This is a genomic window from Modestobacter sp. DSM 44400 (assembly GCF_900107175.1).
Taxonomy (GTDB): Bacteria; Actinomycetota; Actinomycetes; order Mycobacteriales; family Geodermatophilaceae; genus Modestobacter.
In genome coordinates, this window is record NZ_FNOZ01000022.1 from 1 (window position 1) to 54,937 (window position 54,937).

The window sequence follows — 54,937 nt, forward strand, 5'->3', positions numbered from 1 at the left end:
CCAGGACCGGGTTGGCGTCGAGCTTGCGGGTCTTCAGCCGCCGCCGGGAGCCCGCCGCGGTCGTCCCCGCGAGCGTGGCCCGGTACAGCAGGCGGCCGCCGTGACGGCGGATGTCGCGGGACACGACGCTGGGGCACCGGCCGATCCGCGCAGCGATGGTCTTGCCCTGGACCTGCTCGGCGATCCCCCGGGAGATCTCCTCCCGGTCGGTGGCGGTCAACTGCTGGCGTGCGGGCACCCGGTGGGCTCCTGTCGGTAGGTCGCCGACATCCTGCACCAAGATCAATTGCTACGACCGGTTGTGATCAAGGCGGGCTGCTGCCCGGGGAGCGTCAGATGCAGGTCCGGACTCAGGGCGCCGCCTGAGAGGGCTACTTGCCCTAATCGAGTGCGGCCAACCTACGCTCTAGGTACTGGTGGAACTTTGGCGCAGTGTACTCGTACACGCCCTTTTGTATCCGATAGAGCACGCCCTGTTCCGTGAGTCGCCCCATTAAGACGTTGACGTTGCCCTCGCTCTTGTCGCTTCGCCCTCGGATATCCACACTGCGAAGCGGCGGGTAAGCGCAGCGGCCTGTCGACATCAGCAAATCCTGTTCGCTGGGCGTCAACGTATCCACGCGGCCCGCGTAGAACTCCTCGTCAAGGCGGGCGTAGATGTCGGTCTCGATCGAGTCCAGGAGGCTTGTCGTGAACCGGTCTACGCCAGCATCACGAGCGGCTTCCCATAGCTCCGCTCCCCACAATTGGATGAAGAACGGATAGCCCTCCACCTCGTCCAGCACGCGGGCAATTAATCCGTCGTCTGCGGTCACGCTTGTAGTGGTGAGGGGCTCAACGAAGGCGTCTCGTGCCGCCCCCGGGTTCCCGGTCAGCTCGCCGATGACTTCCCCGCGGAACATGCGCTCCGAATAGGTACGCGCCCGCTGAAGGTTGGCACGCAAAGTGGGCAGACCGCACATCACGAGCGCGAGAGGCAGTCCGGCCTCCTGTAGGGCGTTCACGGCGGCCACGAGCATGGAGAGGGGATACTCCCCGTCTCGGGTCGTGTCGTCGCGGATCACCTGGGCTTCGTCCAGTAGGAGCGCAAACCCCTCGTGGCCTGTGTCGAGGGCTGTTTCCACCGCGTCATAGAGATTGCGGGAAAGGTCCCGTTCCACCTCCCCAGCGCCGCCCATGCTGAAGTTGATGTCCTCGTAGGAGACCGTCAACAGCCGGCGACCCACCTCTACCGCTTCTAAGAGCTGCGACCTCAGGCGACGGTAGCGCGACATTCGCGTCTTAGCGTGTTCAATGCTCTGCCCCAGGAGGAGGCTTATTGCTTCCTCTGAATTGTGCCTCGGCTCTACTTGGTGACGTACGACCGCCCACCCTTCGTTGCGGGCGATTGTCTCGAATTCTTTGAGAAGCACTGACTTGCCAACCCCGCGGAGACCCGTCAGCCGCATGTTGGCGGGGATCTCAGGGGCACCTGCCAAGAGCTTCGGGAAGCGCGCCAACTGAGGCTCGCGGCCCGCGAGGTGCAGTGGCGGAGTTGCGGCCCCCGGACGGTAGGGGTTTTTCCCCGGTTGGGCAGTCATTACAGTCATCCTGTAAGGATACATCAACCTAACTATATATCTGTTAGGTGTGCCGAGCCGGGCATCAGGTCATCGCCAGCCGACGGCGGTCGCCCTGAACGGACTGAGACCCCGCCGTCGTGATGACCGGCGGGGCTCAGTGATCTTGTAGTCAGACCGCGGGCGTGATCGTCAGGCCGTCCGTGTCGACGACGTACTCGGATTCGCCGCGTCCTTCGGTGATCCGCGCCAGCAGTCGCCACGGCTCGACCGTTGCCCGCCAGACGCGCCCCGGTTCCCGGTGGATCGACCGGTCGGTGAACCAGTCGGCTTGCGCCCGGTCGTCGGTCCAGGACCACCCGTCCCGGTGCGCCTCGTCGGCACCCCGGTAGAGGGTGCGTGGCAACCGTGGACGGCCTCGGCGCCTGCCGTTGTGGGTGTAGCCGGCGAAGGCGAACAGAGCCCGCCAGTCGCTCCGCTCCAAGGCGACTAGCGGAAACTCGACCCCACTCCACACGTCCGGCACCACGACGACGGCGTGGTGCCTGTCGAGGAGGCCCTCGTAGTACAGGGAGACGACCACAGCGGGACCGGCGTTTCTGCCGACTCTGCCCAGCAGCGTCATCAGTTCGTCGCAGCTGTAATCGGGTTGGTCGTCCAGGAGGTAGTCGATCAGCTCTCCCGCGTCGGTGATGACGTGCTCGACGTCCATCGCCGTCATGATCCTTCCTCCCGGCGCCGGCCTGTGCAGCGGACCGTGATGCCGACCCGCTCGAACAGCGCGTGGCGGTGTCCGCTGACCTGGCAGAGCGCTCCCACGGGCTCTGCCAGCCGTTCACGGATCGGGACACCCGCGGACTCAGCGACCATGACCAACGGCTCCAGGATGTCCTGGACGACGGTGCCCAGCGCGGCAGCCACGACGTACCGGACCTCCCGAACACCAACCGCGGCGATCTCCTCGTCGAGAAGCCGCTCGATCTCCTGTGGCCGGTTGCTGGCCGCCGCGAGGGCGAACGCCAGTCGGTCGCCCCGGGCGTTGATCTCGTCCAGGTCGGCTACCCCGACCGGCTCCCCCTGGTCGTCGGTGAGCAGGTACGTCCTGCCGGTCATCGTGCGTCGCCCTCGGGCAGCGCGTCGTAGTGGCAGAGCCCGCACGCGGTGCCGACGTGCACGGGCGCGCCGCAGTTGGTGCAGGCGGTCACAGTCTGCCCGGTCGCGTCCTCGCGCATCCGCGTGGCCGCGGTCAGCAGGGCGTACGCCATCCGCCGCACCGTGTGGTCGTCGAGGTTGTCGGCTTCCTCCACGGTCGCCACCAGCGGGCCGACGGTCACCGTCCCGTCCGTGGCCTGCGTCTCCGTCGCGGCGATGGAGACGTACCGGGCCACGTCCTCCGGCAGTGGCGGCGTGTGGTATCTCGACCAGGTGCCGTCCCAGTCGCTCGCCTCATACGGGTGACCGGCAGGCTTCCCGCAGAACGACGGGCACCCGGGCGTCACCTCCGGGGAGAGCTGGTGGTTGTACACGAACCAGTGAACCTGGGCCGGGTCAAGCTCGGACAGCGACTCCTGCCCGTGGCGGCTGACGTAGTGCTCGACCATCGCGTCCAGGTCGTGGCGCCCGGGCAGGCAGTGCTGCTCGATGAATGAACGGAACTGGGCGTGCAGCCCGGTGGCGGTCTTGGTGGTCATGGCGGCGGTCTCCTGGGGGTCGTGCGCCACCCGTTCGGCGGCACAGGGAGACCATGACGCTTGCGGTGCCGGTCGTCTTCCTGGTGCTGCCGGTCACCGTCCTGTTCGCCCTGTTCCCGGGGCTGATCAGCATCGTCTCGCTGGCGCAGTGACGCCGGTGTGCCACTGGAGGAGGAAGAACCTGTGATGCGTGCGTACACGTTCCTGATCGCTGGCCTGGCTGCGCTGGCGGCCCGGTTGCGTGGCGATGATCCCGAGCGGGGCGACGTGCCCGGCTGGGTGATGATCACCGTGATGACGGCGGCCCTGGTGCTGGCGATCCTGGTGCCCTTCCGGGCGGCGATCGTCACGGCCGTGCAGACGGCGCTGAGCTCCGTCACGAGTGCGAGCTGACATACCTGCCCCCGCCGACCGCGAGCGGGGCAGTGCGGTCGTCGACTTCGTGCTCGTCGGCGTACTCGTCGTGGTGCTGCTGCTCGTGGTGCTGCAGGTCGCGGTGTACGTGCACGTGCGCAACGTCGTGGTGGCCAGCGCGCAGGAGGGCGCGCGGTACGCGGCCAACGCCGACGTCCCGGCCGAGCTCGGGGCGGCCCGGACTGTCGAGGTGGTCGGGCGGGCCACGTCGGCGCAGACGGCGGCCGGGTTGTCGTGCACGTCGGGCCCGGAGACCGACGTCAGCGGGTTGACGCTGGTCGCGGTGCGGTGTACGGGGTCGGTGCCCAGCCTGTTCGGGGCATTGGGCGACGTGCTGCCGATCGACGTGGCCGGCCGGGCCGTGGAGGAGTTGCCGTGAGGTGGCTCGCCCGCCGGTTGGGCGGGGACGGTGGTGAGCGGGGCTCGGCGATCGTGGAGTTCGTGTTCATCGCGCTGGTGGTGTTCGTGCCGCTGGTCTACCTGGTGGCCGGGTTCTCGGCGGTGCAGCGCGGGGTGTTCGCCGCGACCGAGGCCGCCCGGGAGGCGGGCCGGGCGCTGGGCACCGCGCCTGACCCGGTGAGCGGGCAGGCGCGCGCGGAGGCGGCCGCCCGGATCGCGGTGGAGGACCAGTCGGTGGATGCCACCGACGTGGTGCTGGCCTACGCCCCGGTCGGCTCGGGCTGCGACGCGGCCGGCAGTTACGTCCCGGCGCTCACGCCGGGGGAGGAGTTCTCCGTCTGTGTCACGGTGACGGTGCGGATCCCGCTGCTGCCCGAGTTCATCGACGCCAACACCGCCACCGGCCAGTTCGTCGTCGAGCGGGACCGGTACGTCGACGGGTGATGAGGGTCAGGGGCGCCGCCGGGGTCGGCGGCACCCCTGACCCGACCGGGGGTCTAGCGAAGACCATCGCTTTGTGCGTCCCCATGACCGCGTGCGACAGGCCCGTCTCCTCATCGGCGAGGAAGCACGGCAGCACATAAGTGCCTCGCGGCAGGTGGTAGGTCACCTGCAGGCTGTACCCGGGGGAGACGACGTCGTCGCCGCCCATGGGGCCGTCCAGGAGGATCCCGTTGGGGGCCGCCAGCGCGGCTTGGACGTCGTCGTGCGTCGGTCGAGCAGAGGTCGTCGAGTGGGACCACCTGCCAGCTTCTCCGCCACCCCGGGCGGATGGGCGCCGGCTCCGTGTTCCTGCGCGGCAACGCCAATACCAAGCGGCGCACACCGATCGTTTGCGGACGCCGTCTGCCCCGAAAGCTGCCCGGAAGGGCCGACGGGCGGCGCCTGCCGTCCCCGCGGGCTGCCGAGCCCCCGACTCATGTCCGGGGGCTCTCCCGCGCAGGGGCGACCGACGCGGTCGCCCCTGCCGGCGTCCCCACCGTCAGCGGGTAGTGGCAGGCGACCGGATGGGTGCCCTCGCGGAGCACGAGCGGCGGTTCCTCGTTGGCGCACAGGTCGGTGGCCAGCGGGCACCGGGTGCGGAAGCGGCACCCACTGGGCGGGGCGAGCGCCGAGGCGATCTCACCGGTGAGCCCGACGACCTGCTTGTTCTTCTCGCGCGCCGGGTCCGGGACCGGGACCGAGCTGATCAACCCCGCGGTGTAGGGATGGCGCGGTGCCGCGTACACGTCTGCGCTGGGGCCGAGCTCCACCAGTTTGCCCAGGTACATCACACCGATGCGGTCGGCCAGGTACTTCAGCAGCGAGAGGTCGTGGGAGATCACCACGTAGGTGAGCGAGTATGCGACCTGCAGCGACCGCATCAGGTTGAGGATCTGCGCCTGGATCGACACGTCCAGGGCCGACACCGGCTCGTCCGCGACCACCACCTTGGGGCGCAGGACCAGTGCCCGTGCCATGGCGATGCGCTGACGCTGCCCTCCGGAGAACTCATGGGCACGGCGACCCGCGGCCGACCGGGGAAGACCGACCGCGTCGAGGAGTTCCAGCACCTTCTCCCGGCGCTCGGCACGGTTGCCCATGTGCTGCGCGGCCAGCGGCTCGGCGATGAGGTCGGCCACGTCCATGCGAGGGTCGAGTGCCGCGGAGGAGTCCTGGAACATCATCTGCAGGCTGCTGCGGCGGGTGCGCCATTCGGCACGGGTCAGCCGACTGATGTCATCCTCGCCCAGTCGCACGACGCCGTTGGTCGGCTGTTCGAGGCCGACCAGCATCCGCCCGACCGTCGTCTTACCGGAGCCGGACTCGCCGACGATCCCCAGCGTCTCGCCCTCGAGGACGTCCAGGCTCACCCCGGAGACGGCGTGCAGCGTCCGGTGCGGCTTGAACAGTACCGGGTTCTTGATCCGGTACAGCTTTTCCACCGCGTCGAGGGAGACCAGTGGGATACCGGAGCCGCCGCGCGGCGTCACGTCCTCGTCGCGCAGGACGGTGAACGCGTGTTCGGCGGTCGGGTCGGCTGCTCCTGGCGAGCGGGGGTGGAAGCAGGCGTGGGCGTGGCCGGGGCCCACCTCGACCAGCTCGGGGTCCTCGGTGCGGCACGTCCCGTCGGCAAATCGGCATCGGGGGGCGAAGCGGCACATCGGCGGCAGGTCGATCAGCTGCGGGGGCATCCCGGCGATGGAGGCCAGCGCATGCCCGGTGTTCAGCTCCAGCGTCGGCATGGACTCGAACAGGGCCTGCGTGTAGCGGTGCCGCGGGTCGGTGAAGAGGATGGCGGTGGGTGCCTCCTCGACGATCTGCCCGCCGTACATCACCGCCACCCGGTCGGCGTGCCCGGCGATGACCCCCAGGTCGTGCGTCACCAGGATGATCGCCATGCCCAAACGGGTCTTGAGGTCGTCGAGCAGCTCGAGGATCTGCGCCTGTATCGACACGTCGAGGGCGGTCGTCGGCTCGTCGGCGATCAGCAGCCGCGGTTCGCACAGCAGCGCCATGGCGATCATGGCCCGCTGCCGCATGCCCCCTGACAGCTGGTGCGGGTAGTCGCGCAGCCGGTCCTTCGGCTGCGGCATCCGCACCAGCGAGAGGACCTCCTCGGCGCGGGTGTTGGCCTGCGCCGTCGTGACGCCGCGCTTGTGGATCCGGTAGGCCTCGCGCAGCTGGCTGCCTATCGTGCGGGTGGGGTTCAGCGACGTCATCGGGTCCTGGAAGACCATGGCGATGTCGTCGCCGCGCAGCCGGCGCAGTTCGGCCGGGCTCATCCCGTGGAGGTCACGCCCGGCGAAGGTGATCGAGCCGCCGACGATGGTGCCGCCGGGGGGCAGGAGCTGGAGCACCGACATGCCGGTCATGGTCTTGCCCGAACCGGACTCTCCGACCAGGCCGAGGGTCTCCCCGGCCCGCACGGTCAGGGTCACCCGGTCCACGGGCCGTACGACGCCGTTACGCGTGTGGATCTCCACCTGCAGGTCACGGATGCTCAGGACGACCTCCCGCTTGCGCACGTCGTGCCCGGTGCCGACCCCCATCCCTGCCGTGGTGCTCATGCCTGCTCCTCGGGGGTCGTGGCCGTTCCTGGTGTGTCCGGTGGCGCGCTGGCCGGCAGTTGGCCGGTGGCTCCGGCGTCGGCGCCGGTGAACGACTCGGAGGTCAGCGACGCCGGCTGGCCGGGGGCCACGGCGTTCGCGGCGGGCAGGGTCGTGCTCAGGCCACCGAGGGCCCGGAACCGGGACCGCGTCTGCCGGCCGCGCGGATCGGTGAGGGTCATGACCCAGTCGCCCGAATAGTTGGCGACGAGGATCGTGACGGTGATCGCCAGCCCCGGGAAGGTCGACAGCCACCACGCCGTAGACAGGCTGGTCGCCCCCGCGGCGAGGTCGCTGCCCCAGTCCGGCTCGGGCAGCTGGACGCCCAGGCCGAGGAAGCTCAGCGTGGTGGCGGTGAGCACTGCCCAGCCGACCGCGCTGCTGGCCATGACCACCACCTCGGTGGCGAGGTTGGGCAGCAGGTGCCGGACTGCCGTGCGCGCCCCGCTCGAGCCGAACAGTCGCGCTGCCTGCATGAACTCGACCGATCGGAGCTTGCGGACGGAGGCCTCGACCACCCGGGCAAAGCCGGGGGTGTAGGCCACGCCGAGCGCCAGGATGATGCTGTTCACCCCGGCACCCAGGGTCGCGATGAGGATGAGTGCGACCAACAGCACGGGCAGGGCCAGCAGGACGTCGACCACGCGCATCACGACGACGCTGAGCACCCGGGGCGCGGTGCCACCGATGATGCCGATGGCCACGCCGGCGACGCTGGCCAGCAGCACGCCGCCGAGGCTGGCCGCGAGTACCGACTGCGAGCCGTAGATGACGCGGCTGTACACGTCCCGGCCCAGCTGGTCGGTGCCGAACAGGTGCTGCGCGCTGGGCCCGACGAGGGCCTCCGGCCCGTTGAACAGCGGGCTGGTGGAGGTGAACAGCCCCGGGTGCACGAGGAGTGCCGCGTACGCCAGCAGGACGACGGTCATCACCACCGCCGTGGCGATGCGGGCGGTGCTGCCCGACCTGCGGGGGCGCGGCCGGACGACAGCCCCCGTCAGCGATGCGGTGCTCACGGCAGTCTCCTTTGCGGTCGGACGTTCCGGCTGGACGGCGGAGGTTCGCCGGGTGGCGGGGCGGCGGTCACGTGGACGCCGAGGCCAGCCGGGTCCGCGGGTCGATCGCACCCACGGCGAGGTCGACGATCAGGTTGATCAGGATGTAGGCGATGCCGATCAGCACGATCGCGCCCTGCACGACGGGTATGTTCTTGGTGGTGATTGAGGTGGCGAGGAAGCTGCCGACCCCCGCCCGACCGAAGATCACCTCGGTGACGGCGGCTCCGGTGAGGATGTTGCCGAACTGCAGCCCGATCATCGTCACGGCCGGGATGGACGAGTTGCGGAAGACGTGGCCGAGCAGCACCCGGCGCTCGGAGCACCCCCGCGCGTTGGCCGACTTCACGTAGTCGCTGCGGTACTCCTCGATGACCCGGCCGCGGACGAGCCGGGTAAGGATCGCCGCGTACCCCCAGCCCAGCGAGACCGCGGGCAGGACGAGCGCCGCCGCGCTGCCGTCGTCGATCGCCGGTGCCCAGTTGAGGTTGAGGGAGAAGGCGAGCACCAGCAGGAGTGCGAGGAAGAAGTACGGGATCGCCACTCCGATGAAGGAGATGGTGCGCGAGACCAGGTCGAGCGCGGAGCCGGGGCGGATGCCGGCCACCAGGCCGAGGGGCACGCCGATGACGATCGCGATCAGCATCGCGGCGCCGGTGAGTTGCAGCGTGCTGGGCGTGCGGGACAGCAGCTCGCTGGCCACCGAGTTGTGGGTGACGTAGGAGGTGCCGAGGTCCCCGTGCAGCAACTGGCCCAGGAACGTGAGGTACTGCTGCCACAGCGGCTGGCTGAGGCCCAGCTGGTCGCGCAGGTCGTCGATCTGCTGCGGTGTGGCGTTGGAACCGAACAAGATCGCCTGGGCGGGGTCGCCGGGGACCATGTGGATCAGCACGAACGCGACCACCGTGATCCCGATGATCACCGGGACGGACGCGGCCAGGCGGCGGAGGACGAAGCCCATGCGGAGCTTTCTACTCCATCGAGGCTACGACCGTGTCTCACATCTCACGTTGGGCCCTGCCATCTTTCCGAAGTTATTAGTATCCGATCTGGCGGAATCCTTCACCGCCTTGCCTGGTCGCGAGGCCGTCGGCGGCGTCGTTCGCGTGCTGGTGCGGGTCCTCCCGGGAGTCTCCCCAGATGGCGATGGGCACCACGCCGACGGCCCGTCCGCGGTGGTCGACCAGGCGGCCCATCCGCTTGACGGTGCGCAGCACGATGAGCCGGTCCATGATCCGCAGCTGCGGCAGCTGTTTGGCGATGGTCAGCTCCAGCCGGTGCACCTCCTCCACGGTGTGCAACCAGGCGCAGAACACGAGACTGGTAGCCGAGGACACGGTGGCGCACAGGCGCACCTGCCGCAGTTGGGTGAGGGTGCGGGCCGTGGCCGGCAGGCCGTCCACCGGGGCCTCCGCCCAGAGGTAGACCTGGACCGGAGTGCCCGACAGCTCGGCGGCCATGTCGGTGCGCGGCAGCAGGATGCGGGCCCCGAGCAGCCTGTGCACGTGCCGCCGGACGGTGGTCGGGCTGATGCCGGTCGCCTCCGCCAGTTCGGCGAGTGACGCGCGCCCATCGACCGACAGCAGCCGGGCGATCTGCTGCACGTCCGGCGTCAAGGTCACGGTGTCCGCGCCCACGACGGAGGGGTCGACGGCGGGTCGGGACCGTTCCAGGACACGCTGCCCAGGACCGTCCAGCTCCACCAGGCGCCACGACGAACCCTCGGTGTAAATCTTGGTGGCAACCCGGACGCGGGTCCGCAGGATGCTGGGCATGGTCCCGATGTGGTCCAGCAGGTAGTGGGAGAGCGTCGCGAGGTCTGCGGCGGCGATGGTGAGCAGGATGTCGGCGCTGCCCGTGGTGATCTCCACGGTCACCACGAACTCGTGCCGCGCCAGTTCGCTGGCCACCTCCTGGCGCTTGGCCGGCGCGCAGTCGATCTCCACGTAGGCCAGGCACTGCTGGGCCCAGCGCGTCATCCCCGGCGCCGCGGTGACCCATGCGGTGCCGTCGCTGGTGATTCGCCGCCACCGCCGGGCCGCGGTGACCCCACTGATCCCCAGGGCCTCACCGACGTCGGACCACGAGGCGCGCGGGGAGATCTGCAAGGCGCCGATCAGCGCTCGATCATCATCGGACAGCATGGCGGATGCCTCCATGGAAGGCGCTTTCTTGGTCGATTTGTTGAAGGATACGAGTTCGAAACCTCGCGTTCCTTACGCTCCCGACAATGTTTGAAGCCGAAGGGGTTGATGACCTACAGGGCGTTGCTGCGCTCGCGCGCCGGCGGTCCGGCGCTGGGCCTCGTCGAGCCCCCCGTACGGGCCCTCCGCGATGCCCCGCGGCTCCCGCACCGACGATCCCGCGACGGCACCGGCGGCCACCGCGCCTGCCCCAAGCTGACGACTGCACCCGCCCCTCCTCCCGTCCCCCCGAGCAACGGAGAAAGATCATGAGCGACGTCATCACGCCCGCCGGAGCGGACGCCGGAGCATTCGGCCAGTCCGTCCGGGCCCCTGTCAGCCGTCGCACAGTGCTCAAGGCGGGCGGCGCCGGGCTGATCGGGCTGGGTCTGAGTTCACTGCTGGCCGCCTGCGGCGGAGGCCCGGGCTCCGGGACGGCCAGCGGCACGAAGACGCTGACGGTCGGGGTCTTCCAGGAGCCGGACTCACTCGACCCCGCCGCCACCGGCCTGGCCATGGTCTCGATGATGATCTCGCACATCTTCGACCCGCTCGTGTGGTGGCTGCCCAACGACTCGGGGGAGAACGAGTTCTACCCCGGCCTGGCAGAGAGCTACGAGGTCTCCCCGGACGCCACCACCTACACGTTCAAGCTGCGCCAGGACGTCGACTTCCACGACGGCACCCACTTCGACGCCAACGCCGTCAAGGCCAACCTCGACCACGTCGTCGACCCGGCCACCAAGTCCCGCAGCGCCATCGGGTCGCTGGGTCCCTACCAGGAGACCGTGGTCGTCGACCAGTACACCGCGCAGGTGGTGTTCAACTCGCCGAACGCCGCCTTCGAGCGCGAGATGACCACCGTCCTGTTCGGGATGCAGTCACCGGCGGCCATCGAGAAGTACGGGGCCGCCGACGTGGCCGCCCACCCGACCGGCACGGGGCCGTTCACGTTCGTCGAGTACGTCAACCAGGACCGCGTCAGCCTGAAGCGCAACGACGCGTACGCCTGGGGCCCCACGGCCTTCGGTGAGGCCGGCCCGGCGAAGCTGGAGACGCTGACCTTCAAGATCCTTCTCGACACGAACGCGCGCTACAACGCGCTGCGCGGCGGGCAGATCCAGATGGCCATGAACCTGGACCCCGACACCATCCAGAACGTGAAGAGCTCCGGCGAGCTGACCCACTACGACGTGCCGTCGACCGGTCAGCCCTACGGCTACCCGATCAACGTGACCAAGGGCCCGACCGACGACGTCCGGGTGCGGCAGGCGATCCTCTACGCCGTCGATCAGGACAAGCTCAACGAGGGCACGCTGCGCGGCGCGTACACGGCCGCGCACAATTTCCTGACGCCCACCACCCCGGGATACGCGGAGTCCGTCGACTCGAAGTACGCCTACGACCCGGAGAAGGCGAAGAGCCTGCTGGAGGAAGCCGGCTGGACGGCGGGTCCGGACGGGACGCGCAGCAAGGCCGGCCAGCCGCTGACCCTGGACATCCTGATCCAGACCGCGAACGGCTTCGACCTGCCCACCCAGTTCGTGGTGAACGCCCTGAAGGAGGTCGGGTTCACCTCGAATACAACGTCGCAGCCGTTCACCACGGCCGCCGCGTCGTACAACCAGGGCGTGCAGAACCTCTCGGCGATCTTCTACTACGACGTTGACCCCTACCTGATGAAGGGCCTGGTCTCCAGCGACCAGATCGCCAGTGGCTTCAACTGGGCGCACTACAGCAACCCGGCGATCGATGCCGCCATCGCCCAGGCCAACTCCATCGTCGACACCGACCAGCGGACGGCGGCTTACGAGGCGATCACTACGACGCTGATGGAGGACGCGATCTTCCTGCCGCTGTGGAACGTCAGCGGGATCTACTCGGGCGTGAAGAACCTCAAAGACGTGATGTTCGGCGCGACCGGCTACTCCTACTACCACGTCGCGAGCTTCGCCTGAGCCGGGAGACCACCCACATGATCTTCGACATGCACATGCACATCGAGAACTCCACGGCGCTGGGGTGGCAGATGTCAGCCGAGGACTGCATCCGCGCGATGGACGAGGCCGGCGTCGAGCGCGCCGCGGTCATGACGCTCACCGACCTGCCCGGGCTCAACCCGGCGGGTCTGGAGCTCATCGCCGAGGCGTGCGCGAACCACCCGGGCCGGCTCTACGGCTTCCTCCGGCTGAACCCGGCACTGCTGGAGACGTCCAAGGAGCTGCTCACCCGGGCCGTGCAGGAGCTGGGTTTCCGCGGGCTGAAGCTGCATCCGGTCTCCACGCTGCAGCACCCGGGCGGGGCCGCGACCATCGAGCTGGTCCGGCACGCCGGGGAGTTGGGGGTGCCGACGCTGTTCCACTGCGGCGACGAGCCACTGAGCACGCCGCTGTCGGTGGCCCAGACGGCGGCGGCCTGCCCGGACGCGACGATTGTGCTGGGGCACATGGGTGGCTACTTCCACGTCGACGAGGCGATCGACGTCGCCGAGCGCCACGGCAACGTAGTCCTGGAGACCTCCGCCATGCCGTACCCGGACAAGATCCGGGCGGCGGTCGTGCGGATCGGGGCCGACCGCGTTGTGTTCGGCAGCGACGGGCCGGTCAGCTCGCCGGCGCTGGAGCGGCAGAAGGTCGTGATCGCCGGGCTCGGGCACGAGGCCGCCGACCTGGTGCTGGGCGGCAACGCCGACCGGATGTTGGGGTTGGCCGCATGATCGTCGACGGCCTGGTTCACCTGGGGACGTCCCACTTCGGCTACGAGCTGGACGCCATCACCGCGTTGGCCGGCATGAACGCGGTGGGCACCGACGTGGCGATCGCCGTCCCGGTGCACCCGAAGGGCGCCGACTTCGTCCCCGTCAACGACGCGGTGGCCGCGGCGGCCCGCGCGTCGCAGGGCCGGTTGGTGACGCTCGCCCGGGTCGACCCCTGGAACGGTCCGGCCGCCGTCGCCGAGCTCCGCCGGGCGGTGGGCAACGGCGCCCGGGGGCTGTTCCTGCACCCCGGTGAGGAGCACTTCCGGATCAACGACGACCGGGTACGCCCGCTGGCCGAGGCCGCCGCCGAGCTGGGCGTGCCGGTGGTGGTGGCGGCCGGTTTCCACCTGTACTCCGAACCCCTGCAACTGGGCCGGGCCGCGCAGTTCGCTCCGGGCAACCCCTTCGTGCTGACCAACGGCGGGCAGCTCAACATCTCCGGTCTGATGGGCTTCGACGCCGAGCTGGCGTTGGCAAACGACAACGTCCTGGTGCAGACCAGCGGCATGTACCGCGAGGACTTCCTCGAGGGGGTGGTGGCGACGTTCGGCCCCGAGCGGCTGATGTTCGCCACCGCCGCGCCGCAGATGGACATGTCTTACGAGCGGAAGCGGGTGGAGCTGGCCCACTTCACCGACGCCGAGCGCGCACTCATCCTGGGCGGGAACGCCCAACGCGTGTTCGGGCTGCCGGCGTGAGTCAGGCGGGGCCGGGCGGGCTGCTCCGCGGTCGCACGGCGCTGGTCACCGGCGCGGCCAGCGGCATCGGGGCGGCGATCGCCCTGGCCTATGCCGAGGCCGGTGCCCGGCTGGCCATCGCCGACCGCGCACCCGGTCCGGGCCTGGACCAGGTGCGCGCCTCTTGTGAGGCGCTGGGCGCAGAGGTCGTGGAGGTACACGCGGACGTCTCCGACGAGGCCGAGGTCGAGCGGATGTTCGCCGAGGCCCGGGCCGGTCTCGGGCTGATCGACGTCCTGGTCGCCAACGCCGGCATCCTCACCGAGTCCCCTGTCGCGGACATGCCGACGGCGCTGTTCGACGAGATGATCGCCGTCAACCTTCGCAGCGTCTTCCTGTGCTGCCGGGCGGCGGTGCCGCCGATGATCGAGGCCGGCTTCGGCCGGATCATCAACACCGCCTCGCAGGTGGGCCAGCGCGGTGGTGCCGGGCTGGCCCACTATGCCGCCGCCAAGGCCGGCGTCATCGGGTTCACCAAGTCCCTGGCCCGCGAGCTCGGCGGAACCGGCGTGACAGCCAACTGCATCGCCCCCGGCCCCATCAACACCCCGCTCGGCGGCGAGCTGTCCGAGGAGTGGACGAGCTCGCTGATGGCCGGGCTGCCCCTCAAGCGGTCCGGAGAACCTTCCGAGGTGGCGCCCACCGCCGTCCTGCTGGCCAGCGACCCGGGCGGGAACCTCTACACCGGCGCGACGCTCGGCCCCAACAGCGGAGACGTGATGTTCTCGTGACCGCGGTGCTGGTCACCGGCGGAGCCAGCGGGATCGGGCGGGCGACCGCGGTGCGGGCCGCGGGCGGCGGCGCGGACGTCGCCGTCGGCACGTTCACCGGCGACCCCTACGACGCCGCGGCGGTGGTGGCCGAGATCGAGGCCGCGGGTGGATCGGCGTTCGCGGTGGACGCCGACGTGCGCAGCACGCCGGGGATGGCGACGGCCGTCGCGGCGACCGTCGAGCGCTTCGGCGGGCTGGACGCCGTCGTCGCCAACGCCGGCATCCTCAAGCTGGCTCCGCTGACGGTACTCACCGACGAGGACTGGCACCGTATCGTCGACGTCGACCTGACCGGGGTGATGCGCACCGTGCGCGCGGCCGCGCCGGTGCTGCCCGCCGGCGGCGCGGTCGTGGTCACCTCCAGCATCGCCGGTGCCGCCATCGGCTGGCGGGGCCACACCCCGTACGCGGCCTCGAAGGCCGGCCTGCTCGGGTTCGTCCGCAGTGCCGCACTTGAGCTCGGGCCTCTCGGCATCCGGATCAACGCCGTGCTACCCGGCGTCATCGCGTCGCCGCAGTCGCTGGACCCGGTCAACTCCGGCGGACCGGAGGGGCTCGCGCGGTCCGCGCCGACCATCCCGCTCGGCCGGGTCGGTCAGCCCGCGGACGTCGCCGACGTCATCTGGTTCCTGCTGTCCCCGGCCGCGCGGTACGTCACCGGCCAGCACCTGACCATCGACGGCGGCCTGACCGCGGTGTGGCCGACGTGATCATCATCGAGGGCAAGGAAGTCCTCACCGAGCTGGCCGAACTGGTCGACCCCGCGCACACCGCGCTGCTCCTGGTCGACATGCAGCGCGACTTCGTCGAGCCCGACGGGGTCTTCGGGTCCCTCGGCGTGGACCTGTCGATATACGCCGCGATGCGGCCCCGGCTCGCGGCACTGCTGACTGCCGCCCGCCACGCCGGAGTGCTGGTGGTGCACATCCAGAACACGACGTTGCCCGGGCGACGGAGCGACTCTCCGGCGCAGCTGCGGTTCAACCTGCGGATGCTCGCACCGGCCCGACGGGACGGGCCGCCGCTGCGGTACACCGTCGCCGGGACGGCGGGGGAGCAGTTCGTCGAGGAGCTGGCGCCGCGGCCGGAGGAGCTGGTGGTCCACAAGCACCGCTCCAGCGCCTTCTGGGGCACGGACCTGGAGCTGCTGCTGCGCAGCAACGGCGTCCGGACGGTCGTGGTCGGCGGGTGCACCACCGAGGGCTGCGTCGAGTCCACGGCCCGGGACGCGATGTTCTGCGACCTGTACGTGGTGCTGGCCGAGGACTGCGTCGGCAGCGACGACCGGGCCCAGCACGATGCCTCCCTGTTCCTGATGCGCCACCGTTTCGACCTGGCCACCGGTCAGGCCGTCGCGGACACCTGGCGCGACCCGACGCACCCGATCCCCGAGGAGTTAACTCCGTGACGACCACGACCGCCGGCCCCACCGTTCCGGCCCTGCTGCGCGCCATCGCCGACACCGGTCGCGACCGCACCCGCGGCGGCTACTCCCGGCACTTGTTTAGCGACGCCGAGATGGACCTCCGCGAATGGTTCCTCGCCGAGGCGACCGCCCGCGGCCTGGAGACCGAGATCGACCGCAACGCCAACCTGTGGGCGTGGTGGCGCCCCGGGGGCGCCGCGGCGCAGGAGCGGGCCATCGTCACCGGCTCCCACCTGGACTCCGTCCCCGGCGGTGGCGCCTTCGACGGCCCGCTGGGCGTGGTTTCCGCCCTGGCGACGGTCGACCTGCTCCGCGCCGCCGGTCTCCAGCCCCGCCGTCCGCTGGGCATCGTTGTCTTCGCCGAGGAGGAGGGCGGCCGCTTCGGCGTCGCATGCCTGGGTTCCCGCCTGCTCACCGGCACGACCACCCCTGACGCAGCGCTCGCCCTGACCGACCCCGACGGGAACACTCTGGCCGAGTCCGCCGCACGCGTGGGGGTCGACGCCACCCGGTTCGGCGCCGACCCCGACCGGCTGGACCGCATCGCCTGCTTCGTCGAGCTGCACGTTGAGCAGGGCCGGGGGCTCATCGACCTCGGCCAGCCGATCGCGCTCGCCTCCTCGGTGCTCGCCCACGGCCGCTGGCACCTCCGCTTCACCGGGGAGGGTAACCACGCCGGCGCAACGCCGATGGACTCCCGCCACGACCCCCTCCTGCCCGCCGCGCAGACTGTGCTCGCCGCCCGCCGTGCCGCCGCCGCAGGGGAGTCGCTCCGGGCCACCGTGGGCCGGCTCCGGCCGCACCCAGGCGGCACCAACGTCATTGCCTCCGCCGTCGACCTGTGGATGGACGCCCGCGGCCCGGACGCCCCCGTCACGCAGGCCATGGTCGCGGAGATAGCCGCCGCCGCACACGAGGCCGCTGCCGCGGAGGGCTGCCGGGTGGAGATCCGCGAGGAGTCCGCCAGCGGCGCCGTCCACTTCGACCTCGCGCTGCGCGACCAGCTGCACTCCGCCCTCACCACGCCGGCGGCCCTGGCCGGCACCGGCGCCACCGGCCTGCCCGTGCTGGCCACCGGCGCCGGGCACGACGCGGCGATCCTCGGCGCCGCCCCGGGCACCCGACGCATCCCCACCGCGATGCTGTTCGTCCGCAACCCCACTGGCGTGTCGCATTCCCCGGCCGAGTTCGCCGAGGACGACGACTGCGAGCGCGGCGGCACCGCCCTCGCCACGGTGCTCACCCAGCTGTTGAGCTGAGCACCGCAACCCCGTGTGTCGGGACGGTCGCCCAGCGGAGCAGCCGCTCCGTCGCGTCTTCTCCTGACCCCCACGCGGGTCCTACGGTCGGAGGACCGAGTCCCACCCGATGGGCCCCGGCACCAGCGCAGGCTCCGCGGGGAGACGCCGATGCGACGAGGACGACGCTCTCCGTCGCCGCGCGCCCGCCTGCTCGCCGCCGCCGCCGCCGTCCTGGTCTGCCTCGGCGTCGCCCCCGGGGTCGCGTCGGCCGACCCGATCCCACCCTCCGACGAGGAGATCGGCGCCGCCCAGGCCGCCCGGGACACGGTCGTCGCGAAGCTCAGCGACCTCGCCACCCAGCTCGCCCAGTCCCAGGCGAGGGTCGACGCCGCGATCGCCGCCTCCGACATCGCGCTCGACGGCTACCAGGCCAAGCAGACCGAGGTGAAGGCCGCGCGGGTCACCGCCGAGTCGACCGCCGCCACCGCCGAGAAGGCCGAGGCCGACCTGGCTGCCTCCCGCGTGGAGGTGGCTGCCTTCGCCCGGAAGAGCTACATCGAGGGCACCACCTCACCCGGCCTGCAGGCGATGCTCGACATCGACGACCCCGCGACGATGCTCGAGCGGGCCCGGCTGCTGGCCGCTGCCGGTGGACACAAGGCCGACGTCCTGGTCCGGTTCGCCGTCGCCCGCCGGCTGGCCCTTGCCGCCGACGACGCCGCGCAGAACGCGCTCGCCCGGGCGGGCCTCCTCGAGCGGCAGGCCGCCGACGCGCTCAAGGCCGCCGAGGAGGCAGAGGCGGCCGCCCGCCAGGAGGCGGCGGACTTCGCCGCCGAGCAGACCGACCTGCAGGACCAGCTGCAGCAGGCGCAGCAGGACCTCGCCGAGCTGGAAGGCGCCCGGGAGGCAGCGCTCGAGTACGCCCGGCAGCAGGCGGCCGCAGCCGCGGCCATCGCCGCCGCAGCCGCCGCCGAAAATCCGGGCAAGAGCTCGGCCGGTGAGGCCGCGCTCGCGGCGATCGGTCCCGGCTCACCGCCGGCGGTGCAGACGGCGATCGGAGCCGCGCTGGCCGCGGTGGGCATCCGGTACGCCTGGGGCGGTGGGAGCCTGAACGGGCCCAGCCTGGGGTTCGGCATCGACGCCGGGGTGGTCGGCTACGACTGCTCGGGCCTGACCCGCTTCGCCTACGCGCAGGCCGGCATCGGCATCCCCCGCAACAGTCGGGCGCAGTACGCGACGCTGCCCAAGGTGTCCCGCGCCGCACTGCAGCCCGGCGACCTGGTGTTCTGGGCCCTCGACGTCCACGACCCGGCGACCATCCACCACGTCGCTCTCTACCTCGGGAACGGCAAGATCGTGGAGGCGCCGCACAGCGGCGCGACCGTGAGCGTTCGGTCGATGTACTGGCCGGGCTACATCGGGGCGGTCCGGCCCAGCGCCTGAGCGGAGGCGTCAGGGAGCGCTGAAGTACTCCACCCGGTCGGGCTCGGCCAGGAACGGGTTGGCCCACTCCGACGGCGCGCCGGTGATCGGCTGCGCGTCGGTCACGACGAAGAACGGCGCCGACTCGTAGATGGCCAGCACGGTCGACGTCGACGACAGCTCGTCGGTGTGTTCGATCAGCTCGCCCCGGCGCAGGAAGCTCGTCATCCGCACACCCTGCAGTTGCAGCCCTACCTCGGCGGTCCACCGCGCGCCGTCCTGGACGAACTCGATGCGCCGGACGCGCTTGTCCGGCGGACCCGGCTGACAGCCGGCGAACTCGGCCAACGCCTCGTACAGCCGCTCGGCCTGGGCTCCGTCGCTGGCCCGCGGGAGGAAGAAGGCCGGCACGGGCTGAGTCTGTCAGCCGGTCAAGGGCAGGTGGTCCTCGAGCCGGGCCGTGAAGTATGCCTCGTCCAGTTCCTCGACGTCCTGCAGGTCCAACAGGTGTGTGGTGTCCATGCCGTTGACCCTCCGGCCCGCACCGCGGGGTCAGCGCCAGCGATCCGCAAGATTGCTGCAAGCTCGCCGGGGGAGGCGGGCGGGTGTCAGGCGCCGCGGTCCGCCTCGGCCTGAACGACGCCCAGCAGCGCCTGCGCCAGGTCGGCGCTGCCCAGGTCGCCGCTCTCCACGGCCGCCCGCGCGGGCTCGGGGAGCAACCCCAGATCCAGGTCGTCCAGCCAGGTCACGTCGTCCCCGGCCGGTCGGCCGATCTTCAGCACCCCGCCCTCGGGCCGCACCACGTACTGCTCGCCACCGAGCTCTATCGTCGTCGAGTCGCTCATGGGCGCCCCCTACCCGGCCGCCGTCGCCGGTTACACCCGCCTCCGACACGCCGGAGGACGACGACGCGCTCCGGTCCTGCCAGAACACCGCGCCGACTCGCCGAGCCGGAGCTGCGACGACTCATTCTTTACGGTCGGATCGGCGTGGCGGGGTGTCCCCGGGGCTGGAGTTGCCGAAGGTGACAGCAGCAGAGGACGCCACGGACGGCGCCTCCCGACCACTCCAGGGCAGGAGGACCAGCGTGCCGAGACGACCGGGTGCGACCGCACTGCCCCTCGACGTCCGCCGGCGTGATGGCGCCGAGCGCAGCTCCGCCCTCGTGCTGGAGGCCGTGCTGGACGCGTTGCCCTCACCCACCCTGCTGCTGGACGCCGACGGCCGGGTGCTGCTGGCCAACTCCGCGTGGGCCGTGGTCGCCGAGTTCCTGGACGACGAGCGCATCGCCGTCTCCCTCGGCGACGACTACTTCGCCATGGCCCGGGGGCTCAGCGGCGACGCCCGCACCGAGGCCCTGCTGGAGGAGCTCCGCGAGCTCTCCCGGGGGATGAGGACGACGGTCTCCTTCGACTACTCGCTGGCCAACCCGCGCGGCCCCCGCTGGTTCCACCTGCAGGCCTCCCGGGTCGACCAGGCCGGCCAGATCGTCGTCACCCACACCGACGTCACCTCCCGGGTCCGCGCCGAGGAGGCGTCCACCTGGCAGGCCCGGCACGACCATCTCACCCAGCTCCCCAACCGCGCGCACCTGCACGAGCTGATCGATGCCGAGCTGCGCCGTCCCGAGGGCCGCCCGGTGACGGTGCTCTTCCTGGACGTCGACGGCTTCAAGGACGTCAACGACTCTCTCGGCCACGAGGTCGGCGACGACCTGCTCCGCCAGCTCGCCGGCCGGCTGAGCGGCCGAACCCGCGCCGAGGACACCGTCGGCCGGCTCGGCGGCGACGAGTTCGTGGTGATCTGTCGCGACTGCGACACCGCTGGTGCCGAGGCGCTCGCCGCCCGCTGCCAGAGCACCTTCGACGACCCCTTCCCGCTCGCCGGCCGCAGCATCCGGCTCAGCGCCAGCATCGGCGTCGCCACCGCCGGGGCCGCCGAGGTCGCCGAGCTGCGCTCCACCGACCTGGTCCGCGACGCCGATCTGGCCATGTACGCCGCCAAGGGCGCCGGCCGTAACCGGGTCCGGCTGTTCACCCCTGACCTGCGCTCCGCCGTCCAGCAGAAGGCGCTCGTCGCCGCCGAGCTGCACTCGGCCATCGACGCCGGGCAGCTGACGCTGCACTACCAGCCGGTCGTCTACCTGCCTACCGGTGAGGTGACCGGCGTCGAGGCACTGGTCCGCTGGCAGCACCCGGTGCGCGGCCTGCTGTCGCCGGGCGAGTTCATCCCGCTGGCCGAGCAGAACGGCGTCATCGCCCCGCTGACGCGATGGGTGCTGGCCGAGGCCACCCGGCAAACCGCCGCCTGGACCGCCCAGGGTCTGCAGCTGATCGCCGCCGTCAACATCAGCGCCGCGCACTTCACCACCGGCACGCTGGTCTCCGACGTCGCCGAGGCCCTCGCCGCCGCCGGGCTGCCCGCCGACCGGCTGATCGTCGAGCTCACCGAGACCAGCGTCGCCCAGGACCCCGACGCGGCCGCCGCCCAGCTGGCCACCCTGCGCGTCTCCGGGGTCGAGGTCTCCATCGACGACTTCGGCAGCGGCTTCTCCTCGCTGTCCCAGCTGGTGCGCATGCCGGCCGGGGTGCTGAAGATCGACCGCAGTCTGGTCGCTGGGTCCGACAGCCCGCGCAGCCAGTCCGCCGCCGCGATGGCCGCGGTGGTGGGCCTGGCCCAGGCGTGCGGCATGCGCAGCCTCGCCGAGGGCGTGGAGACCGCCGCACAGCTGGCCACCGCCGTCGAGCTGGGCTGCAGCTACGCGCAGGGCCACCACATCGCCCGGCCGATGCCGGCCGAGGACCTGGTCCGGTGGGTCGCCGCCCGGAGGGCCCCCCGGCACGGGACCGCGACCGCCGAGCTGATCGATGCCGGCACCTGACCGGGCCGGGCGGCCGTCGACGCGGGTTTGCCCTCGAGCGCGGAACCGAGCAGGGTCGGATCAGTGCCCCGCCCCATGCTCCTCGCCGTCCTGGTGGTGACCACGCTGCTGACCGGCTGCTCGGTCGGCGCGCAGGCCGACGCCCCGCAGGCCGCCGCGACGTCCGCCAGCATCAGCACCCGGACGACGACGTCCCCGGCGCCGACCACGCCACCGCCCCAGCTCCCCGGCGGCGGCACCCAGGTCTTCCCTGCGCACCGGCTGGTCGGCTTCTCCGGCCGGGCAGGCTCCCCGGCGCTCGGCCCGCTCACCGGCGACCTCGCCGCCGCGGCCGAGCAGCTGCGCCAGCAGTCGGCTGCCTACGGCGGTGACCGGGCGGTACTCCCGGTCTTCGAGCTGATCGCCACCCTCGCCCACCCGTCCCCCGGGCCGGCCGGCACCTACAACGCTCCGGCCGACGACGCGACCGTCCAGGCCTACCTGGACGCCGCCCGGGCCGCCGGCGCGCTCCTGCTGCTGGGCATCCAACCGGGGACCGAGGACTTCCTGCCCGCCGTCCAGCACTACGAGCGCTGGCTGACCGAACCCGACGTGGGCCTGGCGGTGGACCCGGAGTGGGCGGTCGACCCGGGTGAGGTGCCCGGCGACGTCTTCGGCTCCACCACCGGCGCCGAGCTCGACTCGGTGGCAGTCTACCTCGACGGCCTGGTCACCGCCCACCGGCTGCCGCAGAAGGTGCTCGTCTACCACCAGCTCAACCCCGGGATCGTCCGCGACGAGCAGGCGCTCACCGAGCACCCCGGCGTCGCGCTGGTCAAGAGCGTCGACGGCATCGGGGCGGCGCCGGACAAGGTGGCGACCTACCAGCGCGTGGTGGCCACCCTGCCGCCGTTCGTGCACGCCGGGTTCAAGCTGTTCTACGAGGAGGATGTCCGCTCCGGTCCGCTGATGACGCCACCCGAGGTCCTCGCGCTCGTCCCGCAGCCGGAGTACGTCCTCTACGAGTGAGCTCCTCAGCCGGGCTCGCCACGCAGCTTCCGCCGGGCGACGACGACGAGGTCCACCAGCGCGATGGCGGCCAGTACGAACAGCGCGACGGCGAAGATCACCGGTGCGTCGATCGCCAGGAACAGGATTCCGCCGGCCACACAGACCACGAGGCCGGAGGCGGCCAGTACCAGCCGCAGGGTGAGTGCGCTCTGCGCCGGGCGAGCGCCGCCGATGCCCGCCGTCGGGTCGTGGTGGTCGGGCAAGCCCTGCTGGTAATCAGGTCGTGGACGTCGCTGCGACGGCTCGCTCATGTTGCGGTGAGGTACCCGGTGGTGGAGCGCACTACCCTGGATCGACGTGGCCGCTGACTTCTCCGTCGTCCTGGACGAATTGAACACGACTCTGAAGTCGATCGAGGCCGTCCTGAAGGTCGACGACCTCCGCGACGAGATCCGCGACCTGGAACAACAGGCCGCCGCCCCCGACCTCTGGAACGACGTCGAGGCCGCTCAGGCGGTCACCTCCCGGCTGTCCTACCTGCAGGGCGACGTCCGCCGGGTCGAGGAGCTGCGCAGCCGGCTCGAGGACGTCGGGCTGATGCACGAGATGGCCGCCGAGGAGGACGACGCCGCCACCACCGCCGAGACCGAACGGGAGCTGGCCAGCATCCGCACGGTGATGGACGAGCTCGAGGTCCGCACGCTGCTGTCGGGGGAGTACGACTCCCGCGAGGCGCTGGTGACCATCCGCTCAGAGGCCGGGGGAGTGGATGCCGCCGACTTCGCCGAGATGCTGATGCGCATGTACCTGCGCTGGGCCGAGCGGCACAAGTACCCGACCGAGGTCTACGACGTCTCCTACGCCGAGGAGGCGGGGATCAAGTCGGCCACCTTCGCCGTCAAGCATCCCTACGCCTACGGCACGCTCTCGGTCGAGCAGGGCACCCACCGGCTGGTGCGCATCTCGCCCTTCGACAACCAGGGCCGCCGGCAGACCTCCTTCGCCGGGGTCGAGGTGCTGCCCGTCGTCGAGCAGACCGACCACGTCGACATCCCGGACAACGAGATCCGGGTCGACGTCTTCCGCTCCTCGGGCCCCGGTGGGCAGAGCGTCAACACCACCGACTCCGCCGTCCGGATGACCCACATCCCCACCGGCATCGTGGTGTCCTGCCAGAACGAGAAGTCCCAGATCCAGAACCGGGCGGCCGCACTGCGGGTGCTGCAGGCCCGGCTGCTCGTCGTCCGCCAGAAGGAGCAGCGGGCCGAGATGGACGCGCTCAAGGGCGAGGGCAGCAGCTGGGGCAACCAGATGCGCTCCTACGTGCTGCACCCGTACCAGATGGTCAAAGACCTACGGACCGAGATCGAGACCGGCAACCCGGCCAACGTCCTGGACGGCGAGATCGACACCTTCATCGAGGCCGGCATCCGCTGGCGGCGAGAGCAGGAGGCCACCCCCAGCCGGTGACCCAGCCGCTGTCGCGGACAGCGGGCCCTGCGAGGGGTCACCGCGCGCACAGAGTTCGGGGGCGCGCCGGGCAGACCAGTCATCGTGCGGCCTGGGCCGGGTACCGTGGCGCCTCGTGATCGAATTGCAACACGTCACCAAGATCTACCCGACCTCTCCTCGGCCGGCCCTGGATGACGTCTCCATGCAGATCGACAAGGGCGAGTTCGTCTTCCTCATCGGGTCCTCCGGTTCGGGCAAGTCAACCTTCCTCCGGTTGCTGCTGAAGGAGGACAACCCCACCAAGGGGATCGTCAAGGTCAACGACAAGAACCTGACCACGATGAGCAAGTGGCAGGTGCCCAAGCTGCGCCGCACCATGGGTTGCGTCTTCCAGGACTTCCGCCTGCTGCGCAACAAGACCGTCGCCGAGAACGTGGCGTTCGCCCTCGAGGTGATCAACAAGCCGCAGCGCACCATCAAGCGGGTGGTCCCCGAGGTGCTGGAGATGGTCGGCCTGGAGGGCAAGGAGAACCGCCTGCCCAACGAGCTCTCCGGTGGTGAGCAGCAGCGCGTGGCCATTGCCCGCGCCTTCGTCAACCGGCCGCTGGTGCTGCTGGCCGACGAGCCCACCGGCAACCTCGACCCGGAGACGAGCCAGGACATCATGCTGCTGCTGGAGCGGATCAACCGCACCGGCACCACCGTGGTGATGGCCACCCACGACTACCACATCGTCGACTCGATGCGGCGCCGCGTGATCGAGCTCAACGACGGCACCGTCAGCCGCGACCAGTCCCGCGGCGTCTACGGCGTCGGTCGTTGATGCCGGTCACCGCCGGCCGACCGCTGAACACGACAGGGAACTGATGCGCGTCAACTTCGTCCTCTCCGAGGTGGTCTCCGGGCTGCGTCGGAACCTGACCATGACGGTCGCGATGATCCTCACCACCGGGATTTCGCTGGGCCTCATGGGCACCGGTCTGCTGATCGCCAACATGATCAGTGACATGCGCGAGATCTACTACGACAAGGTCCAGGTCTCGATCTACCTGACCGACGACGTCACCGACGAGCAGCGGACCGCGATCCAGACGGCGCTGGCGGGGTCGCCGGAGGTGAAAGACTTCATCTACGAGTCCAAGGACGACGCCTACGCCCGGTTCACCAAGCAGTTCCAGGAGCAGCCGGCGCTGATCGCGAACACCCCGGCGGACGCGCTGCCGGAGAGCTTCCGGGTCGAGCTGGTGAACCCCGAGCGGTACCAGGTCATCGCCCAGCAGTTCCCGGTCGGGCAGAACGGCGTGGAGGACGTCCGCGACGAGGGCGACTTCCTGGACCGGTTGTTCAGTCTGTTGAACGGGGCACGCAACGCGACGATCGCGGTGGCCGTCGTGCAAGCCCTGGCTGCGTTGCTGCTGATCTCCAACACGATCCAGCTCGCGGCCTTCAACCGGCGCAACGAAACGAACATCATGCGGCTCGTCGGCGCCTCCCGCTGGTACACCCAGCTGCCCTTCATCCTGGAGGCCGCCCTGGCCGGGCTGATCGGCGCGGGTCTGGCCATCGGCGGCCTGGTGCTGACCAAGGTGCTGTTCGTCGACAAGACCCTGGCCGGGCCGATCAAGTCCGGGATCATCCCGCCGGTCGACTGGTCGGCGATCGCCGCGATCAGCCCGATCATCGCGGTGGCCGGCGTCGGGCTGGCCGCGGTCGCGGCCTACGTGACGCTCCGGCTGTACGTGCGCCTGTAACGCCGTCGTCCTCCGGACGACACCGCGAACAGGTGCCGTCCCCTGCTGCGATGAGCCGCACCGTCGGACACGGCGGGAGCCCTCCGGGCCCAGCGCCGCGTCCGACAAGCACAGCTAACCTGTTCCCATGCCGCGTGAGACCGGGCGCAAGCTCATCGCCCAGAACAAGAAGGCGCGGCACGACTACTCGATCCTCGACACCTACGAGGTGGGCCTGGTGCTCACCGGCACCGAGGTGAAGAGCCTGCGGGCCGGCCGTGCCTCGCTGGTCGACGGCTTCGCCACGGTGGACCAGGGCGAGGTGTGGCTGCAGCACGTGCACATCCCCGAGTACACCGAGGGCACCTGGACCAACCACGCCCCGCGCCGCAAGCGCAAGGTGCTCATGCACCGCGCCGAGATCGAGAAGCTGATCGGCAAGACCAAGGAGGGCGGGCTCTCGCTCGTCCCGCTGGACCTGTACTTCAAGGACGGCAAGGTCAAGGCCACCCTCGCGCTGGCGAAGGGCAAGAAGGCCTACGACAAGCGGCAGGACCTCGCCGAGCGCGACTCGCGCCGGGAGATGGAACGGGCCTTCGGCCGCTACGTGAAGGGACGGCGCTGACCTCCATGCGCGGTGCTGCCTACGACGAGTTCGGGAACGCCGGCGTGCTCCGGGTCCGCGACGACCTGCCGATGCCGCCGGTCGGCCCGGACACCGTGCTGGTCCGGGTGCACGCCGCCGGGGTCAACCCGGTCGACATCGGGATCCGCGAGGGCCACCTGGCGGGCGCCTTCCCGCACCACTTCCCGATCATCCCGGGCTGGGACGTCGCCGGCGTGGTCGAGGCCGCCGGGCCCGCGGTCACCGCGTTCGCCCCCGGCGACGAGGTGTTCGGCTACGTCCGCCGGGACGACGTGCAGTGGGGGACGACGGCCGAGTTCGTGCCGGCCCCACAGCGCTGCCTCGCGCACAAGCCCGAGTCGCTGGGCTTCGCCGAGGCCGGTGCGCTGCCGCTGGCCGGGCTGACCGCGTATCAGGCGCTGACCGAGGCGCTCGACGTCGGCGAGGGCGACCGCGTGCTGGTGCACCGGGCCGCCGGAGGAGTGGGTTTCTTCGCCGTCCAGATCGCCGTCGCGCTCGGCGCGCACGTCATCGGCACCGCCAGCCCGAAGAACCACGGCTTCCTGACCGACGCCGGTGTCGTCGAGGTGCTCGATTACGCGGCCGGGCCGATCAGCGGGCAGCTGTCCGAGCCGGTGGACGCCGTCCTGGACCTGGTCGGCGGCGACACCCTCGCCGACGCTCCGAAGCAGGTCCGCGACCCCGCCCGGATCGCCAGCGTGGTCGACCCCGGTGTGCTCGAGCTGGGCGGCCGGTACGTCTTCGTCCGCCCCGACACCCACGACCTGGAGGAGTTGGCCCGGATGGCCGACGCCGGCCAGTTGCGGGTGGCGATCGCCCGGGCCTTCAGTCTTGACCACGTCGCTGGGGCCCAGGAGCTCGTCGCGGGCGGGCACGTGCGCGGCAAGGTCGTCGTCACGCTCCGATGAGCGGGTCCGTCCGTGAAGGCGACGCCGGAGCGAGCATCGCAGGGAGCGCCGGCGACCGGGGAGCGGAACGAGGGCGGAGTCGAGCCATGAGCACGGTCGCGCCGCCGGCGGACGACGCCGACGTCCCCCGGTTCTGGCGCGAGCTGAGCCTGCCCGGGCTCGTCGACGTGCACGTGCACTTCCTGCCCGAGCGGGTGCAGGCGAAGGTCTGGCGGTACTTCGCCGACGCCCAGACCCACTACGGCGCGCCCTGGCCGATCCGGTACCCGCTGCCGGTCGACGAGCGGTTGACGCTGCTGGCCGGCCTCGGCGTCCGGGCCTTCCCGACGCTGCCCTATCCGCACAAGCCGGGAATGGCCTCGTGGCTGAACGACTGGTCGGCGGAGTTCGCCCGGGCCCACCCGCAGGTGCTGCAGTCGGCCACCTTCTACCCGGAGCCGGAGGCGCCGGTCTACGTGGCCGAGGCGTTGGACGCCGGCGTCCGGGTGTTCAAGGTGCACGTGCAGGTCGGTCGCTTCGACCCCCGCGACCCGCTGCTGATCCCGGTGTGGACGCGGCTGGAGCAGACCGGCACCCCGGTGGTCATCCACTGCGGGTCCGGTCCGCTGGCCGGCGAGCACACCGGGCCGGCGCCGATGGCCGGCCTGCTGGAGCGGTTCCCGGGACTGCAGCTGGTGATCGCTCACCTCGGCATGCCTGAGTACGCCGCCTTCTTCGAGCTGGCCGAGCGCTACGAGCGAGTGCACCTGGACACCACCATGTTCGGCACCGACTTCACCGAGCGGCTGATGCCCTTCGACCGGACGCTGCTGCCCCGGCTGGCCGGGCTGCGGAACAAGGTGCTGCTGGGCAGCGACTTCCCCGCCATCCCGTACCCCTACGCCCACCAGCTCGCCGCGCTGTGCCGGCTGGGGCTGGGCGACGACTGGCTGCGGGCTGTGCTGTGGGCCAACGGGGCGCGGCTGTTCGGCGTCACCCCCTGAGGAGCGTGCCGGTCGCGGCGGCGGGTGCCGACAGGTGTGGCGGGACCAGCGGTGACCGCTACAGCGGTGGCGTGCTCGCCGGGAGCGTGCGGTGCCCGGTGGCCTCCTCGTAGTCCTGCCCGGCGGCCAGCAGCCGCGGCTCATCGAACGGGCGGGCGAGAAACTCCACGCCCACCGGCACGCCCAGGGGTGCATCTGCCGTCGGCTCGCTGAACCCGCCGGGAACGGTGAGGGCCGGGAAGCCGGTCAGCGCCGCGAGGATTCCGTTGCGGTCCCGCTGCGCCTGCTCGGCGACAGGCTCCACGAGCCGGCTCTGCATGGGGTAGAAGAGCAGGTCGAGTCCCTGCGCGTCCATGAGTGCCAGGAGCCGCGCGCGGAGGTCGGCGATGCCGACGAGGCGCTGCGCGTACTCGGCGCTGGTCCGGCCGTCGCCGGTCTCGTCGGCGGCGGTGAGGAACGGCTGGACGGAGGGGTCGGGCAAGCCACTGGCCCGGATCTCCTCGAGCGTGTCGACCGGGGCGTCGGTGGTGGCCAGGTTGGACTCCAGCAGGGGCTCGTACTCGAAACGCTGCACGTCGTAGCTGGTCGACAGCGCGCTCGCCGTTGCGTCGAGGCTGACGTCGACAAGCGTCGCGCCCTCTGCGACGAGGTCCGCCCGCGCCTGCTCGACCACGGTGTTCACCGGTTCGTACTGCTCTCCCTCGAGCAGGAAGTCGGTGACCACGCCGATGCGGGCGCCGCCGAGACCCTCCCCATCGAGGGCGGCCAGGTAGTCGGGGAGCGTTCTCCCGGCGAGGACGTCGGTGGCGGAATCCTTCGGGTCCGCGCCGGCCATCACCTGCAGGACCGCTGCCACGTCGGCGACGGACCGCCCGATCGGGCCGGCGGCGTCCTGCGTCGAGGACACCGGCACGATTCCGTCGCGGCTGACGAGCCCGCGCGTGGGCCGCAGGCCGACGAGGTTGTTCGCCGAGGCGGGGGACCGGATCGAGTTCACCGTGTCGGTGCCCGTCCCGACCACCGCGAAGCCGGCTGCGACGCCCGCTCCGGTGCCGCCGCTGGACCCTCCCGGCGTCCGGGTGGGGTCATAGGGGTTGAGCGTCTGCCCACCCAGGGAACTGGCGGTGAAGCCGGCCACGGCGAACTCGTGGAGGTTGGACTTGCCGATGACTACCGCGCCGGCGTCGCGCAGCCGCGCCACCGTCTCCGCGTCATCCGGCGGCTGTGCGCCCGCCAGCGCGGCCGACCCGGCGGTGGTGGGCAGGTCCTCGGTGTCGTAGTTGTCCTTGAGGAGTACCGGCACGCAGTGCAGCGGACCCGCGAAACCGTGCTTCCGGTACTGCCGGTCGAGGGCCGCCGCGGTGCTCAGCGCCTTGTTGTTCACCCGCAGCACGGCCTGCAGGCTGGGGCCGCGATCGTCGTACGCCTGGATGCGGTGCAGCGACGCAGCGACCACCTCGCGGCAGGTGGTCCGGCCCCCGGCGATCGCATCGCGGATCGACGCGACGCTTGCCTGCTCGACGGGGAAGTCCGGCGCATGCGCCGCCGCCGGTCCCGCAACGTTGGTGCCGACGATCAGCGCACTCGCCTCAACCGCCGCAGCGACTGCCCGTCCGCGGCCGATGCTGCTCATGCCGGGTGACTGTAACGAGCACAGCGGTGACAGCACTAGCCTGCAATCCCGTGACCTCCGCTCCGCTCGCCCTGCCCGAGGGCCTCACCGCCCGGCCGATGCGCCCGAACGACGTCGTCGCCATCGTGGCCCTGGAGACGGCCGCTGAGCCGGTCGACGACACGGGGACGCACGAGAGCCCCGAGGACCTCACCGCCTGGTTCGTCAACGACCTGGTCGACCTGGACCTCGACACCCGCGTGGTGCTGACTGCCGGGGGAGAGCTGATCGGCTGGGCGAGCGCCATCGCGCCACCCACCTTCCGGGACGCCTACGGGGTGCACCTCGAGGGGCGGGTGCACACGGACTGGCGGGGCCGCGGCATCGGCCGGGCGCTGCTGGCCTGGCAGCTCGAGCGCGGCACCGAGCTGCACGCGGAGCGGCACCCGGAGATGCCGGCCCGGCTGACGGCGACGGTCTACACGACGATGCCCTCGCTGGAGGCGCTGCTGCGCCGGGCCGGGCTGGAGCAGGTCCGCTGGTTCTTCCACATGGAGCGCCCGCTCACCGACCTCCCGCCCCGCCGCCGCGTCGAGGGACTGGACCTGGTCCCGTTCAGCTGGGACCGGGACGAGGACGTCCGGGCAGCCCACAACGCCGCCTTCACCGAGCACTACGGCTCCAGCGAGCGCGACGTCGCCTCCTGGCAGGTCATGTTCACCGGCCAACCGTCGTTCCGCCCGGACCTCTCGGTGCTGGCGATCGAGGACGGCGCCGTCCTGGGGTACGCGCTGTCCTACGTGTCCGAGGCGACCGCTGCGGCCACCGGGTCCCGGGAGAGCTACTTCGGCCAGATCGGCGTCGTCCCGGCCGCCCGGGGGCGCGGACTGTCCAAAGCGGTGATCATCGAGGCGCTGCACGCCGCTGCCGCGCGCGACTGCCAGACCGCCGGGCTGGAGGTCGACAGCGAGAACGTCACCGGCGCCCTCGGCCTCTACGAGAGCCTCGGGTTCGCCACGCACCGCACCCAGGTCTCCTGGTCGCACCTGCTCGACCCGCTGCGCTGACCCAGGCATAGGAAGCTTTCCCCCCGGTTTCGGCCCGAAAACCGGGTGGAGAGCTTCCTATGCCTCGTCGTTTCGGTGTTAGCGTCCCGGCGATGAGGCGCACCGTGCAGTCGATGGTCGTCGCCGGGCTGGCTCTCGCCGGAGTGTTCCTGGCCGGGCCGACGGCGGCGGACGCTGCACCCGCGGCCCCGTCGACCGGGGGCTACGACGTGTCCCATCCGCAGTGCGGCACGACTCTGCCGTCCACCCGGGCGTTCGCGATCGTCGGGGTGAACGGCGGCACCGCTGCCACGACCAACCCCTGCCTGGCTCCGCAGCTGCGGTGGGCGGCGGCGTCCTCGGGCGCTGTGCCCACCCAGCCGAAGGTCCAGCTGTACGTGAACACGGCGAACCCCGGGCAGGTCATCGACCAGGTGACCACTTGGCCCACCACCGGCCAGAACCGCTACGGCACGTGCGACGGCTCGAACAGCGCCGCCTGCTCCTACCAGTACGGCAAGGAGCGCGCCGCCAACGACGTGCGCATCCTCGATCCGGCCGCCCGGTCCGCAGGCGTCAGCGTCGCCGCCGGCGCGTACACGTGGTGGCTGGACGTCGAGACCGGCAACACCTGGCAGACCGGGTCCAGTGCCGCCCTGGCGCGCAACCGGGCCACCCTCGAGGGGATGGCCGAGAGCCTGACAGCGGCGGGCGGCCGGGTCGGTATCTACTCGACCTCGACCCAGTGGCGGCAGATCGTCGGCACGGTGCCGTCGGCCAGCTCCCTGTCCCCGCTCCCGAGCTGGCTGGCCGGTGCCACGACGCTGAACGGCGCCCGCACCAACTGCGCGAAGGCGCCCCTCACGCGGGGCCCCGTCGTGCTCGCGCAGTACGTCGCCGGCGGACTCGACCGCAACCGCTCCTGCAGCTGACCCCGCAGTCGCCACGCTGGCCGGGAAGAACCTTTCGCTAGGGTCCGCCGCATGGTCAGCGTCGATCGTCCCGCCCCTGTCGACCTGCGGCTGGTGAGCCGGGCGCACCGACGGCTGGACCCGCTGCATTCGCACGTCTACTTCGCCCCCGAGACCGACGAGCACCTCGTCGCGGCCGGGCTGCGGCCGGGCCGGATGGTCTACTTCGCCGGCCGCGCTGCCCCGATGGGCGCGGTCGGGCCCGGTGCGGTGACGGCGACCTTCTACAACTTCGCCCCCTCCATCGTGGCCCGGCACATCCCGCGGGCATGGACGCTGGCCAGCCCCGAGCAGGTACTGGCCGCCAGGGCCGCCGCCGCCCGGGCATCGCTGACCCGGCTGCTCGGCGGCCAGGAGGTAGCCGCCGATCCCGAGGTCCCCGAGCTCGCCGAGCTGCTGCGCGAGGCAACCACCGCGCTCACGCCGGAGGGCCGCCCGCTCTACGCCGGGCACGCCGACCTGCCCTGGCCCGAGGAGCCGGTGCTGCAGCTCTGGCACGCGGTCAGCCTGCTGCGCGAGCACCGCGGCGACGGGCACGTGGCCAGCCTGCTCCGGCACGGGCTGAGCGGGGTGGAGGCGCTGATCACCCACACGCTGAGCGGCCGGGGGTTCACCCAGCAGGCGGCGCAGGCCACCCGCGGCTGGTCCGACGAGGAGTGGGCCGCGGCGGTCGACCGGCTCACCGCCCGCGGCCTGGTCGCCGACGGCGCGCTCACCGACGCCGGTCAGCAGCTGCGCGCCGCGGTCGAACAGGAGACCGACGAGCTGTCGGCCGCGCCGTTCGTCCACCTCGGCACCGACCGGACCGAGCGGGTCGCGGAGCTGGCCGGCCTGCTCAGCAGCCGGCTCGTCGCCAACGGGGCGTTCCCCGTCGGCGTGCTGGCAGCCGGTTGACCGGCTCCGGGGCGCGGCTGCCCGACCCGCCCGAGGATGGCGACCCGGCGACGGCCGCCGCCGCTGCCGTGCTGCGCGCCCGGCGCCGGGGCGAGCTCTCCGGGCTGGACCGGATGCTGCTGTACAGCCCGCCGGTCGCCGAGGGCTGGAGCGCGCTGCTCGGTGCGCTGCGCAACCGGACGACGCTGACCCCGGACCTCACGGAGCTCGCCGTGCTGCGGATCTCGGTGCTCAACGACGCGCCCTTCGAGTGGACGTCGCACGAGCCGGCCGCCCGCCGCGCCGGGGTGACCGACGAGCAGCTCGTCGCGCTGCGGACCCTCGACGCCACCGAGGCGCCGGTGTTCTCCCCGGTCCAGGCGCTGGCGCTGCGGTTCACCGATGCCTCCAGCCGGGCGATCGCCGTCCCGGATGCGCTGTTCGCCGAGCTGCGGGAGCACCTGGACGACCGGCAGGTCGTCGAGCTGGCCGCCATCGTGGCCGGGTACGCGATGGTGTCGCGGTTCCTGGTGGCCCTGCGGGTGCCGCCGGGCGACGGCGAGGTCAGCGGCTGAGCCGCCACCTGCCGTTCGCCCGCCCGAGGGTGCCCGCAGGTGGCGCCGCGTGTCACCATGGACGACGGCCCGCTCACCGCACGCCGGCCCCTGGGACGTCGGGAGGTGACCGGTTCGATGCGCACTACGCCGCTCTGCAGCGAGCCCCCCAGTTCCAGTCCCGAGGTCTCTCCCCGCTGACGCCCCCGGTCACTCGCTGATCGCGGCGGGCGCTTGCGCGATGGGGACCTCCTCGACGTCCCCATCTCCGCGTCCTCCGGGAGCCCGTCGTGACCGACCGCCGTCGCACTGCCCGTAGCGCGCCGAGCTGGACTGGCGGTTCGGCTACCCGGTGGCGCTGTGCCTGATGGCACTGGTCAGTGTCGTCCTGCACTCGTGATCAAGCGGCGCGACTGGATCTGACGGCCCGGCTCCTGCAAGAGCGGGGGACGGCGACCCGGCCGGGGACGCCACGCGCCCGGTGGAACACGCCGGGGCCGGCAGGCGTTAGTCTCCCTGCATAACTGCACAGGGGGTGATTGGTCTCGACTTCGGTCGGATGACCAGGGGAAGCGAGCCGAGGAAGGCAACGATGAGCTCGTTAACCATCCGTTGCAAAAAACACAAGCGCCGATTCCAATCAGCGCGACTTCGCTCTCGCTGCCTAACAGCAGCTAGGCGAGTCTGTCAGCCCGGGTTCGTCATCGGCCCGGATCCTGGCATCAGCTAGATGACTCACTGCGCGTGCCGGTCGCGGGCACGCGCGGGACACCAAACAGCGACTGGGCCCGTCACACCGACTTGTTCGTAGGATCGGTGGGGCCGAGTAGAGGCAGCGCGAACTGCGCTCGGAGAAGCCCTGGTGATGCGCCGGAGGACGCGGGTTCGATTCCCGCCACCTCCACACCCCGTTCCACGCGAGAGCCCGGCAGGTCGTCGACCTGCCGGGCTCCCGCGCGTTCGGGACCTTCGGCGTCCTGCCCCGGGCGCGCGTCTCAGGTAGACACCGGGCATGGAGTTCCGACACCTCGGCCGCAGCGGCCTGAAGATCAGCGAGATCACCTACGGAAACTGGATCACCCACGGGGGACAGGTCGAGGCCGACGCCGCGACCGCCTGCGTGTGCGCGGCCCTGGACGCCGGTATCACCACCTTCGACACCGCCGACGGCTACGCCGAGGGCCGGGCGGAGCAGGTGCTGGGCAAGGCGCTGGCCGGTGAGCGCCGCGGCGGCATCGAGGTCTTCACCAAGGTCTACTGGCCGACCGGCCCCGGCGCCAACGACCGCGGCCTGTCCCATAAGCACATCCGCGAGTCGATCGAGGGCTCGCTGCGCCGGCTGGGGCTGGACTACGTCGACCTCTACCAGGCGCACCGCTACGACTACGAGACCCCGCTCGAGGAGACGATGGAGGCCTTCGCCGCCGTGGTCCGCGCGGGCCAGGCGCTCTACATCGGCGTCTCCGAGTGGCGGGCGGAGGAGATCCGGGCGGCCAAGGTGCTGGCCGACGAGCTGCACGTCCCCCTGGTGTCCAACCAGCCGCAGTACTCCGCGCTGCACCGGGTGCCCGAGACCGAGGTCATCCCGACCTGCCGGGAGCTGGGCATCAGCCAGGTCGTCTTCTCCCCGATCGCGCAGGGCGTGCTGACCGGCAAGTACCTGCCGGGGCAGCCGGTGCCGGAGGGCTCGCGGGCCACCGACCAGAAGGGCGGGGGAGCGGGCTTCATCTCCCGCTGGATGAAGGACGACGTGCTGGAGCGGGTCCAGAACCTGGTGCCCATTGCCGCCGACCTCGGCCTGTCGATGGGCGCCCTGGCCGTGGCCTGGGTGCTGCAGGAGGAGAACGTCGCGGCCGCGATCATCGGTGCCAGCCGCCCCGAGCAGGTGCGGGACAACGTTCAGGCCGTCGGCGTCCGGCTGGACCCGGAGGTCAAGACGCGGATCGACGAGGTGCTGGCCCCGGTCGCGGTGACCGACCCGGCCCTGACCCGGAGCCCTGACCCGCGGCCCTGATCGGCGTGCCGGCGCGGAGTAGTCAGCCGGAGATCTCCGCGCAGGCGACCCGACTGCGCAGCGGTCCGTCCGCCGGCGCCGCCGGGTCGACGGCGGCGTGGATGATCAGCGCTGTGCCGTCCTCGTCGAGCAACTCGTCGAGGTTGCTGGTGCTCACCAGGCTGGTCAGCCGACCGACCTCCTCCTCGCCGACCACCAGCGACGGGAGGTCGCCCGGGTCCTCGGTGAACACGATGAGGTCACCGGCCGAGAAGAAATCGCCGATCAGGCCCGGATCGGCGGCAGACGCGCTGGCCGGCTCGCAGATGCCGACCCCGTAGAGGCCCACCGGATGGGCACCAGTTGTCAACCCGCTGGCGTCCAGCTCGACCTCTACGCCGGTGGCGGTGTCGGTGAAGGTGGCGGTCCCCAGCCGGCTGCCCTCCGGATCGGTCAACTCCGACGTGACCTCCACCGGGACCACGGGCGGCTCGGTGACCTCGCCGTCCGACCCGTCGGCGCTCCTTTCGTCGCTCATCGGGCCGTTGCTGCAGGCGGCGAGGACCAGGACCGCGGCGGCTGCCGGGACGAGCGAACACTTCACGAGGACTCCTAGGATCGGGACGCGCGATCCCGATCCCGTGCCCCTCTCGTCGCCCGGGACACCCGGGGCATGGAGTCGTCACACACCCGTGACCACCCCGGCCTGCTGCGCTGCCCGCTCCCGGTGTGGCAAGTGGGGGAGCGACCGGCCGGGCGGTCAGCGCCGGGACTTGACGACCACCAGCTGGTCCTCGCTCTGCAGGGTGCCGATCAACGGGTCGTCGAAGCGCAGCGAGCGACCACCGCGGGTGACCGACAGGACGACATCCTGCAGTTGCCGCGGGCTCAGTCCCACCTCGGACTGGCCCACCTGGCGCTGGACGAGGTCCAGGCCGCGGCCGGCGGTCAGCAGGTCCTCGACCACCGCCACCACCCGCGGGCTGTCGGTCGACAGGCCGAGCAGCCGCCCGGCGGCCGCCGACGAGGTGATCACCGAGTCGGCGCCGGACTGGCGCAGCAGGCTGGCGTTCTCCTCCTCGCGAACGCTCGCGGTGATCGGCACGGTCGGGTTGAGCTGGCGCACGGTGAGCACGATCAGCACCGCCGCATCGTCCCGGTTGGCCGCGACGATGACCGCTCGGGCCCTCTCCACCGACGTCCGCCGCAGCACCTCGGCGCGGCCGGCGTCGCCGACCACCCCGGTGAAGCCCGAGGCGGTGGCCTCCTCGATGGCGGCCGGGTCGGAGTCGACCACCACGATGGACTCGGGTGCGGTGCCGTTCCCCAGCAGGGCGCGGATGGCGCTGCGCCCCTTGGTGCCGTAACCGCACACGACGACGTGCTGGCGCACGCGAGACCTCCAGCGTCGGATCCGGAACTCCTCCCGGGAACTCGCGGTGAGCGCCTCGAGAGTCGTGCCGATCAGGATGAGCAGGAACATGATCCGCAGCGGGGTGATCAGCAGGATGTTGATCAGTCGGGCGCTGGGCGTGACCGGGACGATGTCGCCGTAGCCGGTGGTCGACAGGCTCACCGTGGCGTAGTACGTGGCGTCCAGGACGCTGATCTCGCCGCCGTTGTTGTCGACGTAGCCGTCGCGGCCGGTGTAGACGATGAGCACACAGGCGATGAGCACGAGCGAGGCGACGACGACCCGGCGCCAGACCTGCCGGGTGGAGGACTCCTCGGTGTGGGCGAGGTGCACGCCGCCGTGGTCGCTCACCACCCGGTGTCGCCCCCGTGCACGGGCCGGTCGTTGGTCACCCGGCGGACAGTAACGACTGCCGCCGGGGCTGGGTCGTCCGGCGGCTGGGCGCTACGGGTCATCGCTGTCCGGCGCGGCGCCGCCGGGATCTCAGCCCGCGGCGGTCTCCCGCTCCCGAGCGGCGAGCTCGCGCTTGAGCACCTTGCCCGCCGGCGAGACCGGCAGGGCGTCGACGAACACCACGTCGCGCAGCCGCTTGTAGGGGGTGACCTGCTCGTTGATGGTCGCCATCACGCCCGCGCCGGTGAGCGCCGCGCCGGCGGCATCGGCCCGGCGCACCACGTAGGCCACCGGCAGTTCGCCCGCCTCGGGATCGGGCCGGCCGACGACCGCAGCCGCGGCGACGCCGGGCGTGCCGAACAGCAGCTCCTCGAGCTCGCGAGGAAACACGTTGTAGCCCTTGTAGAGCAGCATGTCCTTGGTCCGGTCGACGATCGACAGGTAGCCGTCGGCGTCCAGCACGCCGACGTCGCCGCTGTGGAACCAGCCCTCAGGGTCGATCGACTCGGCGGTGGCATCGGGACGCCGGGCGTAGCCGCGCATCACCTGTGGCCCGCGAATGCACACCTCACCGCGCTCGCCGACCGGCAGCGCGTCCCCGCCGCCGAGCGGCCGGATGCTGATCTCGGTGTCCGGGATCGGGACGCCGACCGTGCCCGGCTTGCGGATCCCCGACGTGTGCGACGGGTTGCCGGTGGCCTGCATGGTCACCTCGGTCAGCCCGTACCCCTCGCCGATCACCGCACCCGGCACGAGCGCCTTCATCCGCTCGATCAGCGAAACCGGCAGCGGGGCGGCGCCACTGGCGAAGCCGTGCACGCTGGACAGGTCGGCGTCGGCGATCCCGGCCACCTGTAGCAGGGCGACGAAGACCGGCGGGGCGCCGCCGATGCCGGTGACCCGGTACCGGACGGCGTCGGCGACGTAGGCCACCGGGTCGAACCGGTCGTGGATGACCACCGTGGAGCCGCCCATCACCTGGCCGTTGAGGTAGCCGATGACGCCCATGGCGTGGAACCACGGGGTCAGGTTGATCCCGGTCGCCGTCCCGAGCCGGACGGGGTGCTCCTCGGGGCTGCCCACCTGGTCGAGGGTGACGTCGCCGTCGGAGTCCAGGGCGGGCAGCGACCCGGTGCTGAAGCAGGCCGACTGCAGGACGTTGGTGACCACCGCGCGGTGCGGCAGCTCGACGCCCTTGCTCACCCCGGTGGTGCCGCCGGTGTAGGCCAGGTGGGCGAGGTCGGTCTCCGGGTCGACGGCGGCATCTCGGTGCGTGTCGGTGGGATCGGCGGCGAGCAGCTCGCCCAGGGAGACAGCGGGCACCGCGAAGCCGGTGAGGTCCACGGGCGCCGACGGGTCGGCGATCTGCTGCGGCCCGGTGACCACCACGGTCTGCACCGCGGTCTCCGGCAGGGCCGCGCGGACCACGCCCAGCGCCGGCTCCCAGGTGACCACCGCGCGGGCACCGGCGTCGCTGAGCTGGGAGGCGAGGGCGGCCGGGGGCAGCAGCGGGTTCGTGGGGGAGAAGGTCGCCCCGGCCAGCAGCACGCCGTAGTAGACGGCCGGGTACTGCAGGCAGTTGGGCAGGTGGACGGCGACCACGTCGCCCCTTCCGATGCCGAGCTCGGCCAGCCCGGCGGCGACGGAGTGCGCCCGGCGGCCGAGCTCGGTGTAGGACAGCTCGACGTCGTGGTGAATGAACGCGGTGTGGCCGCCCCAGCGGCGGACGGCGGCCCGCAGGATCGACCCGACCGGCATCTGCGGGTAGTCCAGCGACCGGGGAAGGCCGGGCGGCCAGGTCGTCGGGGTCGCGCTGGCAGGGGTGTCCGTCGGGGGCATCCGTCGTCCTTCGTTCCGGCAGCAGTGCTCGCCCGCATCGTGGCGCACGTCACCCTGCGCGCGGACACCGGCCCCGTACGTGAAAATGTCGCGATGAGCGAGCAGCGCACCGCACTCGTGCTGGGTGGCGGCGGCATCACCGGGATCGCGTGGGAGCTCGGCCTGGTTGCCGGGCTCGCCGAGGCCGGCGTCGACCTCAGGACGGCCGACCTGGTGGTCGGCACGTCGGCAGGGTCGGTGGTCGGCGCCCAGCTGACCAGCGGCACGGCCCTCGAGGACCTCTACGCCCGCCAGCTGGAGCCGCCGACGCAGGAGCGTGCCGCGCGGATGACCCGGGGGGTGCTGGTCCGCTACGGCCTGGCGATGCTGCGCGCCCGCCGGGACGACGTCGCCTTCCGCCGCCGGGTCGGCCAGCTCGCCCGTAAGGCCGCCGATTCCGGGCTGACACCGACCGAGGACGAGCGTCGCGCGGCGATCACGTCGCGGCTGCCGTCGGCCGAGTGGCCCGACCGGCCGTTCGTGGTCACCGCGGTGGACGCCGAGAGCGGTGAGTTCACCCGCTTCACCCGCGACTCCGGGGTCGAGCTGGTGGCCGCGGTCGGCGCCAGCTGCGCCGTCCCCGGGGTGTACCCGCCGGTCACCATCGACGGCCGGCGCTACGTCGACGGCGGCATGCGCTCGGCGGCCAACGCCGACCTGGCCGAGGGCTACGACCGGATCGTGGTGCTGGCTCCCATTGCGCGCGGCGTCGGCCCGATGGCCAGCGTCGACGCGCAGGTCACCGGCCTGGTCAGCCGGGTCGCCGTGGTCTCCCCGGACGAGGGCAGCCGGACTGCGATCGGCAAGAACGTGCTCGACCCGGCCGCACGGGCGGCCTCGGCGGGGGCCGGGCGCGCGCAGGCGGCGTCGGTCGCCGCCCGGGTCGCCGACGTCTGGACCGGCTGAGCCCTCGACGTGGCCCCGTGGCGCTCCGGGAAGAGCGCGGGGGGCGGAGGCGTTAGGGCCGGCATGAAGGTCGAGATCTGGTCCGACGTCGTCTGTCCCTGGTGCCACATCGGCAAGCGCCGATTCGAGGCGGCCCTGGCGCAGTTCCCGCACCGCGAGCAGGTCGAGGTCGAGTGGAAGGCATTCGAGCTCGATCCGCACGCCACGTCCGCTCCCGCCGGTCAGCCCGCGGACCGCGCCGGGTACGCCGAGCGGCTGGCCGCCAAGTACGGCAGCGACCTGGCCGGTGCGCAGCAGATGATCGATACGATGACCGCGCAGGCGGCTGCAGAGGGCCTGGACTTCCGCTTCGACCGTGCCGTGCGGGCCAACACCGTCGACGCGCACCAGGTCATCCACCTGGCCGGGCTGCGTGGCGTGCAGGACGCCGTCAAGGAGCGGTTGCTGCGTGCGTACTTCACCGAGGGCGAGGGCGTCGGCGACCGGGACACTCTGGTCCGGCTGGCCGCCGAGGTCGGGCTGGACGCCGATGAGGTCCGGGCCGTCCTCGACGAGCAGCGCTACGTCGGTGCGGTGCGGGCGGACGAGGCCGAGGCACAGGCCCTCGGCATCAGCGGGGTGCCCTTCTTCGTCGTCGACCGGCGGTACGGGGTCTCGGGGGCGCAGCCGGCCGAGGCGTTCGTCGAGGTGCTGGAGCGGGCCTGGGCGGAGCGGTCGCCGCTGGTCATGGCCGCCGGCGGGTCCGGCGACGGCACTGTCTGCGGCCCGGACGGCTGCTCCGTCTGAGCTCAGACGAAGTCGAGACCTGGCGGCCCGTTCCGATGATCGTGGCGCCGAAACCGCCCGGGGCGCCCCCCGGTGGTCGGGGCGCCATGATCGCGGGAGCGGAATGAGCTGACGAGGGAGACGAGTGATGGCTGATCCGGTGCTGGTCGAGGTATCCGACGGGGTCGGCGTGCTGACCCTGAACCGGCCGGAGGCGAAGAACGCCGTCGACCTGGCGACGACGGAGTCGCTGGCTGCCGCGGTCGACGACCTGGAGGCCCGCGCGGACGTCGCCGTCCTGGTGCTGACCGGCGCCGGCGGCACCTTCTGCGCCGGGATGGACCTCAAGGCGTTCTCCCGCGGCGAACGCCCGCGGATCGAGGGTCGCGGTTTCGCCGGGCTCACCGAGGCGCCGCCGGCCAAGCCGCTGATCGCCGCCGTCGAGGGCTGGGCGCTGGCCGGTGGGTTCGAGCTGGCGCTGACCGCGGACCTCATCGTGGCCGCGCGCGACGCCCGCTTCGGCATCCCCGAGGTCAAGCGCGGCCTGTTCGCCGCCGGTGGCGGGGTGCTGCGGCTGCCCAAGACGCTGAGCTACCAGCGGGCCATGGAGCTCGCGCTGACCGGGGACCCGCTGTCGGCTGAAGAGGCGCACCGCTTCGGCCTTGTCAACGTGCTGACCGAGCCCGGCGGAGCACTCGAGGGCGCCCGCGCGCTGGCGGCCCGGATCGCGGCCAACGGGCCCCTCGCCGTGCGGGCGACGAAGAAGCTCATCGCCGGCGCCGTGGGGTGGACCGACCGGGAGGCGCTGGAGATGCAGCGCGAGCTCTCCGAGTCGGTGTTCGCCTCCGCCGACGCCCAGGAGGGCGCCCGCGCCTTCGCCGAGAAGCGGGCGCCGGTCTGGCGCGGTGAGTGAGCCGGTCTGGCGCGGTGAGTGAGCGGAGTCCCAGGGCGCGGAAAACGCGTCCCTGGCACTCCATTCAGACCGCCGGGTCGGACACCAGCGCCCCGGCCGAGTGCTCGGTGCGCAGCTGGGTCTTGAGCACCTTGCCGCTGGGGTTGCGGGGCAGCGCCGGCACGATCGACCACTCGCGCGGGCACTTGTAGTGCGCCAGCCGCTCGCGACACCAGGTGGTCAGCTCGGCCGGCGTCGGCGGGGCCGCCGGATCGCGGGGAGCGACGACGGCCAGCGGCGCCTCGCCGTACCGGGCTTCCGGGACGCCGATCAACGCGACCTCGGCGACCCCCGGGTGACCGGCCAGCACGTCCTCCACCTCCGCGCAGTACACGTTCTCGCCGCCGGTGATGATCATGTCCTTCTTGCGGTCGACGACGTAGAAATAGCCCTCGTCGTCCTGTCGCACCAGGTCACCGGAGTGGAACCAGCCCCCGGCGAACGCGAGAGCGGTCTCCTCCGGCTTGCCCAGTACTCGGTCATCACCATCGGTGAGCGGTAGACGATCTCGCCTACCTCACCCTGCGGCACGTCGACCATCGCGTCGTCGACCACGCGCACCTCGACGTTGAGCATCGGGGTGCCCACCGAGCCGATCTTCCGCACCGAGTCCCTGCCGCGCAGGAAGCAGGTGACCGGCGAGCATTCGGTCTGCCCGAATGCGGTGACCACCTCGGCCTGCGGAAAGGCCGTCATCATCGTGCGCAGCAGCGTCGTGGACGCCGGGGCGGCGCCCCAGGAGATGCGGCGCAGCGCCGACAGGTCGCGGTCGGCCAGGCCGGGCACCGCGCAGATCGCCTGCCACTGCGCCGACACGTAGAACGCGCTGGACACTCGCTCACGTTCGAGCTCGTCGACCGTGGCGACAGGATCGAACGCCCCCGAGCGGGTGAGCACGAAGGTGCCGCCGATCAGCAGCAGCGGCAGCATCCCGGAGACCGCGGCGATGTGGAACAGCGGCGCCCCACTCAGCCCGACCCGGTCGTCGGGTCCCCAGCCGAGGTGCGTGACGTGGCTGAAGGCGTGCATCAGCAGGTTGCGGTGGGTGAGGACGGCGCCCTTGGGCTTGCCCGTCGTCCCCGAGGTGTACATCAGGAACGCCGGGTCACCCTCGTCCACCGGGTACTCGACCGGTTCGGGTGATGCGGCGGCCAGCGCGTCCTCGTACCCCGGGCCGACGGTCAGCACGGTATGCAGTTCCGGCGCAGCGCCGCGGGCCTTGGCGGCGAGGCCGGCCAGTGCCGGGTCGACCACCAGCGCGGCCGCGCCGCTGTCGGACAGCGCATACCCGACCTCGTCGGCGACGAGCCGGAAGTTCACCGGGACGGCGATGGCACCGAGCCGGGCCGCGGCCAGGAACGACTCCACGCCCTCCAGCCCGTTGAGCGTGAGGACGGCGACCCGGTCGCCGCGGCGCACGCCGCGGTCGGCCAGCGCGGCGGCCAGCCGGGTGACCCGCTCGTCGAGCTCGGCGTAACTGCGCCCGGAGCCGGCGAACCGCAGCGCGGGCGCGTCGGGCCTCGACCGGGCGTGCCGGGCCACCTGGTCGGCGATGGTCATGCCGCGCCACCGGGCCGTGCGCTGGTCGCTCATGGGGTTCCTCACCGACGCCGGTTGTGACCTGCGCCATGCTGTCGGCGACAGCCCGGCCGGTCAACGGGCCACCTGCGCAGGAAAGGCGCCGCCGCATGGACTTCGACGACACGGCCGACGAGGCCGCCTACCGGGCCGGGGTCCGCGAACTGCTGGACCAGCACGCCGCCGAACTGGTCCGCCTCGACTCCGGTGAGGAGGCCGCCGACGCCGCGCAGCAGGAGCGCGCGCTGCGGCAGACCCAGCGGGTGCTCGCCGAGGCCGGGTTGGTCGGGGTGAGCTGGTCACGGGAGCACGGCGGGCAGGCCGGCACGCTGGCCCAGCAGGCGATCGTCAACCAGGAGCTCGCCCGCGCCCGGGTGCCCACCCTGATCAACCACATCGGCCTGGGCATGTGCGGGCCGACCGTCGTCGCCCACGGCACGCCCGCCCAGCACGAGAAGTACCTGGCCCGGCTGCTGCGCGCCGACGACGTCTGGTGTCAGCTGTTCAGCGAACCGGCGTCCGGGTCCGACCTCGCCGCGCTGCGCACTACCGCCGTCCTGGACGGCGACGAGTGGGTGGTCAACGGCCAGAAGGTGTGGACGACGCTGGCCCACGTCGCCGACTACGGCATCCTGCTCACCCGCACCGACCCCGACCGTCCCAAGCACGCCGGGCTGACCATGTTCGTCGTCGATATGCACGCTCCCGGCGTGACGGTCCGGCCGCTGAAGCAGCTGGGCGGGCAGTCGGACTTCAACGAGGTCTTCTTCGACGACGTGCTCATCGCCGACAGCGAGCGGCTCGGGGAGCCCGGCGAGGGCTGGCGGGTCGCCCTCACCACGCTGCTCAACGAACGGGTCGCGGTCGGCGGCGGGGGCAACGACCTCGGGCTGTCGATCGAGTCGCTGGCCACGCTGGCTCGCGACCGGGTGCCCCAGCTGCCGCCGGACCGGCAGGTGCTGGCCCGGCAGGCAGTCGGCCGGGCATCGGTCGCCGCGCTGGCCAACCGGTACACCGGCTACCGCCGCTACACCGCGATCAGCCGCGGCGGCCTGCCCGGGCCGGAAGCCAGCGCAGGCAAGCTCGCCGGCACCGCCGCGGCCAAGCTGGTCGCCGACGCCGGGGTGCGGCTGCTCGGCGACGACGCGGTGTACAGCCGCGGACCGGACAGCGATGACGGCCGGTGGCAGCGCAACCAGGCCTGGCTGCCCGGCATCGCCATCGCCGGCGGCACCGACGAGGTGCTGCGCAACATCATCGGCGAACGGGTGCTGGGCCTGCCGCCCGAGCCGCGCGAGGACAAGACGGCCCCCTTCAACGCCGGGAGCCGGTCGTGAACTTCGAGTTGGACGACGTCCAACGCGCCGCAGCCGCCGGTGCCCGCGCGTTCTTCGCCGGCTCCGCGTCGCCGGGCGACGCGCGGCGGGCGCTGGGGGGTGGCCCGGTGGCCCCCGGCCGCAAGGCACTGGCCGACATCGGCTACCTCGGCATTCCCGTGCCCGAGTCCGCTGGCGGTGGCGGCGGCAGCGTGCTGGATCTCGCCGTCGTCGCCGAGCAGGCCGGTGCGGTGCTCGCCGGGCCGTCGCTGGTGACCGCAGCCCGGGCCGCCGTCCTGTTGGCCGACCAGCCCGACCTGCTGGCCGCCCTCGCCGACGGGTCTGCTGCCTTCGCGGTGCTGGATGGTGCCGGACCCTCGATCGACGCCGCCGGCGCCGACTCCTTCCTGGCCCTGGACGGCGGCGCTCTGGTCGTCGGGTCCGGGAAGGTCACCGCCGGCACCCCGATGGACGCCACCCGGGGTTTGGCCTCGGTCCGGCTCACCTCGCGGACCGTGCTGGCCGAGGACGCCGGGGAGCGGTGGGCCCGGGCCCGGGACACCGCGCTGGTCGTGCTGGCCGCCGAGGACCTCGGCGCGGCCGCCCGGGCCGTGCAGCTGGGCGTCGACTACGCGAAGGTCCGCACCGCGTTCGGCCGTCCGATCGGCTCCTATCAGGCGGTCAAGCACGCCCTGGTCGACGCCTGGGTCGGAGTGGAGCAGCTTCGCTCACTGGTCTGGTGGGCGGCCTGGGCAGCGGACTCGGCGCCGCAGGAACTGCCGCTGGCGGCCGCAGCCGCCAAGGCATTCGCCGCCAAGACGCTGGAGCGGGCCGCGGAGACCTGCGTCCAGGTGCACGGCGGCATCGGCTTCACCTGGGAGCACGACGCCCACCTGTACTGGCGCCGGGCCAAGGTCGACCGGCTGCTGCTCGGGGACGAGGCCGAGCACCTGGACGCCGTCGCCGGCCTGGTGCTCGCCGGAGCGCTGGACCGGTGAGCGACTGGACGCAGGTCCGCTACGACGTCGCCGACGGCGTCGCGACGCTGACCCTGCACCGTCCCGAGCGGCTCAACGCCTTCACCGCCGACATGGCCCGGGAACTGGGGGAGGTGTGCGCGGTCGCGGACGCCGACGACGCCGTCCGGGTGCTGGTGGTGACCGGCGCGGGGCGGGCCTTCTGCGCCGGCGCCGACCTCCTCGGTGGCTCGACGTTCGACCCGGGCCGGCCGGGCCTACCGGTGCCGACGGAGACGATCGGCGGTGTTCCGAGGGACTGGGGCGGGGTGGCCGCCCTACCGTTCGCCGCGCTGCACAAGCCGGTGATCGCCGCGGTCAACGGCCCGGCGGTGGGCATCGGCGCGACGATGACGCTGCCGATGGACGTGCGAATCGCTGGGGAGTCCGCCCGGTTCGGCTTCGTGTTCACCCGGCGCGGCATCGTCCAGGAGGCCGCCTCCAGCTGGTTCCTGCCCCGCGTGGTCGGCATCAGCCAGGCGATGGAGTGGGTGGCGACCGGGCGGGTGTTCGACGCGGCCGAGGCGCTGCGCGGCCGGCTGGTCTCCCGGGTCGTACCCGACGACGACCTGTTGCCCACGGCGTACGCGCTGGCCCGGGAGATCGCCGACAACACCTCGGCGGTCGCGGTGGGGGTCGCCCGAAAGCTGCTGTGGTCGATGCTCGGGGCGGCCTCGCCGTGGGACGCGCACCGGGCGGAGTCCGCGGCGCTGCGGGAGCTCGGCGCCGGTGAGGACGCCGCCGAGGGGGTGCGGTCGTTTCTGGCCAAGCGCCCGCCGGACTTCCGTGCGCCGGTGGGGGAGGTGGCGGGCGTCCCGCGCTGGCCGGCGCCGCCGGACGATCTGCGCTGAGCCGCGTTCTGCGGCGATCTGCCGGCGACCTGTGCCGCTGCGCCGTCCACTGTGCAACCGGGCCACCACCGGCGGCAACCTGCTTCAGCGTGCCCGCTGCACTCGACCCCGCACGGGCCACAGTGGCGATTGTGGCCCCCCGATACCTAGTGCTCGTCGAGGTGGCGCAGCAGTGTCTCGCCGATGTCGCGCAGCGACCCAAGTTGGGCGGCGCTGAGCTGGTCGAACAGGTGGGTGCGGACGCTCTCCACGTGCACCGGCGCGGCCGCCGCGAGCGCGGTGAACCCCTGGTCGGTGAGCACCGCGAGCTGGCCCCGGCCGTCCTCGGCGCAGACCTCCCGGCGCACCCAGCCACGCTCCTCCAGCCGGGACACCGCGTGGGAGAGCCGGCTGCGGGAGGACAGGCACCGGTCGGCCAGCTGGCTCATCCGCATCCGCCGCTCGGGCGCCTCCGAGAGCTGGACGAGGATCTCGTAGTAAGCGCTGGAGATGCCGGTCTGCCGGGTGAGCTCGCGGTCCAGGCGCTCCTGCAGCAGCATCGTGCTGTATAGCCAGGCGCGCCACGCCCGCTGCTCCTCACCATCCAGCCAGCGCGGGGAGTCGGGAGCGGGGGAGGACGGTACGTCGCCCGGTCGTGGGCTCGACGACACCTGCGCGGTCATGCTTCGAGGGTACTAGCGGAATACTCAAGCCTTCAACTACGTTACGACCCAACGATACAGTCAAACGCTCAATCAGTTGGAGTTCACATGACCAGCACCACCACGCAGATCCCGGGCTACGCCGTCGGTACCTGGGACGTCGACGCCACCCACTCGACCGTTGGCTTCTCTGTCCGGCACATGATGGTCAGCAAGGTCCGCGGCTACTTCCGCGAGTTCTCCGGTGAGATCGTCACCGCCGCCGACCCGGCCGCCTCCACCGTCACCGCCACGGTCGACATGGACTCCATCGACACGCGGCAGGAGCAGCGGGACGCGCACATCAAGTCCGCTGACTTCTTCGACGTCGGCAACCACACCGTGATGTCCTTCCGCTCCACCGCCGTCCGCCCGCACGGGGAGGACTGGAAGGTCGAGGGCGAGCTCACTCTCAAGGGCATCACCAAGCCCGTTGTCCTGGACCTGGAGCTCAACGGCTTCGGCCCGGACGCCTACGGCGGCACGCGCGCCGGCTTCTCCGGCAAGACCGAGATCTCCCGCAAGCAGTTCGGTGTCGACATCGAGATGCCGATGGACGGCGGCGGCGTCGTCGTCGGCGACAAGATCTCCGTCGAGCTGGAGATCGAGGCCGTGCTCCGCGCTGCCTGAGCCCGCGCGCGGCGGTGCGTGCCGTACCACCGACGACGAAGGTCCCGGACATCGTTCGGGACCTTCATCGTATCCAGGGGCTCAGCGCGCGGATATTGCCGTACGGGCGGGGCCCTGCGGGCGGGACTCGGGCCAGCAGCTCGGGGCTGTGGGGTCAGAGCCTGTCCGCTGCAGACCGGCGAGATGCCGACGCGGCGGGTGGTCGTGGTGCTGTGGCCGGCGGTGTCGGCGAGCGTCGCGGTCATCAGCACGGTGTCCTGACCCTCGGGCAGGAGCAGCCGGCCGCCGACGACCCAGTCCAGGTGGTGCGGACGGCGCATCCGGGCCGATCGCGCTTCCGGCCACGTTGAACAGGGCAGCGAGGTTCTGGCCCGCGGCGATCACGTTTCCGCTGGGCTGGCGCAGCGGGACATTCAACCGGAAGTCCAGGCCCGGGACATTGGGGTGGGCCGCCCCCTGCCCGGTACCCAGCGGAATGGAGCCGGGCGATGCGATGGGCCCGACGCCGCCGGCGCCCTCGTTGACGGCGATGCCGCATCTGTCGACCGGTCCTCCTGGGTGGCGGGTCTGCTGCCCGAGGACACGGGCATGAACCGGCCGTGGTCCACCTGAACCGGATAGGGCGTGCGCCCGTGTCCACAGGCGTGCGAGTGGTGGGCGGAGCCGACGAGGACCTAATCCGATGCCTGTACGCCGAGCACGGCGGCGCCCTCTTCGCGTTCTGCGTGCGCTTTACCGGAGACGCCCAGCAGGCCGAGGACGCCGTGCAGGAGGTACTGCTGCGGGCATGGCGCAGCGCCGGCACGGTGGACCTGACCGGCCGGCCGGCCCGCCCCTGGCTGTTCGCCGTGGCCCGGAACGTGCTCACCGACGTCCATCGCGCCGCCCGGTCCCGACCCGAGGTAGTGACGGACGACAGTTCGCTAGGAACGCTGCCAGCGCCGGACGAGGTCGACCGGGCCGTGGAGTCCTGGACGATGGCCGAGGCGCTGCGCAGCCTCTCGGCCGAGCACCGTGCCGTCCTGGTCCAGTCGTACTGGCTGGGCCGCTCGGTCGCCGAGACCGCCCGGCACCTCGGCATTCCTCCGGGCACGGTGAAGTCCCGGACGTACTACGCGCTGCGCGGGCTGCGGCTCGCGCTCGAGGAGATGGGGGTGGGGTCGTGACCGGCCCGGAACACGACCAGGTCCGGCTCTCGCTGGGCTCCTACGTGCTCGGTGCGCTGAGCCCGGCTGAGCGCGCGGAGATCGACCGGCACCTGCCAGGTTGCCCGCAGTGCCGGGAAGAGCTGGCGTCCTACGCCGGGCTTCCCGGGCTGATGGGACGGCTGAGCGCGGCCCAGGTCCGCGAGGACACCCTCGTGCCATCGCCCGCGCTGCTCGAGCGCACGCTGTCCGCGGTAGCCTCCGAACGACGGGCCACCGACGGCCGGCTGCGCCGCTGGCGGGCTGCTACCGCGGCCAGCACCGCGCTCGCGGTCTCTGCGGCGGCCGTCGCCGCTGCGGCGGCGATCGGCGGTGCCGGTAATCCGGCGGCAGGCGACCCGATGAGCGCATCCCCTGGTACGCCTGCGTCAGGAGCAGCTGCTCTACTGGCCAAGCCCTGGGGTACCGCGGTGTCCCTCGACCTGGAGGGGTTGCCGTCGGACGGGACCTTCACCGCGTGGGTCACGGCCGACGACGGCCGGCGCACCCAGGCAGCTACCTGGGGAGCCACGCCGGACGGTCGCGCCACGCTGGAGGGGGCGACGTCGCTGCACCGGGAGGATCTGGCCTCGGTCGCGGTGATGGCTGCTGACGGCACGATCCTGTTGCACCTGGACGCCTGAACCGACGGCACGCCACCGGCGGACAGCGGCAGGGCTGTCACGACCGCTGGTCGTTACCCGGGGCCCGGCAGGAACGGGCTGGTCGCTACCCGGCGGCCGGGCGACGGACGGGGAGGAGCCGCACGCCGACCAGACCTCTGGCGGCGTGCGGCTCCTCCCTTCTCGTCGTCAGCCGACGGTGACGGTCACCTTCTTCATCACGACTTCGCCGCCAGACTTCACTGGCAGGTCCGCGCCGGCCACCGCGGGGAACTCGTAGGTGCCGATCGTGTGGTCGTCCACGTGGAGCATCGGCCAATAGGCGCCGGTCGGCACCGGCTTGTCGAACGTCACGGTCACATCGCCGGTGGTGCCCCCACTGATCTTCGCGGCGCCGACGACCGGACCGGGCTTGCCATCGAGGTCGGCGTGCACGCCGATGAAGCCGTGATCGATCCCGGCGAGTGAGACAGACTGGACGACCATCGTCCGGCCGTCGCTGGTCTGGTCAGCGGCATCAATACTCCCGTCGGCCAGGACGGGAGCTGCCGAGCCGCTGTCGGGGGCTGCGCTGGTGGTGGTGGTGGTGGTGGAGGAGGAGGAGGCGCTGCTGTCGTAGGCGGGCGCTGCCGCCGATGTGCCGGCGTCGTTGCCGCAGGCGGCCAGGCCGCCGAGCAGGACGAGAACGCCAGCGGCGTTGCGGAGGTTACGGGTGCTGGTCATGGTGTTCCTTCGGGTCAGCGCACGACGATGGTGCCGTGCATGGACGGATGGACCTGACAGGTGATGGCGTAACTGCCCGGCTCGGTCGGGGCCGTGAACGTCGCCCGATGTGCGGCATCGAACGTCCCGCTGTCGAAGGAGCCGTCGACCGCGGTCACCGTGTGCGGCTCGTCATCGCCGTCGATCACCGTGACCTGGGCTCCGGGCGCCACCGTGAGGGCCGGGAACGTGTAGCCCTTCACGGAGAAGGTCACGCTCCCTGACCCGGTCGCCGTCCCGGCAGCTGGTGCGGCCGCCGGGGACGAACCTGCGGAACTGCACGCAGTCAGCGCTGCCGCGGCGGCGCAGAGCAGGAGAGGTCGCATGCCCGCAGACACGCGCCGGCCTCCCCATCGGTTCACTCGCCGCGCACGAAATACCGTCGCCCGGCCCGACCGGCCCGCCCGCTCGACCCGGCGCGGTCCGGCAGGGGAGACTGGATACATGTCGACACCGACGCTGACCCGGGGCCGCACGCGATTCCCCTCCGCTGTTCCCGTCGCGCTCGGTCTGGCCGCCGGTTTCGGCATCGCCCAGGCGACCGGCAACCGGGCGCTGGGCGGCGTCGTCTTCGCCGCCGGCGGGCTGGCCGCCGGCTGGCTGTGGACCCGCCGCCGCGGGCTCGCGGTCGCCGCCGGCCTGGGCGTGGCCTACCTGGTCGCCTTCGTGCTGGCCCACGTGCTCGCCCTCGGCGTCGGCTGGCCCTCCTGGCTGGCCGTGGCGTTGGTCACGATCGTCGCGGCCGGGGTCTCTTCCTGGGTGGCAGATCGGGGATAAGCGCCGGGCGGCCCCCTGCAGGGTCCCACCGCGAGCTTGCGAGCGAAGGGGGGCAGGGGGTCCTTCCACTACCATGGGAAGGTCGCCGGTCCGGCGGCCGTTACACGTGTGTCCGGCGCCGATCGCGCCGACTCCCCGCGACTCCCTGAGGTGCCTTTCCGCATGCCCACCCGGAACGACCTGCGCAACGTGGCGATCATCGCCCATGTCGACCACGGCAAGACGACCCTGGTCGACGCTCTGCTCCGTCAGTCCGGCGCGCTGCACCGGGCAAAGGGGGAGGGCACCGACAACGACTCGACGCAGGACCGGGTCATGGACTCCATGGACCTCGAGCGCGAGCGTGGCATCACCATCCTCGCCAAGAACACCGCGATCCGGCTGGCGGACGCCGACGGCAACCCCGTCGTCGTCAACATCGTCGACACCCCCGGCCACGCCGACTTCGGTGGCGAGGTGGAGCGCGCGCTGTCCATGGTCGACGGCGTCGTGCTGCTCGTCGACGCCTCCGAGGGCCCACTGCCGCAGACCCGCTTCGTGCTGCGCAAGGCGCTGGCCAAGGGGATGCCGGTCATCCTGGTGGTCAACAAGACCGACCGGCACGACGCCCGCATCGCCGAGGTCGTCGACGAAACCTACGAGCTCTTCCTCGAGCTCCTCGAGGACGCCGGCATGGACGCCGACGTGCTCGAGTTCCCGATCGTCTACAGCAACGGCCGCAGCGGCCAGGCCTCGCTGACCCGGCCCGCCGACGGCGAGACGCCGGACAGCCCCGACCTCGGCCCCTTGGTGCAGACCCTGCTGGACACCGTCCCGCCGCCGGTCTACGACGCCGAGGAGCCGCTGCGCGCCCAGGTCACCAACCTCGACGCCTCGCCCTACCTCGGCCGACTGGCCCTGCTGCGCATCCACTCCGGTGAGATGAAAAACGGCCAGCAGGTCGCCTGGTGCAAGGCCGACGGCACGATCACCCGGGTCAAGATCACCGAGTTGCTGGTGACCGAGGGCCTGGACCGGACCTCCGCCGAGAGCGCCGGCCCCGGTGACCTGATCGCCATCGCCGGCATCCCGGACATCGGCATCGGTGACACCCTGGCCGACCCCCACGACCCGCGCCCGCTGCCGGCGATCACCGTCGACGAGCCGTCGATCTCGATCACCATCGGCATCAACACCAGCCCGATCTCGGGCAGGTCGGGCAAGAAGCTCACCGCCCGGCTGATCAAGAATCGGCTCGACCAGGAGCTCGTCGGCAACGTCTCGGTGCGCATGCTGCCCACCGACCGGCCCGACACCTGGGAGATGCAGGGCCGCGGCGAGCTGGCGCTGGCCATCCTGGTGGAGCAGTTGCGCCGGGAGGACTTCGAGCTGACCGTCGGGCGCCCGACCGTGGTCACCAAGGAGATCGAAGGCAAGCTGCACGAGCCGGTCGAGCGGGTCACCATCGACACTCCGGGTGAGTACGTCGGCACGCTGACGCAGGCGCTGGCGGTCCGTCGCGGGCGGCTGGAGAACCTGGTGCACCACGACACGGGCTGGGCGCGGATGGAGTACGTCGTCCCCTCGCGTGGCCTGATCGGGTTCCGCACCGAGTTCCTCACCGAGACCCGGGGCACCGGCGTGCTGAACCACAACCTCGAGGGCTACGAGCCGTGGCTGGGCGACATGCGCGCCCGCCCGACCGGCTCGCTGGTCGCTGACCGCACCGGTGTGGCGACGACGTACTCGATGTTCTCGCTGCAGGAGCGCGGCCAGATGATGGTCACCCCCGGCACCGAGGTCTACGAGGGCATGCTCGTCGGTGAGAACTCCCGTCCGGACGACATGGACGTGAACATCACCAAGGAGAAGAAGCTCACCAACATGCGCAAGTCCACCTCCGAGGAGTTGGAGCGGCTGATCCCGCCGCGGATCCTCAACCTGGAGCAGGCGCTGGAGTTCTGCGCCGAGGACGAGTGCGTGGAGGTCACCCCGGCCACGGTCCGCGTTCGCAAGGTCGTGCTGGACCAGACCGAGCGGGGCAAGTCGAAGAACCGGAAGCCCAAGCCGGTCTGAGAAGAGGCCGCCTCCTGGGTCCCCCCGCAAGCTCGGGGACGCAAGGAGGGGTCGAAAGACGCCGTCGTCCCTCCGGGGACGGCGGCGTCCGTCGGGCCGCGGCGTGTCGGCAGCCATTCGCCGATGATCATGGGCGCGTCGCGCTGAGGCGGTCGGGACGCATGTGGCGACAGTTGCTACTCGCTCACGCTCTGTGCAGACCGGCCGCAAGGCGCGGACGCGTCGCCGGACACTCGTCGTGGCGCTCCGGAGTGTCGCGGTCCCGGTCGTAGCTTCCGCACTGGAGGGGTGGCGACGGTGACGAGCCGGCGCGCTCAGGGGGAACGGACGAGAGGTGGCCGGCGCCACATGACCAGCGAGCGAGCAGCAGGGTTCCGCAACGGCATCGACGTGCGGGTGCGGTTGCGCGGGGAAGGCGCGACCGCCGAGACGTCGTTCGACGGGGCCTGGTGGCCGCGCAGCCGGGACCTGTCCAGCGAGTTGCCCGAGCTGGTGGCCGCGTTGGACCTGCTCGGCGTCCGGGTCGAGCGGTTCACCCACCCGGTGGACCCGTGGGGCCCGGTCGACCGGAAGGTCGCCGTGAACGGGCGGGTCGTGCGCACCGGCGGGTTCCGCAGCATGGACCCGCAGCTCGTCTCGATCACCGTGGGCGGCGGTCGCCGGTTGGACCTGCTGGTGGTGCCGCCGGAGGCCGACGCGCTGACCGGTGTGCGGGCGCTGCGGATGAGCGGTCAGCGAGACGAACGCAGCACCCCGCAGCGCATCCTCGCCGCGGCCGGGTCCCGGCCGGTCCCCGAGGTCACCCACCTGGCGAGCGTCCGCGCCGGCTGATTACTCGCCCGGGCTCACCGAGTGTCAGACCAGCGTGGGATGTCGGCCCGGTGATCAACGCTGTCGTGTCACTCGGTCGGGCACCTACGGGGCGAGCTGGACGCCGATCCGTATGCCGGGCGTTCTACCTGCATGCCGGCGCCGTCCGGACGGCAATGACGTCCAGCGGCCCGATTCCCGGCCGGCTGCTGCCCGACCCGCAGGTGCAGGTTCCGGCGGGCTGACCGCCCCGGCTCAGCCTCGCCGACTACGCCTGTGGCGAACCGGGTGGACGGCGGACGGTCAGCTGCACTGAGGTCAGGGCATGCGACTCCTCGTCCTCGGCGGCACCCGCTTCCTCGGCCGGCACGTGGTCTCGGCCGCCCTCGAGCGCGGGCACGAGGTGGCGACCTTCACCCGCGGGGTCTCGGGGGAGTCGCCGGCCGGCGTCCGGGCGCTGCACGGCGATCGCGACGACCCCGCCGCGCTGCTCGCCGCCCTCGACGGCTGGGCGCCGGAACTCGTCGTGGACACCTCGGGGCAGACCCGGGCCGCCGCGGAGAACGCCGCCGCCGTCCTGGCCGACGTCGCCGGGTACGCCTTCGTCAGCAGCCTGAACGCCTACCGGAACTGGCCGCCCGGGCCGATCGCCGGGGAGGACGAGCCCACCTGGGACACCCCCGACGACGACTACGGCCCGAACAAGGCCCACAGCGAGCGGGTGCTCGGCGCCGCGCTGGGGGAGCGGTTCCTCACCGCCCGGGCCGGCCTGATCGTCGGTCCGTACGACCCGCTCTACCGGCTCGGCTGGTGGCTGGACCGGATCGCCGCCGGCGGCCGGGTCGTCGTCCCGTCAGGGCTCGATCAGCCCATCTCCCTGGTCGACGCCCGCGATCTGGCCGGCTGGCTGGTCGAGGCGGTGGAGCGCGGATTCTCCGGCGCGGTGAACGCCAACGGGACG

58 protein-coding genes and 1 other RNA gene (1 of these 59 cut by a window edge) are annotated in these 54,937 nt (G+C 71.9%); 38 read left to right on the forward strand and 21 right to left on the reverse strand.

From position 1 onward, the window contains the following. The 5 genes from BLW04_RS14295 to BLW04_RS14315 form a co-directional block, all read right to left on the reverse strand. Positions 1-238 (reverse strand): helix-turn-helix domain-containing protein (locus tag BLW04_RS14295; RefSeq protein ID WP_175484058.1); only part of this gene is annotated, 238 nt, incomplete at its 3' end. Between the two features lie 142 nt (positions 239-380). Then, a complete protein-coding gene (locus BLW04_RS14300; protein WP_175484059.1) occupies positions 381-1,580 on the reverse strand; it encodes an ATP-binding protein in 1,200 nt (399 codons plus the stop codon). A gap of 151 nt (positions 1,581-1,731) precedes the next feature. Further along, positions 1,732-2,280 (reverse strand): hypothetical protein, encoded by a 549-nt coding sequence (locus BLW04_RS14305; protein ID WP_091542383.1) that lies wholly within the window; start codon positions 2,278-2,280, stop codon positions 1,732-1,734. After that, the gene (locus BLW04_RS14310) at positions 2,277-2,672 is read right to left on the reverse strand and encodes a hypothetical protein (RefSeq protein ID WP_091542385.1); all 396 of its coding nucleotides are present in this window, start codon (positions 2,670-2,672) and stop codon (positions 2,277-2,279) included. Before BLW04_RS14310 ends, BLW04_RS14305 begins: the two co-directional genes overlap by 4 nt. Beyond that, positions 2,669-3,250, reverse strand: a complete 582-nt coding sequence (locus BLW04_RS14315; RefSeq protein ID WP_091542389.1) for a hypothetical protein — start codon at positions 3,248-3,250, stop codon at positions 2,669-2,671. Before BLW04_RS14315 ends, BLW04_RS14310 begins: the two co-directional genes overlap by 4 nt. 186 nt (positions 3,251-3,436) lie before the next feature. Between BLW04_RS14315 and BLW04_RS14325 the strand changes: the two genes are divergently transcribed. The 3 genes from BLW04_RS14325 to BLW04_RS14335 are packed head-to-tail and all read left to right on the forward strand — an operon-like array spanning position 3,437 to position 4,507. Beyond that, positions 3,437-3,643, forward strand: coding sequence for a hypothetical protein (locus tag BLW04_RS14325; RefSeq protein ID WP_091542621.1), 207 nt, complete (start codon positions 3,437-3,439; stop codon positions 3,641-3,643). After that, on the forward strand, positions 3,633-4,043 hold the full coding sequence (locus BLW04_RS14330; protein ID WP_091542397.1) for a TadE/TadG family type IV pilus assembly protein: 411 nt from the start codon (positions 3,633-3,635) through the stop codon (positions 4,041-4,043). Before BLW04_RS14325 ends, BLW04_RS14330 begins: the two co-directional genes overlap by 11 nt. After that, on the forward strand, positions 4,040-4,507 hold the full coding sequence (locus BLW04_RS14335; RefSeq protein ID WP_091542400.1) for a TadE/TadG family type IV pilus assembly protein: 468 nt from the start codon (positions 4,040-4,042) through the stop codon (positions 4,505-4,507). Before BLW04_RS14330 ends, BLW04_RS14335 begins: the two co-directional genes overlap by 4 nt. 473 nt (positions 4,508-4,980) lie before the next feature. On the opposite strand, the gene BLW04_RS14340 is transcribed toward BLW04_RS14335, so the two are convergent. From BLW04_RS14340 to BLW04_RS14355, 4 genes are all read right to left on the reverse strand, one after another. After that, on the reverse strand, positions 4,981-7,113 hold the full coding sequence (locus tag BLW04_RS14340; RefSeq protein WP_217631043.1) for a dipeptide ABC transporter ATP-binding protein: 2,133 nt from the start codon (positions 7,111-7,113) through the stop codon (positions 4,981-4,983). Then, complete coding sequence (locus BLW04_RS14345) at positions 7,110-8,168, reverse strand: ABC transporter permease (RefSeq protein ID WP_091542404.1); 1,059 nt, start codon at positions 8,166-8,168, stop codon at positions 7,110-7,112. Before BLW04_RS14345 ends, BLW04_RS14340 begins: the two co-directional genes overlap by 4 nt. Before the next feature lie 67 nt (positions 8,169-8,235). Further along, positions 8,236-9,168: an ABC transporter permease gene (locus tag BLW04_RS14350; protein ID WP_091542408.1), complete on the reverse strand. Its 933-nt coding sequence runs from the start codon at positions 9,166-9,168 to the stop codon at positions 8,236-8,238. Positions 9,169-9,244: 76 nt separating this feature from the next. After that, entirely contained in the window at positions 9,245-10,351 is a 1,107-nt protein-coding gene (locus tag BLW04_RS14355; RefSeq protein ID WP_175484060.1) for an Lrp/AsnC family transcriptional regulator, read from the reverse strand. 308 nt (positions 10,352-10,659) lie between these two features. On the opposite strand from BLW04_RS14355, the gene BLW04_RS14360 reads away from it, so the two are divergent. The 8 genes from BLW04_RS14360 to BLW04_RS14395 all read left to right on the forward strand — a co-directional run bounded on the left by BLW04_RS14360 (position 10,660) and on the right by BLW04_RS14395 (position 18,768). Next, positions 10,660-12,348 carry an ABC transporter substrate-binding protein gene (locus BLW04_RS14360; protein WP_175484061.1) on the forward strand — a complete coding sequence of 563 codons (1,689 nt, stop codon included), beginning with the start codon at positions 10,660-10,662 and terminating at the stop codon, positions 12,346-12,348. Positions 12,349-12,365: 17 nt separating this feature from the next. Further along, complete coding sequence (locus BLW04_RS14365; RefSeq protein WP_091542419.1) at positions 12,366-13,106, forward strand: amidohydrolase family protein; 741 nt, start codon at positions 12,366-12,368, stop codon at positions 13,104-13,106. After that, positions 13,103-13,846 (forward strand): amidohydrolase family protein, encoded by a 744-nt coding sequence (locus tag BLW04_RS14370; protein ID WP_091542422.1) that lies wholly within the window; start codon positions 13,103-13,105, stop codon positions 13,844-13,846. Before BLW04_RS14365 ends, BLW04_RS14370 begins: the two co-directional genes overlap by 4 nt. Beyond that, positions 13,843-14,616, forward strand: coding sequence for an SDR family oxidoreductase (locus tag BLW04_RS14375; protein WP_091542426.1), 774 nt, complete (start codon positions 13,843-13,845; stop codon positions 14,614-14,616). Before BLW04_RS14370 ends, BLW04_RS14375 begins: the two co-directional genes overlap by 4 nt. Beyond that, the gene (locus tag BLW04_RS14380; protein ID WP_091542432.1) at positions 14,613-15,368 is read left to right on the forward strand and encodes an SDR family NAD(P)-dependent oxidoreductase; all 756 of its coding nucleotides are present in this window, start codon (positions 14,613-14,615) and stop codon (positions 15,366-15,368) included. Before BLW04_RS14375 ends, BLW04_RS14380 begins: the two co-directional genes overlap by 4 nt. After that, positions 15,365-16,066: a cysteine hydrolase family protein gene (locus tag BLW04_RS14385; protein WP_139306851.1), complete on the forward strand. Its 702-nt coding sequence runs from the start codon at positions 15,365-15,367 to the stop codon at positions 16,064-16,066. The genes BLW04_RS14380 and BLW04_RS14385 overlap by 4 nt, the downstream gene beginning before the upstream one ends. Then, positions 16,063-17,343 (forward strand): allantoate amidohydrolase, encoded by a 1,281-nt coding sequence (locus tag BLW04_RS14390; protein WP_091542439.1) that lies wholly within the window; start codon positions 16,063-16,065, stop codon positions 17,341-17,343. The genes BLW04_RS14385 and BLW04_RS14390 overlap by 4 nt, the downstream gene beginning before the upstream one ends. Before the next feature lie 150 nt (positions 17,344-17,493). Continuing rightward, the gene (locus tag BLW04_RS14395) at positions 17,494-18,768 is read left to right on the forward strand and encodes a C40 family peptidase (RefSeq protein WP_091542444.1); all 1,275 of its coding nucleotides are present in this window, start codon (positions 17,494-17,496) and stop codon (positions 18,766-18,768) included. A gap of 9 nt (positions 18,769-18,777) precedes the next feature. Here the strand turns inward: BLW04_RS14395 and BLW04_RS14400 are convergent, their stop codons facing one another. Both BLW04_RS14400 and BLW04_RS28440 read right to left on the reverse strand, forming a co-directional pair. After that, positions 18,778-19,158 (reverse strand): hypothetical protein, encoded by a 381-nt coding sequence (locus BLW04_RS14400; protein ID WP_091542448.1) that lies wholly within the window; start codon positions 19,156-19,158, stop codon positions 18,778-18,780. A 197-nt stretch (positions 19,159-19,355) separates the two neighbouring features. Then, the gene (locus BLW04_RS28440) at positions 19,356-19,592 is read right to left on the reverse strand and encodes a hypothetical protein (RefSeq protein ID WP_091542453.1); all 237 of its coding nucleotides are present in this window, start codon (positions 19,590-19,592) and stop codon (positions 19,356-19,358) included. Positions 19,593-19,834: 242 nt separating this feature from the next. Here BLW04_RS28440 and BLW04_RS14410 point away from each other — a divergent pair, with 242 nt between their 5' ends. Both BLW04_RS14410 and BLW04_RS14415 read left to right on the forward strand, forming a co-directional pair. Continuing rightward, positions 19,835-21,628: a putative bifunctional diguanylate cyclase/phosphodiesterase gene (locus tag BLW04_RS14410; protein ID WP_091542457.1), complete on the forward strand. Its 1,794-nt coding sequence runs from the start codon at positions 19,835-19,837 to the stop codon at positions 21,626-21,628. 63 nt (positions 21,629-21,691) lie between these two features. Beyond that, a complete protein-coding gene (locus BLW04_RS14415; protein WP_254781548.1) occupies positions 21,692-22,636 on the forward strand; it encodes a hypothetical protein in 945 nt (314 codons plus the stop codon). A 5-nt stretch (positions 22,637-22,641) separates the two neighbouring features. Here the strand turns inward: BLW04_RS14415 and BLW04_RS14420 are convergent, their stop codons facing one another. After that, entirely contained in the window at positions 22,642-22,929 is a 288-nt protein-coding gene (locus BLW04_RS14420; protein ID WP_091542464.1) for a DUF6343 family protein, read from the reverse strand. A 46-nt stretch (positions 22,930-22,975) separates the two neighbouring features. Here BLW04_RS14420 and prfB point away from each other — a divergent pair, with 46 nt between their 5' ends. The 6 genes from prfB (at position 22,976) to BLW04_RS14450 (ending at position 28,337) form a co-directional block, all read left to right on the forward strand. Continuing rightward, a complete protein-coding gene (prfB, locus tag BLW04_RS14425; protein ID WP_091542469.1) occupies positions 22,976-24,088 on the forward strand; it encodes a peptide chain release factor 2 in 1,113 nt (370 codons plus the stop codon). Between the two features lie 115 nt (positions 24,089-24,203). Next, the gene (ftsE, locus tag BLW04_RS14430; protein WP_091542472.1) at positions 24,204-24,893 is read left to right on the forward strand and encodes a cell division ATP-binding protein FtsE; all 690 of its coding nucleotides are present in this window, start codon (positions 24,204-24,206) and stop codon (positions 24,891-24,893) included. A 43-nt stretch (positions 24,894-24,936) separates the two neighbouring features. After that, positions 24,937-25,821, forward strand: a complete 885-nt coding sequence (ftsX, locus tag BLW04_RS14435; protein ID WP_091542475.1) for a permease-like cell division protein FtsX — start codon at positions 24,937-24,939, stop codon at positions 25,819-25,821. 127 nt (positions 25,822-25,948) lie between these two features. Continuing rightward, entirely contained in the window at positions 25,949-26,425 is a 477-nt protein-coding gene (gene smpB / locus BLW04_RS14440) for an SsrA-binding protein SmpB (RefSeq protein WP_091542480.1), read from the forward strand. A gap of 5 nt (positions 26,426-26,430) precedes the next feature. Beyond that, positions 26,431-27,354 carry an NADP-dependent oxidoreductase gene (locus BLW04_RS14445; protein WP_091542483.1) on the forward strand — a complete coding sequence of 308 codons (924 nt, stop codon included), beginning with the start codon at positions 26,431-26,433 and terminating at the stop codon, positions 27,352-27,354. 86 nt (positions 27,355-27,440) lie between these two features. Then, positions 27,441-28,337, forward strand: a complete 897-nt coding sequence (locus BLW04_RS14450) for an amidohydrolase family protein (RefSeq protein ID WP_091542488.1) — start codon at positions 27,441-27,443, stop codon at positions 28,335-28,337. Between the two features lie 58 nt (positions 28,338-28,395). On the opposite strand, the gene BLW04_RS14455 is transcribed toward BLW04_RS14450, so the two are convergent. Next, positions 28,396-29,970, reverse strand: a complete 1,575-nt coding sequence (locus BLW04_RS14455; RefSeq protein ID WP_091542491.1) for an amidase — start codon at positions 29,968-29,970, stop codon at positions 28,396-28,398. Positions 29,971-30,020: 50 nt separating this feature from the next. Between BLW04_RS14455 and BLW04_RS14460 the strand changes: the two genes are divergently transcribed. The 6 genes from BLW04_RS14460 to BLW04_RS14485 all read left to right on the forward strand — a co-directional run bounded on the left by BLW04_RS14460 (position 30,021) and on the right by BLW04_RS14485 (position 35,407). Further along, entirely contained in the window at positions 30,021-31,016 is a 996-nt protein-coding gene (locus BLW04_RS14460; RefSeq protein WP_254781550.1) for a GNAT family N-acetyltransferase, read from the forward strand. A gap of 92 nt (positions 31,017-31,108) precedes the next feature. After that, positions 31,109-31,927, forward strand: a complete 819-nt coding sequence (locus BLW04_RS14465) for a glycoside hydrolase family 25 domain-containing protein (protein ID WP_091542494.1) — start codon at positions 31,109-31,111, stop codon at positions 31,925-31,927. A gap of 51 nt (positions 31,928-31,978) precedes the next feature. After that, the gene (locus tag BLW04_RS14470; protein WP_091542498.1) at positions 31,979-32,860 is read left to right on the forward strand and encodes an SCO6745 family protein; all 882 of its coding nucleotides are present in this window, start codon (positions 31,979-31,981) and stop codon (positions 32,858-32,860) included. After that, entirely contained in the window at positions 32,857-33,414 is a 558-nt protein-coding gene (locus tag BLW04_RS14475) for a carboxymuconolactone decarboxylase family protein (protein WP_217631045.1), read from the forward strand. The genes BLW04_RS14470 and BLW04_RS14475 overlap by 4 nt, the downstream gene beginning before the upstream one ends. Positions 33,415-33,924: 510 nt before the next feature. Further along, positions 33,925-34,300, forward strand: a transfer-messenger RNA (tmRNA) gene (ssrA, locus tag BLW04_RS14480). Positions 34,301-34,405: 105 nt separating this feature from the next. After that, complete coding sequence (locus tag BLW04_RS14485; RefSeq protein ID WP_091542503.1) at positions 34,406-35,407, forward strand: aldo/keto reductase family protein; 1,002 nt, start codon at positions 34,406-34,408, stop codon at positions 35,405-35,407. A gap of 22 nt (positions 35,408-35,429) precedes the next feature. On the opposite strand, the gene BLW04_RS14490 is transcribed toward BLW04_RS14485, so the two are convergent. The 3 genes from BLW04_RS14490 to BLW04_RS14500 form a co-directional block, all read right to left on the reverse strand. Further along, positions 35,430-35,990 (reverse strand): superoxide dismutase family protein, encoded by a 561-nt coding sequence (locus BLW04_RS14490; RefSeq protein WP_091542507.1) that lies wholly within the window; start codon positions 35,988-35,990, stop codon positions 35,430-35,432. 156 nt (positions 35,991-36,146) lie between these two features. Further along, complete coding sequence (locus BLW04_RS14495) at positions 36,147-37,151, reverse strand: potassium channel family protein (RefSeq protein WP_254781552.1); 1,005 nt, start codon at positions 37,149-37,151, stop codon at positions 36,147-36,149. Between the two features lie 132 nt (positions 37,152-37,283). Continuing rightward, complete coding sequence (locus BLW04_RS14500; protein ID WP_091542513.1) at positions 37,284-39,032, reverse strand: class I adenylate-forming enzyme family protein; 1,749 nt, start codon at positions 39,030-39,032, stop codon at positions 37,284-37,286. A gap of 93 nt (positions 39,033-39,125) precedes the next feature. Here BLW04_RS14500 and BLW04_RS14505 point away from each other — a divergent pair, with 93 nt between their 5' ends. The 3 genes from BLW04_RS14505 to BLW04_RS14515 all read left to right on the forward strand — a co-directional run bounded on the left by BLW04_RS14505 (position 39,126) and on the right by BLW04_RS14515 (position 41,655). After that, complete coding sequence (locus tag BLW04_RS14505; protein WP_091542637.1) at positions 39,126-39,977, forward strand: patatin-like phospholipase family protein; 852 nt, start codon at positions 39,126-39,128, stop codon at positions 39,975-39,977. Positions 39,978-40,040: 63 nt separating this feature from the next. Beyond that, complete coding sequence (locus tag BLW04_RS14510; protein WP_091542518.1) at positions 40,041-40,763, forward strand: DsbA family oxidoreductase; 723 nt, start codon at positions 40,041-40,043, stop codon at positions 40,761-40,763. A 127-nt stretch (positions 40,764-40,890) separates the two neighbouring features. Then, positions 40,891-41,655, forward strand: coding sequence for a crotonase/enoyl-CoA hydratase family protein (locus tag BLW04_RS14515; protein WP_091542641.1), 765 nt, complete (start codon positions 40,891-40,893; stop codon positions 41,653-41,655). Between the two features lie 64 nt (positions 41,656-41,719). Here BLW04_RS14515 and BLW04_RS28445 read toward each other — a convergent pair whose 3' ends face one another. Beyond that, entirely contained in the window at positions 41,720-42,103 is a 384-nt protein-coding gene (locus BLW04_RS28445) for a class I adenylate-forming enzyme family protein (RefSeq protein WP_371327791.1), read from the reverse strand. Continuing rightward, the gene (locus tag BLW04_RS14520) at positions 42,049-43,287 is read right to left on the reverse strand and encodes an AMP-binding protein (protein ID WP_254781554.1); all 1,239 of its coding nucleotides are present in this window, start codon (positions 43,285-43,287) and stop codon (positions 42,049-42,051) included. The genes BLW04_RS28445 and BLW04_RS14520 overlap by 55 nt, the downstream gene beginning before the upstream one ends. Positions 43,288-43,382: 95 nt before the next feature. Between BLW04_RS14520 and BLW04_RS14525 the strand changes: the two genes are divergently transcribed. Genes BLW04_RS14525 through BLW04_RS14535 form a run of 3 tightly spaced genes read left to right on the forward strand, consistent with a single transcriptional unit; the run spans position 43,383 to position 46,455 of the window. Then, entirely contained in the window at positions 43,383-44,609 is a 1,227-nt protein-coding gene (locus BLW04_RS14525; protein WP_091542523.1) for an acyl-CoA dehydrogenase family protein, read from the forward strand. After that, positions 44,606-45,586, forward strand: a complete 981-nt coding sequence (locus tag BLW04_RS14530; RefSeq protein ID WP_091542526.1) for an acyl-CoA dehydrogenase family protein — start codon at positions 44,606-44,608, stop codon at positions 45,584-45,586. Before BLW04_RS14525 ends, BLW04_RS14530 begins: the two co-directional genes overlap by 4 nt. Then, positions 45,583-46,455: an enoyl-CoA hydratase-related protein gene (locus tag BLW04_RS14535; RefSeq protein ID WP_091542531.1), complete on the forward strand. Its 873-nt coding sequence runs from the start codon at positions 45,583-45,585 to the stop codon at positions 46,453-46,455. Before BLW04_RS14530 ends, BLW04_RS14535 begins: the two co-directional genes overlap by 4 nt. A gap of 146 nt (positions 46,456-46,601) precedes the next feature. On the opposite strand, the gene BLW04_RS14540 is transcribed toward BLW04_RS14535, so the two are convergent. Further along, positions 46,602-47,117: a MarR family winged helix-turn-helix transcriptional regulator gene (locus tag BLW04_RS14540; protein WP_091542535.1), complete on the reverse strand. Its 516-nt coding sequence runs from the start codon at positions 47,115-47,117 to the stop codon at positions 46,602-46,604. Positions 47,118-47,204: 87 nt separating this feature from the next. Between BLW04_RS14540 and BLW04_RS14545 the strand changes: the two genes are divergently transcribed. From BLW04_RS14545 to BLW04_RS26780, 3 genes are all read left to right on the forward strand, one after another. Continuing rightward, entirely contained in the window at positions 47,205-47,765 is a 561-nt protein-coding gene (locus BLW04_RS14545) for a YceI family protein (protein ID WP_091542538.1), read from the forward strand. Between the two features lie 632 nt (positions 47,766-48,397). Continuing rightward, entirely contained in the window at positions 48,398-48,931 is a 534-nt protein-coding gene (locus BLW04_RS14550) for a sigma-70 family RNA polymerase sigma factor (protein WP_254781556.1), read from the forward strand. Next, positions 48,928-49,593 (forward strand): zf-HC2 domain-containing protein, encoded by a 666-nt coding sequence (locus tag BLW04_RS26780; RefSeq protein WP_091542541.1) that lies wholly within the window; start codon positions 48,928-48,930, stop codon positions 49,591-49,593. Before BLW04_RS14550 ends, BLW04_RS26780 begins: the two co-directional genes overlap by 4 nt. 168 nt (positions 49,594-49,761) lie before the next feature. Here the strand turns inward: BLW04_RS26780 and BLW04_RS14560 are convergent, their stop codons facing one another. Then, entirely contained in the window at positions 49,762-50,295 is a 534-nt protein-coding gene (locus BLW04_RS14560) for a DUF7282 domain-containing protein (RefSeq protein WP_091542545.1), read from the reverse strand. Positions 50,296-50,309: 14 nt separating this feature from the next. After that, complete coding sequence (locus tag BLW04_RS29650; protein ID WP_091542649.1) at positions 50,310-50,864, reverse strand: cupredoxin domain-containing protein; 555 nt, start codon at positions 50,862-50,864, stop codon at positions 50,310-50,312. Between BLW04_RS29650 and BLW04_RS14570 the strand changes: the two genes are divergently transcribed. From BLW04_RS14570 to BLW04_RS14585, 4 genes are all read left to right on the forward strand, one after another. Further along, the gene (locus BLW04_RS14570) at positions 50,779-51,111 is read left to right on the forward strand and encodes a phosphatase PAP2 family protein (protein ID WP_091542549.1); all 333 of its coding nucleotides are present in this window, start codon (positions 50,779-50,781) and stop codon (positions 51,109-51,111) included. The genes BLW04_RS29650 and BLW04_RS14570 overlap by 86 nt on opposite strands. Before the next feature lie 162 nt (positions 51,112-51,273). Next, positions 51,274-53,166: a translational GTPase TypA gene (gene typA, locus BLW04_RS14575; protein ID WP_091542552.1), complete on the forward strand. Its 1,893-nt coding sequence runs from the start codon at positions 51,274-51,276 to the stop codon at positions 53,164-53,166. Between the two features lie 348 nt (positions 53,167-53,514). Beyond that, positions 53,515-53,997: a DUF5994 family protein gene (locus BLW04_RS14580; RefSeq protein WP_091542555.1), complete on the forward strand. Its 483-nt coding sequence runs from the start codon at positions 53,515-53,517 to the stop codon at positions 53,995-53,997. Positions 53,998-54,301: 304 nt separating this feature from the next. After that, positions 54,302-54,937, forward strand: the 5' portion of a protein-coding gene (locus tag BLW04_RS14585) for an NAD-dependent epimerase/dehydratase family protein (RefSeq protein WP_091542559.1). The gene runs 339 nt beyond the window's last position; only the first 636 of its 975 coding nucleotides appear in the window; its start codon is at positions 54,302-54,304; its stop codon lies beyond the right edge, outside the window.

Excerpts from the sequence above, each read along its gene's own strand:
- BLW04_RS14525 (WP_091542523.1), top strand. The coding sequence starts at position 43,383 with ATGGACTTCGACGACACGGCCGACGAGGCCGCCTACCGGGCCGGGGTC.
- BLW04_RS14305 (WP_091542383.1), bottom strand. The coding sequence starts at position 2,280 with ATGACGGCGATGGACGTCGAGCACGTCATCACCGACGCGGGAGAGCTG.
- BLW04_RS14540 (WP_091542535.1), bottom strand. The coding sequence starts at position 47,117 with ATGACCGCGCAGGTGTCGTCGAGCCCACGACCGGGCGACGTACCGTCC.
- BLW04_RS29650 (WP_091542649.1), bottom strand. The coding sequence starts at position 50,864 with ATGCCGAAACCGGCGGCCAGACCGAGCGCGACGGGAACAGCGGAGGGG.
- BLW04_RS14485 (WP_091542503.1), top strand. The coding sequence starts at position 34,406 with ATGGAGTTCCGACACCTCGGCCGCAGCGGCCTGAAGATCAGCGAGATC.
- BLW04_RS14315 (WP_091542389.1), bottom strand. The coding sequence starts at position 3,250 with ATGACCACCAAGACCGCCACCGGGCTGCACGCCCAGTTCCGTTCATTC.
- BLW04_RS14350 (WP_091542408.1), bottom strand. The coding sequence starts at position 9,168 with ATGGGCTTCGTCCTCCGCCGCCTGGCCGCGTCCGTCCCGGTGATCATC.
- BLW04_RS14545 (WP_091542538.1), top strand. The coding sequence starts at position 47,205 with ATGACCAGCACCACCACGCAGATCCCGGGCTACGCCGTCGGTACCTGG.
- BLW04_RS14310 (WP_091542385.1), bottom strand. The coding sequence starts at position 2,672 with ATGACCGGCAGGACGTACCTGCTCACCGACGACCAGGGGGAGCCGGTC.
- BLW04_RS14465 (WP_091542494.1), top strand. The coding sequence starts at position 31,109 with ATGAGGCGCACCGTGCAGTCGATGGTCGTCGCCGGGCTGGCTCTCGCC.
- BLW04_RS14325 (WP_091542621.1), top strand. The coding sequence starts at position 3,437 with ATGCGTGCGTACACGTTCCTGATCGCTGGCCTGGCTGCGCTGGCGGCC.
- BLW04_RS14580 (WP_091542555.1), top strand. The coding sequence starts at position 53,515 with ATGACCAGCGAGCGAGCAGCAGGGTTCCGCAACGGCATCGACGTGCGG.
- BLW04_RS14515 (WP_091542641.1), top strand. The coding sequence starts at position 40,891 with ATGGCTGATCCGGTGCTGGTCGAGGTATCCGACGGGGTCGGCGTGCTG.
- typA (WP_091542552.1), top strand. The coding sequence starts at position 51,274 with ATGCCCACCCGGAACGACCTGCGCAACGTGGCGATCATCGCCCATGTC.
- BLW04_RS28440 (WP_091542453.1), bottom strand. The coding sequence starts at position 19,592 with ATGAGCGACTCGACGACGATAGAGCTCGGTGGCGAGCAGTACGTGGTG.
- BLW04_RS14570 (WP_091542549.1), top strand. The coding sequence starts at position 50,779 with ATGTCGACACCGACGCTGACCCGGGGCCGCACGCGATTCCCCTCCGCT.
- smpB (WP_091542480.1), top strand. The coding sequence starts at position 25,949 with ATGCCGCGTGAGACCGGGCGCAAGCTCATCGCCCAGAACAAGAAGGCG.
- BLW04_RS14560 (WP_091542545.1), bottom strand. The coding sequence starts at position 50,295 with ATGACCAGCACCCGTAACCTCCGCAACGCCGCTGGCGTTCTCGTCCTG.
- BLW04_RS14340 (WP_217631043.1), bottom strand. The coding sequence starts at position 7,113 with ATGAGCACCACGGCAGGGATGGGGGTCGGCACCGGGCACGACGTGCGC.
- BLW04_RS14445 (WP_091542483.1), top strand. The coding sequence starts at position 26,431 with ATGCGCGGTGCTGCCTACGACGAGTTCGGGAACGCCGGCGTGCTCCGG.
- BLW04_RS14500 (WP_091542513.1), bottom strand. The coding sequence starts at position 39,032 with ATGCCCCCGACGGACACCCCTGCCAGCGCGACCCCGACGACCTGGCCG.
- BLW04_RS14370 (WP_091542422.1), top strand. The coding sequence starts at position 13,103 with ATGATCGTCGACGGCCTGGTTCACCTGGGGACGTCCCACTTCGGCTAC.
- BLW04_RS14470 (WP_091542498.1), top strand. The coding sequence starts at position 31,979 with ATGGTCAGCGTCGATCGTCCCGCCCCTGTCGACCTGCGGCTGGTGAGC.
- BLW04_RS14355 (WP_175484060.1), bottom strand. The coding sequence starts at position 10,351 with ATGCTGTCCGATGATGATCGAGCGCTGATCGGCGCCTTGCAGATCTCC.
- BLW04_RS14420 (WP_091542464.1), bottom strand. The coding sequence starts at position 22,929 with ATGAGCGAGCCGTCGCAGCGACGTCCACGACCTGATTACCAGCAGGGC.
- BLW04_RS14395 (WP_091542444.1), top strand. The coding sequence starts at position 17,494 with ATGCGACGAGGACGACGCTCTCCGTCGCCGCGCGCCCGCCTGCTCGCC.
- BLW04_RS14520 (WP_254781554.1), bottom strand. The coding sequence starts at position 43,287 with ATGAGCGACCAGCGCACGGCCCGGTGGCGCGGCATGACCATCGCCGAC.
- BLW04_RS14360 (WP_175484061.1), top strand. The coding sequence starts at position 10,660 with ATGAGCGACGTCATCACGCCCGCCGGAGCGGACGCCGGAGCATTCGGC.
- BLW04_RS14450 (WP_091542488.1), top strand. The coding sequence starts at position 27,441 with ATGAGCACGGTCGCGCCGCCGGCGGACGACGCCGACGTCCCCCGGTTC.
- BLW04_RS14510 (WP_091542518.1), top strand. The coding sequence starts at position 40,041 with ATGAAGGTCGAGATCTGGTCCGACGTCGTCTGTCCCTGGTGCCACATC.
- BLW04_RS14300 (WP_175484059.1), bottom strand. The coding sequence starts at position 1,580 with ATGACTGCCCAACCGGGGAAAAACCCCTACCGTCCGGGGGCCGCAACT.
- BLW04_RS14455 (WP_091542491.1), bottom strand. The coding sequence starts at position 29,970 with ATGAGCAGCATCGGCCGCGGACGGGCAGTCGCTGCGGCGGTTGAGGCG.
- ftsX (WP_091542475.1), top strand. The coding sequence starts at position 24,937 with ATGCGCGTCAACTTCGTCCTCTCCGAGGTGGTCTCCGGGCTGCGTCGG.
- BLW04_RS14365 (WP_091542419.1), top strand. The coding sequence starts at position 12,366 with ATGATCTTCGACATGCACATGCACATCGAGAACTCCACGGCGCTGGGG.
- BLW04_RS14505 (WP_091542637.1), top strand. The coding sequence starts at position 39,126 with ATGAGCGAGCAGCGCACCGCACTCGTGCTGGGTGGCGGCGGCATCACC.